Raw genomic sequence first — 56,175 nt, forward strand, 5'->3', positions numbered from 1 at the left:
GATGGATGCCGTGGCGTACACGGTCATGTTCGGGGTGAACGTGCTCGTCACCGCCGAGCTGAAGGACCGGAAGACCTGGGGCTCGGCGAGCAGCTGCAGCGTGCCGATGATCGAGAAGATCGCGGTCATCACGATCGCCGGTCGCACCAGAGGGATCTTGATCGACCACGCGATGCGCCACTGGCCGGCGCCGTCGAGGATGGCTGCCTCATAGAGCTCCTGCGGGATCGACAGCAGCGCCGAGTAGATGATCAGCATGTTGTAGCCGACGTAGACCCAGGTCACGACGTTCGCGATCGACCACAGCACGAGGTCGGCACCCAGGAAATCGATGTTCTTCGTGATGGCGGTGAACGGCGACAGGTTGGGCGAGAACAGCGAACCCCACATGATCGCGGCGATGACACCGGGCACGGCGTAGGGCACGAAGAAGGCGAGGCGGAAGAAGCGTTTGCCCCGCACCAGCGGCGAATCCAGCAGCAGAGCGAACAGCAGGGCCAGGCCCAGCATGACCGGCACCTGCACGACGCCGAACGTCAGCATCCGCCCCATCGAGGCCCAGAAAGCCTCGTTCTGGAAGACGAGCACGTACTGGCTGAAGCCGCCGAACACCTGCTCGGCCTTGCCGAACGTGCCGTCGCGCTCGACGACGAGCAGCGACTGCCAGAAGGCGTAGGCGATCGGCACGACGTAGAACAGCGCGAACAGCACGCCGAACGGGACGATGAGGAACGCGATCGCGCCCTTGTGCGGGATCCGTCGGCGGCGGCCCGGCGCCTGGGGCGCTGAAGCGACCGCCGGAGCGGTGAGCGTGGTGGTCATACATCCTCCTTGATGATGCGGACCGCCCCGGCCGGCACGGAGCCGGTTGCGGGGGCGTCGGTGACGAGGTCGTGCCCCGTGGTGGAGATCTCGACGGCGGAGTCGCCGTGGTTGATGACGAACACGAAGCTGCCGGCATCGCCCGTGCGGCGCACGATCTCGACGTCGCGATTCGCGTCGACGTGGGCTGTGACACCGGCGGTGTCGGCCAGCCGGGCGACGAGGTCACGGTAGGCGATGCGGTCGGGCTGCGTCGCGACGAACCAGGCCTCGCCGTCGCCCACCGAACGACGGGTCAGCGCGGGATAGCCGGCCGAGGGTCCGTCGGCGAACGACGCCACGACCTCGGCATCCGTCGCCTTCAGCCGCTCGGTCCACACCGACCCCGTCGTGCCGTCGGTGAGGAACACGGTCTCGTCAGGACGGAGCGGGGCGAACTCCTCGGAGCGGATGCCGAGCAGGTCGCGGAACGCGCCGGGGTAGCCGCCGGTGCGCACGCGGTCTTCCTCGTCGACGATGCCGCTGAAGAAGGTGATGAGCGCCGTCGCGCCGTTCTCGACCGCGCGCGCGATCGCCGCAGCGTCGGCATCGCTGATGAGGTGCAGCGCGGGGACGATCAGCAGGCGGTAGCCGTCGAGGTCGCCGCCCGGTCGCACGACGTCGGTGGTGACACCGGCATCCGCCAGCGCGGCGTGGGCCGCGTGCACCTGGCCGAGGTACGTGAGCGCCTCGCTGGGGCGGCCCTCGTTCTCGGCGGCCCACCAGCTCTCCCACGAGAAGAACAGGGCGGCGTCCGCGACGACGCGGGTGCCGGCGACCTCGCCCAGACGATCGAGCAGACCGCCGAGCTCGACGACCTCGCGCCACTGCTCGGAGTCCTCCCCTGCATGCGGCACAAGTGCCGTGTGGTACTTCTCGGCGCCCTGGGTCGACGCGCGCCACTGGAAGAAGCAGATGCCGTCGGCGCCGCGGGCGACGTGAGAGGCGATGTTGCGCTGCATCTCGCCCGGGGCCTTGGCGAGGTTGTAGGGCTGCCAGTTGACGGCGCCGGTCGAGGTCTCCATCAGCAGCCACGGCGCGCCCTGCGCGAGCCCGCGAGTGAGGTCGGCGGCGAACGAGAGCTCGCCGCGCGCATCGTCGAGGCGCCGGTCGAGGTAGTGGTCGTTGGCGATCAGGTCCATCTCGCCCGCCCACGTCCAGTAGTCGAGGTTGCGGATGTGCGCCGTGACCATGAAGTTGGTCGTGACGGGCACCTCGCTGCGCTCACGAAGGATCGCCGCCTCCGCGCGGTAGAGCGCGAGCTGCTCGACGGAGCTGAACCGGTGGAAGTCGAGGATCTGCCCGGGGTTGCGCAGCGAGAGCGCCTGACCCGGAACGCGCACATCGGCGAAGTCGCTGTAGCGCTGGCTCCAGAAGGTCGTGCCCCACGCGCGGTTGAGCGCGTCGATGTCGTCGTAGCGGTCGCGCAGCCAGCCGCGGAAGGCCTCGGCGCTCGTGTCGCAGTAGCAGAGCGCGTTGTGGCAGCCGAGCTCGTTCGAGACGTGCCAGAGCGACACGGCGGGGTGGTCGCCGTAGCGCTCGACGACGCGGGTGACCACCTCGGCGGCGTACGCGCGGAAGAGCGGCGAGCTCGGGCAGTAGCCCTGGCGTCCGCCCTGCTGGAAGACCGTGCCGTCTTCGCCGACGGGGAGGATCTCGGGATGCTGCGCGGTGAGCCACGGAGCCGGCGAGGCCGTGCCGGTGCCGAGGTTGATGCGGATGTCGGCGGCGTGCAGCAGCGCGACGATCTCGTCGAGCGCGCTGAAGTCCCACACTCCCCTGGCCGGGTTGATCGACGACCAGCCGAAGATGTTGATCGCCACGAGTCCGATGCCGGCCTGCTGCATGAGACGCACGTCTTCGGGCCAGACGCTGCGATCCCACTGCTCGGGGTTGTAGTCGCATCCGAAGACGAGGCCGCGCCCTGTCGAGAGGGTGGCGATGCGGTCGGACACTGCGGCGGCCATGCGAGGCGCTCCTTTGCGGATCATCTGTGCACGTGCACAGCTCGCGGCGTCGAAACAGCGATCGGGTTTTCTGTGAACGTGCACACATCGTCGCATGTCGTGACGAATCCCGTCAAGTCCTGGTCGCTAGGCTGTCGATCATGAGCACTTCCGCCCGTCGTCGCAGCACCGTGCACGATGTGGCACGCGTCGCCGGAGTCTCCCGGGGAACCGTCAGCCGCGTGATCAACGGCGGGTACGTGTCGGATGCCGCACGCACCGCGATCGAAGACGCGATCCGCGAGGTCGGGTACGTGCCGAACACCGCTGCACAGAACCTCGTGCGCCAGCGCACGCAGGCCATCGCGTTCATCGTCCACGAGCCGCACGCGCTGTTCCTCGAAGACCCCAACATCGGCGCGATCATGCTCGGCACGAACGAGACGCTCTCCGAGGCGGACTACCAGATGGTCTGCCTCGTGGTCGACTCGGTGCGCGACACCGAACGCGTCGCTCGCTACCTCAACGGCGGGTTCGTCGATGGCGCGGTGATCGTCTCGGCCCGCGCGCAGGACCCGATCACGAAGGCCGTCATGCGACTCGACCTGCCCGTCACCTACGTCGGACACCCGCCCGACGTGGATGCCGCCTGGGTCGGCGTCGACAACCGCGGCGCCGCACAGGCCGTGACCTCACGTCTGCTGGCGACGGGGCGCACGCGGGTCGGCATGATCGCCGCCGCCCTCGACCGCGACTCGGGCACCGATCGACTCGCCGGCTTCACCGACGCGCTCGGCGACGACTTCGACGCGGACCTCGTCGAAGAGGTGCCCCTGTACTCCTACGCCGACGGCGCCGCGGCGATGACGCGCCTGCTCGAGCGCGCTCCCGACATCGACGGCGTCTTCGCGGCGTCCGATGCCGTCGCCGCCGGTGCGATGTGGGCGCTCCGCGAAGCCGGACGCCGCGTACCGGATGACGTGGGCGTCGTCGGCTTCGACAACAGCACCTGGGCGACGCGCACCACGCCGCTGCTCTCGACCGTCGACCAGCCCGCACAGGGCCTCGGGGCGGCGGCGGCGGCATCCGTGCTCGCGCAGCTGCGCGACGACCAGCGTCCGCGCGAGGGCATCATGCTGCCGACGCCCGTCGTGTGGAGGGATTCGGCCTGAGCCGGGGCGCACGCCTCAGGTGCGCTCGGCGGATGCCGCCTGAGCGCCCCGCCCCCAGCGGAACGGCGAGACCGTCGGGTCGCCGGTGATCCAGAAGCGCCAGGGGAACGCCGCGGTCCCTGCCACGCCTGCGACGCCGACTCTCGGCCCGGTCGAGATCTCACGCTCCGGCGCGTCGCGCAGCCACAGCTCGGCGCGGGCGTCCTCGAACTCCTCGCCGGTGACTGCGTCGATGCCGTCGTGGATCGGATGCCGCAGCCCCACCGCCTGACCGAATCGGCCCGGCCCGCGGGCGATGTCGCGCAGCGCGGTCGCCGTCAGAGGGGGCGTCGCACGGCGTCGCACTGCGACGGCATCCGCCCCCGCCACCACCTCGCCTGCGCGCAGCAGGATTCCGCCCGCCTGGCCCTCGGGCCCCGAGACGACGTTGACGCACGAATGGATGCCGTGGCTCAGGTACACGTACAGGTGCCCCGGCTCGCCCCACATCGTCGCGTTGCGTGCCGTGCGCCCCATGCGCGCGTGCGATCCGGGATCGGCCGCCGGCCCCGTGCCCTGGCCGTGATACGCCTCGACCTCGGTGAGTCGGAGTCGCACCTCGGCGCCTGCGACCACGGTGCGCAGCTCGCCGCCGAGCAGCAACGGCGCGACCTCGACCGGCAGCCCGCTCAGTTCGGCACGGGTCGCTCGGTGCAGGGCATCCGTCGGCATGGGCTCAGAACTGGGGGGCCGTCTGGCACCACGAGGCATCGAAGCCGGTAAGCGCCACGAGCTCGTCGCCGGAGCGCAGATCGATCAGGTGCGTCTCCATGTTCTCGGGCAGCGGCAGCAGCATCTGGTCGTAGGGGTTGTCGGCGAGGTCGGGGGCGATCACGACGGCGGCATACTGGCCACTCGGCGAGGCGCACGCCTGCAGGATCGAATCGGTGGCGCCGACCTCGACCAGCGGTGTCGCCGCACCCTCGTCGTTGACCTTGACGATGGCCTGCCCGTTCGGCACACCGCTCTCATCGCGCGCGACGACGTGCCGCAGCGTGCCGCCGGGGAACGGGGTGATGGTCGTCGCCACGCCGTAGTCGGGCGATGACGCGGCGAGCGGCTGCTCCGATCCGTCGGCGAGGTTCAGCTCGACGACCGTCCCGTCGAGCCGCTCGACGATCGCGGTGTAGGTGCCGCGGCTGATGCCCTGGATGGTCGTGGCGAGACCGAGCGACTGCACCCCCGCATCCGTCGACCGGTCGACCAGCGACAGGGCTCCGTCGAAGTCGATGAAGAGCATCGCCGAGCTGTCGGGCACGAACTGCCAGACGAAGATGTTCGCCTCCTTGCCCCCGACCTCGGTCACCACCGGCTCGTCATCGCCGCTGAGCGACTGGGTGACGAGCACGCTCGCGCGGCCCTCCGTGTCGCTGAGCTCCTTGTCGGAGTAGCTGTAGCCGACGTAGCCGCCGCGCTCGGAGACCTGGATCGCTCCGACGTAGCCCTCGCCCGGCAGAGCCAGCTCGCGTTCTCCGGAGCCGTCTCGGTTCATGACGATCAGCTTCGACCCCTCGTCTTCTTCGAGCGAGACGACGAGCTGCGTCGAGGTCGCGCGGAAGTCGTTGATCCGGTCGGCGGCGAACACAGCGACCGCCTTCTCGCCCGTGAGATCGGTGCGGAAGATCTGATCCTTGCCGTCGACGTCGCGCTGCAGCAGGAAGATGTTCGACGCCGGCGTCGTGAAGCTCTGCGTCAGGGTGGCCGAGGGACCGCCGCCCGCGCCCTGCACGTCGGCGACGCGCACCGTGTACTTCGTGTCGTCGTCGAGGGGCACGGTGAAGCGGATGCCGATGCCACGGCCCGCCGCGTCGAGAGTGAACGGCACCGAGGGTTCGACCGTGACCTGCGACTCGTCGATGTCCGTGAGCGACTGATTCGCCGTCAGGATCATGCGGCTGCCCGACGCCTCGATCGCCTGCGCGGGATCGACCTGCACCTCGGTGATGCGCGGCCCCTGGGTCAGGCTGACGACGCCGAGCCCGGCACCGACCAGCACCAGGATGCCGAGCACTGCGCCGAGGGCGAGGATGAAGCGGCGGTCGCGCGGGGCGGCGGGCGTTTCGTCTCCGTCGGCTCCGCCGTCCTCGGCCCCCTCGGTCGTTTCGGTCGTTGAGCGGGAAGAGGCGAATTCCCTCTCGGTCGTTGAGCGAGCCGCAGGCGAGACGAAACGCGGTTCCGGCTCCGGAACGGCCTCTCGCGGGACGAAGCGCGTTTCGTCTCGGTCGGCTCCGCCGTCCTCGCTCAACGACCGGGGCGGAACCACTCCGCCGTCCTCGCTCAACGAGCGGGACGGGGCACCGCCGTTGTCGTCGCTCGACGACCGGGCCTCGGCCGCTGCAGCCTCGGCTTCGCGAGCGGCGCGCAGCTCGGCGCGCGTACGAGGGACGGCCGGCGTCTCGCGACGCTCGTCGTCAGTACTCATACGGGTCTCCGGGCTCATCGATCGGCGTCACGGTGGTCGGGTCGACGTGCAGTGCGCCGTCGGCATCCGCCTTGACCGTGCCCTCGATCTCGACCCACTGGCCGGTGTCGAACTCGCCCGCGTCGATCGTGACCGGCACCGTCGCCGGCTGCGCGTCGATCACACAGTGCGTGATCACCATGCGTGTGAGGTTGACGCCGTCGCCGTCGGTCGGGGTCACGAAACCGGTGAGAGTGACGGTCTTGCCGTCGTACGACGCGGTGTTCGTCGCGGTCGCGAAGACGCTCGCCCAGTCGCCCACGCCGAAGGTCGCGGTGTCGGCGACGCCGAGAGTCACGTCGTCGGCCCCCGCGAACAGCGCGGTCTGCTCGCCGACACGCGACATCGCGAGCTCCACCGACAGCGAGGCCGGCGGCAGCACGAGGGCCGCGATGACGACTCCCGAGGCGACGACTCCTCCGGTCACCGTGCCCGCGAGCGCCAGGCTGCGACGGCGGGATGCCGGAGCATCCGCATCCGCATCCGCACCGGCATCCGCACCGGCTCCGTGCCCGTGCCCGTGCCCGTGCCCGTGCCCGTGGTCGCCCTCGGAGCCGAGCGGCAGCGTGCACGACCAGATCGCACCGGCGAGCGTCACGACGGCTGCCGCGCACGCGAACCACACCGACTCGGGGCTGATGTAGAGGTTCAGACGCCCCGTGAGACCGAGGCCGAGGGTCACGACCGCGACGATCGTGGCGAGACCGATGCCCAGCCAGCGGCTGCCGAGCGCGCGGCGGCGTGCCGAACGCTCAGACGCAGAAGAGTCGGCGGAGGAGTTCTCAGAGGATTTCTCAGACAAGGACGTTCACCCCGATCCCGATCACGAAAGCGGCGAGCACGACCACGCCGACGATTCCGGCGAGCGTGCGGGTCGTGAAGGTCGTGCGCATGAGCGCGAGCATCTTGACGTCGACGAGAGGACCGACGAGCAGGAAGGCGACGAGCGCACCCGACGAGAAGGTCGAGGCGAACGACAGCGCGAAGAACGCATCGACGTTCGAGCAGATCGCGACAGTCATCGCGAGGGCCATCATCGCCACGATCGACAGCACCGGGTTCGATCCGATGGCGAGCAGCACGTCGCGCGGGATCAGCACCTGCACGGCTCCCGCGAGCGCGGAGCCGATCACGAGGGCGGGCATCACCGCGCGGAGCTCGACGAGGAACTGCGTGAGGCTGCGGCGCACCGGGGTGCCGGGCTCGTGGGTCACGCGTTCGCACGTGTCGACGAAACGCTGCGTGAGCATGGCGTCGGGCGAGGGGTGGCGGCTGTAGATCCAGCCGATCAGGTTCGCGATCAGGTAGCCGCCGACGAGACGGGCGACCAGGATGCCGTCGTCGAAGCCGAACGCGGCATGTGTGGTGAGGATCACGATCGGGTTCACGATCGGCGCCGCGATCAGGAACGTCATCGCCTCGGCGGGAGCGAGGCCCCGCATCATCAGGCCTCGGGCGAAGGGCACGTTGCCGCACTCGCACACCGGGATCAGCATCCCGAGCAGAGACAGCACCGCGCGCCGCGCCCACGCCCGCTTCGGCAGCCAGCGGTGGATCACATCGGCCGGCAGCCACACCTGCACGACGATCGACAGCAGCACGCCGAGGATGACGAACGGCAGCGCCTCGATGAGCACGCTCAGGGCCAGGGTCAGACCGTCCTGCGCTCTCGCCGGCAGGCTGGCGGTGAAGAGCGTCGGCAGGAACCGATCGATCAGGAAGAGCGCCGCGACGATCGCGGCCCCGAGGCCGACACCGATCCAGGGCGAGCGCGGGGGGCGAGCGGGCGTGCGGTGGGAACCGTGCGCGTGGCCCGGCCGCGTCGTGGCCTGGGTGGTCACGCGGTCGCTGCCTCTTCGGCGTCGCGCTTGTTGGTGCAGGGGGCGCACAGCCCGAAGATGTCGACCACGTGCGCGGCGTCGGTGAACCCGTGCAGGGCCGCGGTGCGGTGCGCCCACTGCTCGACGTCGGTGGCTTCGATCTCGACCGTGAGTCCGCAGTTGCGGCAGATCAGGTGGTGGTGGTGACCCTGGGTGGTGCAGGCGCGGTAGAGCGCCTCGCCCTCAGGGCTCTGCAGCGAGTCGGCGTCACCCGCAGAGGCGAGACCGGCGAGCGCGCGATACACCGTGGCCAGGCCGATGCCGGTGTTCTCGTCGCGGAGCGAGGCGTGCAGGCTCTGCGCGCTGACGAAGCCGCGCGCGTCGGCGAGTGCTTCGCGCACGCGTTCGCGCTGCCAGGTGTTCCGCTGAGCCATACCGTCGATTCTAAGTGCGTCGCCCTTGCCAGGCCCTGGGAACTCCTCCCCCGGCTTTCGAATCGCGCACTTGGCAGTTCTCGGGCCCTCGAATCTGCATAGTGCGCGATTCGAACTGGGGTGGGTGGGTGGGTGGGGAGGGTCAGGCCCGCACCCGCGCACGGGTGCGCTGCACGATCCAGCACACGACGTAGATCGTGAACGACAGGGTCGTGATGTACGGGCTCACCGGCAGGGTGCCGGCGAGGGCGAGCAGGATGCCGCCGACCGCCGACACGAAACCGAACAGCGCCGCGAGCAGAGGCACCGCCACCGGCCCGGCCGTCACGCGCATGGCAGCCGCGGCCGGCGTCACGAGCAGCGCCATCACGAGCAGCGCGCCGATGATGTGCACGCTCACGGCGACGATCAGCCCGAGCAGCACCATGAACAGCAGGCTCACGGCTCGCGTGGGCACTCCGCGGGCGGCCGCCGACTCGGGGTCGAGCGAGTCGAAGCGCAGCGGGTTCCACATGAGCAGCAGTCCGAGCAGCACGACGATGCTGATGCCGAGCAGCCAACCGAGGTCGGGGCTCGAGACCGAGACGATCTGCCCGGTCAGCAGACTGAAGCGGTTGGCGCTGCGTCCGTCGTAGAGCGAGAGGAACAGGATGCCGAGGCCCAGGCCGAACGGCATGAGCACGCCGACGATCGAGTTGCGGTCGCGGGCCTTCGCGCCGAGCACGCCGATCAGGATCGCGGCGATCAGGGCTCCGCCGAGCGAACCCGCGACCACGCTGCCGCCGAACAGCAGCGCCGCCGCAGCACCGGCGAAGGACAGCTCGCTCACGCCGTGCACCGCGAACGCGAGGTCGCGCTGCATCACGAAGACGCCGATGAGTCCGCCGACGATGCCGAGCACCGCGCCCGCGATGATCGAGTTCGCGAGCAGGGCGACGAGCTCGCCGTAGTCCTGGAACGAGAAGACGTCACTCCAGTCGACCGCGCCGACGATGCCGAGGACCGGGTTCATGCGGCTCCTCCGTGGTCATGGTCGTGCGCGTGCTCGTGGTGCGGCTCGGCATCCGGCACCCCGACGACGACCAGCCGATCGCCCGCGCGGAGCACGAAGACGGGGGTGTCGTACAGCTCGGTCAGCACGCGGGTCTGCAGCACCTCTTCGGGGGTGCCGAGCACGAATCGGCCACCCGCGATGTACAGGATGCGGTCGACGCGTCCCAGGATCGGGTTCACATCGTGCGTGACGAACAGCACCGCCGCGCCGCGTTCTCGCCGCTGGCGGTCGATGATGTCGGTGACCGCCACCTGGTTCGCGAGGTCGAGGTTCGACAGCGGCTCGTCGCACAGCAGGAGCGAGGGTTCGTCGGCGAGCGCCTGGCCGACGCGCAGCCGCTGCTGCTCGCCGCCCGAGAGCAGTCCGACGCGGCGGTCGGCGTAGTGCGAGGCGCCGACCGAGGCGAGAAGCCGATCGACCTTGGCGCGGTCGCCACGGTGCGGGATCGGGAACCCGAACCGGCTGCCCTGCACCCCCAGGGCGACCAGGTCACGCGCGCGCATGCTCGTGTCGGGGGCGAGCGAGCGCTGCTGTGGGATGTAGCCGATGCGACGGTTGCCCTTGCGCACGGGCTCGCCACCGACCTCGATCGTGCCGGACGACAGTGGCTGCAGGCCCAGGATGCTGCGCAGCAGCGTGGTCTTGCCCGAGCCCGAGGGACCGAGCACGGCGATGAACTCGCCCGGCTCGACCGTCAGATCAAGACCTGACCAGAGTTCACGATCGTCGCGACGGAGAGCAGCACCGCGCACCTCGAGCACCGGCCGACGGCCGTCGGTTCGCGGGCTGCCGGCTGAGGGTCCTCGAGTGGGCCGGATGGCCCGACTCACGACTGGAGGGCGTCGGCGAGGCTCTGGATCGCGTCACTCATCCACTCAGAGTACGACGAACCGTCAGGCAGGAGCTCCGTGAACGCGACGACCGGGATTCCGGCATCCTTCGCGGCATCCTCCACGCGCTGCGTCTCGGCGCCGCCGGTCTGCGCGTTGGTGAGCACCGCCGCGACCTCGCCGCCCTCGACCTCCTGCAGCGTGGCGAGCAGGGTGGCGGGCGCCACATCGGTGCCCTCCTCCACAGCCTCGGCGAAGCCCTCGGGCGTGACGTCGGTCAGCCCGGCCGCCGTGGCGATGTACCCGGGCAGCGGCTCGGTGATGATGACCTCCGCGCCGGCGGCATCCGTCTTGAGCGTCTCGAGCTCGGCTTCGAAGCCCTCGAGATCGGCGACGATCTTCTCGGCGTTCGCGGTGAACTCGGCCTCGCCGTCGGGATCGATCGCAGAGAGCTCGGCGGCGATCGCCTCGACCACGTGCACCATCGTGTGCGGGTCGAACCAGACGTGCTCGTTGAAGCCCTCGATGTGGTCGTGGCCCTCGTGACCCTCTCCGCCCTCGGCGTGCTCGTGGTCGTGCGCCTCTTCTTCGGTGCTCTCGCCTTCCGCGTCGTGGCCCTCGTTGCCCGGGAAGTCGTGTGAAGACTCGACCGCCGTCACGACGTGCACGTCATCGGCATCCTGCAGCAGCGTCTCGATGAACGCGTCGTACCCGCCGCCGTTCTCGATCACGAGATCGGCGTCCTTGACCGTCAGACGGTCACGGGCAGAGGCCTCGTACGAGTGCGGATCCTGCGATGCCGAGGTGATGATCGACTCGACGTCGACGCGGTCGCCGCCGACCTGTACGGCGAGCGAGCCGTAGACGTTGGTGCTCGCGACGACCTGGATCGTGGAGTCGTCGCCCTCTCCCGCGGCGGGGGCCGAGGAGCATCCGGCGAGCGCGAGAGCTGCGGCGGAGACGAATGCGAGGGCGAGGACGGGCTTCTTCATGCCTGCAGTCTATGAGCTAATGAGAACCATTATCAAATCGGGGCGTGCGCATCTCCATGCCCGCCTCACGGATGCAGGCCGAGAAACCCTGTTCTCGGCCTGCATCCGTGAGTCCACCATGCATGTGGTGGGGATACCGCTGTCGTCGAGCAAGGAGCGCCCTGACGGGACGAACGCGTCAGCCGGCCAGGCCCGCGGGCGCGATCCAGACCGTCGACTCCGCCGGCACGGCATCATCGACCGTCGCCCCGAGAACGACATCCGCGGCATCCGCCCCGAGGTCGAACGGCTCGGAGCCGAAGTTCGTCACGACCTGCCAGCCGTTGGGTCGCGCGAAGCGCAACACGTCGGCGCGGCCGGTCTCGATCCACTCGAGGCGCTCGCCGGTCTGCAGCACGCGCCGCAGACGCAGCGCCTCGCGGTACAGCGAGAGGGTCGACGACGGGTCGGCCTCTTCGACGTCGACCGCGTACCCGGAGAACCATTCGGGCTGCGGCAGGTGCGCCTCGCCCGCGCCGAAACCGAACGACGAGCCGGATGCCGACCACGGCAGCGGCACGCGGCATCCGTCCCGCCCGAGCCCGTCGAAGACCGCCCCGCGGAAGAACGCCGGGTCCTGACGATCCTCCGGAGCGATCTCGGCGACCTCGTGCAGACCCAGCTCTTCACCCTGGTAGAGATAGGTGCTGCCGGGCAGCCCGAGCAGCAGCAGCGTCGCGGCGTGCGCCCGACGCAGTCCTGCCTCGCGGTCGAGCTGGTCGGCGGGACCTCCCTCGGCGACCCATTCCACTCCCTGCTTCACGCCCGTGCGCCCCGCGAGCGGTGCGAGTCCGTAGCGCGTCGCGTGGCGCGTGACGTCGTGGTTCGACAGCACCCACGTCGTCGACGATCCGGTGGCATCCGACTGCGCGAGGTTGTCGGCGATGATCGTGCGGAACTGCGTCGCGTCGAAGTCGGCCACCAGCAGATCGAAGTTGAACGCCTGCCCGAGACCCTCCGCCGATGCGTACCGCGCCCGGCGCTCGGGTGTGCTGACCCACGCCTCGGCGACGGCCGTGCGGGGCGGGTCGTACTCGTTGAACACCCGACGCCACTCGGCGTAGATGTCGTGCACGTCGTCGCGGTCCTGCAGCGGGTGCGTGCCGTCATGCGGCATCCCCTCGAGCTCGGCGGCGCTGGGCAGCGGTTCGGAGAGGTCCTTGGTGAGCATGTGCGCCACGTCGATGCGGAAGCCGTCGACCCCGCGGTCCGACCAGAAGCGCAGGGTCTTCAAGAAGTCCTCGCGCACCTCGGGGTGATCCCAGTTGAAGTCGGGCTGCTCGGGCGCGAAGCTGTGCAGGTACCACTGCCCGTCTTCCACCCGCTCCCACGCCGAACCTCCGAACGCGGCGGTCCAGTCGGTCGGGGGCTCCGACCCGTCGGGTCCCGATCCCTCGCGGAAGATGTACCGTTCGCGCGCCGCCGAGCCGCGGCCCGCGGCGAGCGCCTCCTGGAACCACTCGTGCAGATCCGACGAGTGGTTCGGCACGATGTCGACGACCACCCGGACGCCGCGCTCGTGCAGCGCCGCGACCATGTCGTCGAAGTCGTCGAGTGTGCCGAGCCGCGGATCCACGTTGCGGTAGTCGGCCACGTCGTACCCGCCGTCGGCCAGGGCCGAGGGGTAGAACGGGCTGAGCCAGACCGCGTCGATGCCGAGGCGCTGCAGATAGTCGGCCCGAGACACGATGCCCGGGATGTCGCCGAGGCCGTCGCCGTTCGCGTCCGCGAAGCTGCGGGGGTAGATCTGGTACACGGCGGCCTGGCGCCACCAGGCCGCCGTCGTGTCGTCGCCGGTCTCGTCGCGGGTCTCGGTGAGAAGCGCTTCGGTCATGAGGGGTACTGCTCCTTCTGTATTGCGGTCTGGTGTGGAGGCGTTTCGTCTCGGGCGGCTCCGCCGGCCTCGCTCGACGACCGGGTTGCTGGTCGTTGAGCGAGCGAAGCGAGACGAAACGCAGGTGTCAGCCCTTGACGGCGCCCTGCGTGACGCCCTCCATGACGAAGCGCTGCGTGAACAGGTACGCCAGGATCGCGGGGGCCATCGCCATCAGGTACGAGGCGAACGACACGTTGTAGTTGTTGCTGAACTGGGTCTGGAAGAGGTTCTGTCGTACCGGCAGGGTCTGCATCGCCGGATCCGAGATGATCAGCGACGGCATCATGAAGTCGTTCCAGGCATAGAGGAACGCGAAGATGCCGACGGTCGCGCTCATCGGCGCCAGAAGCGGGAAGATCAGCTGCCAGAACGTCTGCCACGTGGATGCTCCGTCGATGCGTGCGCTCTCTTCGAGCTCGAGCGGGATCGATCGCAGGAACGCCGTGAACAGCAGCACGCTGAAGCTCAGCTGGAACATGGTGGCGAGGATGATCACGCCGAACGGGTTGTCGAGGCGCACCAGGCCCGTGAGCTGGATCTGCGGCAGAGCGACCACGGGGAACGGGATGAACATCGCCGCGAGCAGGTAGAAGAACGACCAGCGGAACAGGCGGTGGTCCCAGTTGCGCACGATCGCGTACGACGCGAAGGCGGCGAGCACGATCGTGGCGATCACCGTTCCCGCCGTCACGAGCAGCGAGATGCCGGCGCCGACCGGGAACTTCGTCAGGTTCCACGCTTCGACGAACCCGTCGATGCTGAACGGCGCCGGCAGCGAGAAGGCGTTGCCGTCGACAGCCTGAGCGGTGGTCTTGAACGCCATCGAGAGCGTCACATACAGCGGCAGCAGCACGGTCACGGCGGCCAGGATCAGGATGATCGTTCCCGACCAGTTCACGCGCTCCATGCGGATGCGCGGCTTCTTGCCCGAGGCGGGGATGGTGGTGAGTGTCTGCGTCGACATCAGAGTGAGTTCCTTCCGCGGGTCAGCGAGAGCTGCAGCAGGGAGATGAGCACGGCGACGATGAAGAAGATCGTCGCGTTGGCCATCTGATAGGCGTAGTCGCCGCCGTTGAACCCCGCGATGATCGTCATCGCGACGCTGCGGGTGGAGGTGCCGGGTCCGCCGTTGGTGAGGCCGACGATGATGTCGTAGGCGTTGAGGAAGCCCTTGAACCCGAGGATCACGTTGATCACCACGTAGCCGGCGACCAGCGGGATCGTGATCCGCGTGAGCTGCTGGGTCTTGCTCGCGCCGTCGATGCTCGCGGCCTCATACACCTCACCGGGCACCGAGAGCAGACCCGCGATGTAGATCAGCAGTGCGCCGGGCACGGCCTGCCACGCGGTGACGATGACGATCGCGACCCAGGCGAGGTCGGGATTGGCCAGAAGACTCGTCTCGAGCCACGGGATACCGGCGGCGGCGCCCGCGGCGGGGAGCGAGTTCGAGAAGAGGAAGTTGAAGACGTAGGCGATGATGATGCCCGAGATCACCATCGGGATGACGAAGATCGTGCGGAGCCCCGTCTTGAACCGGATGCGGGAGGTCAAGCCCACCGCCAGCAGGAAAGCGATCACGTTGACCACGAGCACCGTGGCGATCGAGAACCCGAACGTGAACAGGTAGCTCTGCAGGATCGCCGGATCGCTGAACATCGCGATGTAGTTGGTCAGCCCGTTGAAGCTCCACTCGCCGATGCCGATCGAGTCGGTGAAGCTGAAGAAGATGCCCATCACCGCGGGCACCGTGATGGCGAGCGTGAAGATGATGAGGGTCGGAACCAGGAAGAAGTAGTAGATCGGCTCGACGCGACCCTTGCGGCGCGGGAGCTTGCGCGCCTGCCCCGTGACGATCGACGTCGTGTCCGTCGTCGGACTGTTCGGCCTCGTGGTGTTCGAGGTGGCGGTGGTGCTCACGGTGCGGACTCCTCTGTCTCGCTCGCTGCCGCATCATCGGTCTTGGGGATGGGTGCGCGGAAGGCGATGCGAGCCCAGTCCGCGTCCATGGTGCGCAGCGTCGAGGTGGTCGAGGCGCCGAGCACCATCGCCTGCGCGTAGTTCATCACCGTGATGGTCTTGGGCACGAGCACCGAGGGGCCCTGATAGATCTGCCCGTTCTCGTAGTACTCGATCATCCCCTCGATGCGGGGGTCGTCAGGCGCCGGGGCGTCCTTCGTGGGGGTGAAGCCGAGCTGCGAGGCGTTGTACGCCTCGATGTTCTCGGGCAGATACAGGTACTCGAGGAACTCCTTGGCGGCTTCCTGATGCCTCGACCCTTCGGGGATCATCGCGCCCAGGTCCATGTTGACGCGCACGCCGAGGTCGTCGGGATCGTCGGTCATGGGCAGGGGGAAGGTGCCGAGGTCGAGGTCTGGAGCGGTCTTCGCGATCTCGCTGAAGGCCCACGGACCCTGCATGTACATCGCGGCTTCACCCTTGCTGAAGGCCAGGTTCCCGTCGCCGTATCCTCTGCTCGCCGCATCCTCGTTCGTGTAGTCGTTCGCGAGCTGCATCATCTGATCCATCGGCTCGGCGAAGTCCTTCTCGAACGAGACGGGCGAGTCGGGGCCCACGGATGCGCCCTCGTCGGCCATCTGATCGAAGAACTCGATCGTGTCGACCGATCCGCCGATCGCGTAGTCGTACCAGCCCTGGCCGACGGTCCAGTCGTCCTTGAACGTCGCGTAGAACGGGTCGATCCCCGCCTCCTTCAGCTGGTCGCACACGGCGATCAGCTCGTCCCACGTCTGCGGCACCTCGAGGCCCTGCGCGTCGAAGATCTCCTTGTTGTAGATGACCGATGCGGCCATCACGGAGTAGGGAAGAGCGCTGGTGCGCCCCTCGCACGATCCGTACTGGTCCATGAGGGGCTGCAGGTCGTCGCGCACGGATGCCGCAGCATCCGTGTCGGAGAGATCGATGAGCGTGCACCGTTGCACGAATCGCGCGATCTCGTAGTTGTAGTTGCCGAGGATGAGGTCGGGCGGGTTGCCCCGCACGAAGCTCGCCGAGATCACATCGGGGCCCGAGGTGTCGATCTCGACGCGCACGTCGCTCTGCGACGAGTTGAACTGACCGACGAGATCGGTCATGAAGCCGATCGCCTCACGCTTGTTGAACGTGAAGCGGATCGTCTCGGCACCGCCCGCCGACGAGCAGCCGGCCAGCCCGGCGCCGACCAGCACGAGCGCGGCTGCGCCTGCTACGAACCGCACCGGGGATGGAGTATTCGGAGACACCGTTGTCCTTTCGTCCTGTAGATCCGCAGACTAAATCTAGTGAGCGAATTTACTTCGATGAACGGTACTCTCTCATCTGGACATGAAGGAGGTCAAGACCCGTGACAGATGTCTCTGCAGGTCTCGGCACCGGGCGCGCGAGCGTCGGCGCTGTCCTCGACTTCGCGTGGACGGCGGGCGAGTTCACCGCGACCGAGGCGATGGCCTCGACCTCGCTGACCCGCTCCACCGCGATCGACGCGATCGACACCCTCGTCAGCGCCGAGGTGCTGCGCGAACTCCCCAATGCGAGGGCCGCCGGCAGCTACCGCGCGGGCAGGCCCGCTCGGCGCTTCATGCTGGCATCCGATCTCGGCGTGGTGATCGGCGTGGATGCCGGTGACAACCACGTCGCCGTCACGATCGCCGACCTGCTCGATCACACACTCGTGCACCACCGCACCGACATCGACTCGACCCAGTCGTCGTCGGCCCGACGCGCGACCATCCTCGAGCAGATGGAGCAGGCGCTCGCCGAGGCAGCCATCACGCGCGAGTCCATCCTCGCGATCTGCGTGGGCGTCGCGGCCCCCGTGAACCGCGCAGGCATCTCGCCCCCGCATCCCGACGGCTTCTGGGAGCGCACGAACCCGGGCCTCGCGCAGGCGCTGGCCGACTGGGCGCCCGCGGTCGAGATCAAGAACGACGCCCAGCTCGCCGCGATCGCCGAGGGCTCGGTGGGCGCGGCCGTCGGATGCCGTGACTACGTCGCCCTGCTCGCCGGCGAGCGCTTCGGAGGCGGCGTCGTCGTCGACGGCCACGTGCTGCACGGCGCGCACGGCGGGGTCGGCGAGGGCATCGTGTTCGACCACATCGTGGGCGTCGGCTCGGCCTTCGGCCTGAGCTACGCCCTGCAGGACGAGGTGCGCGCGGGGGTCGCGAGCGCCGAGATCGATGCGGGGTCGGCGATCGGTCGACTCGCGGCCGACGACCGGGTGGATCCGCGGATCGTGCTGACCGCCGCAGCCGCCGGCGACCCTGATGCGCTGCTCGCCACCTCTCGCGTGGGAGGTACGCTCGCCCGCGTGGTCGGCGTGCTCGGCAGCATGTACGACCCCACGCGGGTGATCGTGTGCGGTGCGGTCGCCGAGAGCGTCGCGCCCGTGATCACGGCAGCCCGCGAGGTCGTTCCGACCGAGCTGCACCTGCCCGCGCCCGAGATCCTCGCCTCGACGCTCGGCGCCGAGGTCGTCTCGATCGGAGCCGTCACGACCGCACGCCGCGCCGCGCGCGAGGTCGCGGTGCCGCTGCTGGCGGAGCGGCGGCTCAGCGCGGTGAGCTGACGCGTGCGGCAGACGCGTCATGGTCGCATTCTTCCGCATCGGCCCCGGCTGCGTCAGCGACATAATCGATCCGTGCGCGAACCAGAGCTCGGACCCCCTTCCGCGATCGAACTGCTCCTCGACCCGGATGCCGAGAGCGCGATCCGTGCGGAGTGGAATGCCCTCGCGGCCCGTGGACTGTCGAGCCTGGCCGGACACACCTCGACGAGCAACCGCCCGCACATCACGCTGGTCGCGCGGGTCGGCATGCCCACCCCGGCCCCGGGCGCACTCGCCGGCATCCCTTCGTTCCCCCTCACGCTCGGAGCTCCCCTGCTCTTCGGCGCCGGCGACCGCCGGGTGCTCGCTCGCAGCGTCGTTCCCAGCGCCGAGCTGCTCAGCCTCCGCGAGACGCTCCTCGGCGCGATCGCGTCCGGCGCCGATGCTCCGCACACCGCACCGGGCGAGTGGATGCCGCACGTCGCCCTCGCTCGCCGGGTGCGCGTCGTCGATCTGCCGGCGGCGCTCGAGGTCGTCGGCGGTGACATCCGCGCTCGTGCCGACACCGTGCGCCACTGGGACCCGGGCACCGCGCTGGTCACGACCCTCGCCGAGCTCCGTCAGTCGTAGCCGAGCGAGTCTCGCTGCACACGGGCCGCGACGACCTGCAGCGCACGCAGAACACTCCGCACCGAGGTGTAGGCGAGCGCATCGGGCCTTGCGAGCACGTCGACGTGACGCACGAGCTCGATGTCTGCCAGCCCACGCAGCACGAGCCCGTCGACGGCCAGCGACGACGCGGTGGTGCGCGGCATGATGGCGATCGCCGCCCCGGCGCGCACGACCTCGGCCGTCACCGAGAACTCGTTGATGCGGTGCGCGATGCGAAAGGGTTGCCCTGCTCGCGCCGCCAGATGATCGAGCACTCCGGCGAGCGGGAATCCTTCGTGCACCGACACCCACTCCTGGTCGGTCAGATCGTCGAGGTCGAGCTGCGCACGGGCGGCGAGGGGATGCTCGGCGTGCAACGCGATAGCGAGCGGCTCGTCGATCAGTGGGCTCGCGACGACACGGTCGACCGGCCAGGGGGCATCGTGAGCGAGCCTGTGCGCGATCACGAGGTCGTAGTCGGCCGTGAGTCCGGCGAAGTCCCGGTGGGCGACGTCCTCATCGGCGAGGTGCACAGCAGGGGTGCCGTCGAGCTCTCGCAACAGGGGCCCGAACAGCGCCAGACCCGCGCTGTGGAAAGACGAGATCCGCACCGGCCGATCCCCCGCGTCGAGCAGCGCGCCCACGGCGTCGCGGGCGGCAGTGAGCGCCTCGTCGACGCGGGTGCTCGCCGAGGCCAGCGCCTCGCCCGCTGCGGTCAGCGTCAGCACGCGGCCCCGTCGTGCGGTGAGTGGCACCGCCACGCTCGACTGCAGCGTCGAGAGCTGCTGCGACACCGCCGAGGCCGAGATGCCGAGAGCGGCGGCCACGGCCGTGACGCTGCCCCGGTCGCGCAGCTCGCGCAGCAGGCGCAGGTGCGAGGGATCCATAAGCGACACCTTAAAGGATTCGTAAGTGATTGGACCTTGGTCTTCATCGGCGAAGCGACCACTGTGGAAGCATGCACCTCCGTCATCCGCTCGATCTGCTCGTCGACGTTCTGCTGATCGCCGTCGCGGCAGTCTGGGGAGCGAGCTTCGTCGCGGCGAAGAGCCTCGCGCTCGACGTCGGCGTGGCCCCGGCGGTCGCGCTCCGGTTCCTGGTCGCCGCCGCCGCACTCGCCGTGATCTGCGCGGTGCGTCGCGAGCGGATGCCCCGTGGCCGCGGACTCGCCGTCGCGGTCGTGCTCGGTTTCTCTCAAGCCGCCGCCATCGGGCTCGAGACCTGGGGCGTGCACCTGACCTCGGCGACCAACGCCGGCCTGCTCATCAGTCTCGCGCTGATCCTGACCCCCGTGCTCGAGAGCCTCGCCGCACGGTCATGGCTGCCGCGCTCGTACTTCGTGGCGGCGGTCGCGGCCGTGGTGGGAGTCGCCCTCCTGGTGTCGGAGGGCGGGTTGCGGATGCCGACCGCGGGCGACGCCCTGGTGATCGCGGCGGCGGTCGTGCGAGCGCTGCATGTGACCGCGAGCGCCCGGCTGACCCGCGGGCGCACGGACAGCACGCTCGCCGTCGTGCTGGTGCAGCTCATCGTCTGTGCGGCGACGGCGTCGCTGTTCGCCGGGGCGGAGTTGCCCGCGGCGGTCGCCCGTCTCGACGCATCGGGGTGGGCGAACGTCGTGTTCCTCGGCCTGATGTGCTCGGTGTTCGCGTTCGTCGTGCAGCTCTGGGCGGTGCGGCGCACCTCGGCCACGCGCGCCAGCATCCTCATGGGCACCGAGCCCGTCTGGGCGCTGATCGTCGGCGTCGTGCTCGCCGGCGAGAGCGTCGGGGCAGTCGGTCTCGTGGGTGCCGCGCTCATCGTCGCCGCGTCGTACGCCGGGCAGGCGATCGAGCGCCGCCACCGGCAGCGCAGGCTCGAGATCACGCCGACACCGACGACGGATGCCGCCGAGCTGCGCGCCGTCACATGAATCCGCGGGCCCTCGGCAGGGCACGGCACCTCAAGGTCGCGAGTGGACGAGTGCGCCCGGCTTCTCGGGCCGCCGTCAGCCCTCGATCGCGTCGCGCATGTCCTGCCACACGGCGGTCAGGACGTCTTCGAGCAGAATCTCGGCCGGTGCCTCCAGCCATCGGTCCATCGCGAGATCGAAGCACGTCACGGCGAGAGTTGCGAGCGTGCGCGACTGCCGGGGCTCGATGCCGCGATGATGCAGCGACTCTTCGATGGCGTGACCGAGATGGTGATGCTGCAGAAGCTCGCGCTCATGCAACGCCGGCTCGCTGCGGACTATCGCCCGCCGACGCGTGATCGTCGGCCGCCAGCCCTGGAGCTCGCGGCACGCGGCCGAGAGGCCCGCCCGCACCGTCGCCGACCCGTCGCTCTCGGGCGGGACGGACCCGATGAAATCCCGCACCGCCTGAGGGAACTCGCGGTCTCTGAGGAACAGGACGTCGCGCTTGTCGGTGAAGTGACGGAAGAACGTCCGCGTCGTCAGCCCTGCCTCGGCGGCGATCTGCGGAACCGTGGTTCCCGCGTATCCCTGCTGTTCGAACAGGAGCATCGCTGCAGCTTCAAGCCGCAACGCGGCATCCGGGGACCATCGGGGCATGCATCCATGATGACACGACGTGTCGTAAGGTGGTCTGTAACGACACGAGATGTCATCAGATGCGAGGAACGGATCAGCATGCGAGACAACACGGCGGCGTGGATCGACGCGCCCTATGCCGACCTGACCGTGCGGGACGCGCCGATGCCGACGCCCGGGCCGGCCCAGCTGCTGGTCGAGACGCGCGCGGTGGCCGTGAACCCCCTGGACGCGATCATCCAGTCGAACGGCACCGTCATGTACGGGTGGCTGCGGTATCCCGTGATCCTCGGGGAGGACGTCGCGGGCATCGTCGTCGAGATCGGCGCAGACGTGACCGACTTCGCAGTGGGCGATCGCATCGTGGCGTACGCGATGGGGTTGGAGAAGGGCAGGGATGCCGCATCCGAGAGCGGCTTCCAGAACTACGTGGCCGTCGACGCGAGCCTCGCCGCCGTTCTACCCGAGACGATGACATTCGAAGACGCAGCGGTACTCCCCCTGGCCGTCTCCACCGCGGCAGCCGGCCTGTTCGAGACCGATCAGCTCGGGCTGGACTTCTCCGCCCTCGGGGCTTCGAAACCCCGTGACGAGGTCGTCGTGGTGTGGGGCGGCGCGACCGCCGTCGGAGGCAACGCCATCCAGCTCGCCCGCGCGGCGGGGTACCGCGTGATCACGACGGCATCAGCCGGCAATCACGAGCGGATGCTGCATCTGGGGGCCGAGGCGGCATTCGACTACCGCGACCCGGCGGCCGTCGACCGGATCATCGAGGCCGCGAAGGGCTCGGTCGTGGCGGGAATCCTGGCGGTCGCGGTGGGGTCGGCGGAGCCGTGCCTGAGGATCGCGCGCGGGACGGGTGCCGCGAGAATCGCGATGGCGAGTCCAGCGGTGTCGTTCTACGATCAGCCCCGCGGGCGCGGCCTCTCGCTGACTCGCATCCGGTTGTTCCTGCGCCTCGGAACGCGAACGGCCCTCCTGCAGCTGCGAAGCCGCACCCGCGGCATCCGGGCCTCGTTCATCTGGGGAAGCGCCATCGCGACCTCGCCCGTCGGACCGGCGGTCTGGCAGCAGTACCTCCCCGATGCTCTCGCCTCGGGGACGCATCGCCCCTACCCGCACGCGCGGATCGCGGGGAACGGCCTTCCCGCGGTGCAAGGTGCGATCGACACACTGCGCGGCGGCGTCTCCGCTCAGAAGCTCGTCATCACCCTCGACCCGACACCGGCGGAGGAGTGACGGCACCGCTGAGCGCTCCCCGCGACGACAGCGACAGCGACAGCGACAGCGTTCAGGCGTAGTCGCTGTCGTCCACCGGGGAAGGCGCCGGGCCCAGGTTCTCGACCGCGTCCCACAGCTCCTCCGGGACCTCTGACTGCTGCAGCTCGTCGAGCTGCTCGCGACGATGCGGACCCGACACCCCGACGACGGTGGAGTCGACCAGCGGGGACCGCAGCGAATAGTGCAGCGCTGCGGCGGCCATCGACGTCCCATGCTCCGCGCAGACGCGCAGCAACCGCTCGGTCCACTCCAGCAGCTCTTCACCCGCGGGCCGATAGGCGTACTGCGCACCGGAATGCGGCCCCTTGACGAGCAGCCCCGAACCGAACGGCGCTGCGTTGAACACCGTCATGCCGCGTGCCTTGGCGTCGGCGAACACGGCCTGGGCCGAGTGATCCACGAGCGTGAACCGGTTGTGGATCAGCACGGCGTCGAACACACCCGTCTCGACGTACTTCGCCATCAGCGGCACCGGAGCGGCCGCCACACCGATCGCGTCGACCACGCCCGCGTTCCGCAGCTCGATGAGCCCTTGCACCGCGCCGCCGATCGAGATCGCCTCTTCGAAAGACACCGAGTACGGGTCGTGCAGGTGCAGCAGCGGAAGCCGGTCGACTCCGAGCCGGGCGGTCGTCTCGTCGAACGAGCGGAGCACACGGTCGCGGTCGAACGCACCGGTCTCCGGGTCCTGATCCACCTTCGAGATGACCCGCGAACCGTCGGTCCCCAGTTCGCGCAGCGCGATCCCGAGCACGGCCTCGGAGCGGCCCGCGGAATAGTTGTTCGAGGTGTCGACGAACCCGTGCCGGCTCGTGAGCAGGTCGATGGCGACCTCGACGGCGGCTCTCTCCTCAGCGGACCCCGGCTCCGAATGCCGACCGAGGCCGGAGGTTCCGAGGGTGATGGCAGTCGGTTCGATCTTCATCCGCTGGAGTCCGTTCTCGTGGGGGTCGGTCGTCGCGGTTCTGCTGCCACTGTATCGCCGGTCGATCCGCCCGGTTCACGACTCGTCGACGGTCACCGCATTGCCCCACACCCAGCGGGGCCCTGTGACAACGGTAGCAAGATTCGAAGCTTTGTTCTATTCTGGAATCATGCGACCGGCTACTGCTCATCTCCCTGCGACTCTATGGATGGTCGACGACATCCCCTCGCGAATGGTCTTCGCCGGTCGTCGGTGGAAGGTCACTGACACCCCCACGCGCCTCATCGACTCGAGCTCGCCACCGGCGGCACAGCGAGACCGCGAGGCGTACGGATGGCGGTTCCAGGGCACGGATGACGAGGGCCACTCGCTCGTGTTCGACGTCTTCCAAGGTCACGACGGCTGGCACGTGCACCGGAGTTACGAGTAGCGGGCACGGCCGGCGTCAAACACATCGACGTGGCCACGCTGCTCGGGGCTGTCACTCCACGAGCAGCGCGGGCTCCTCGAGAACAGACGCCACATCGGCGATGAACCGGCTCATGCCGTCTCCGTCGATCACGCGGTGGTCGAAAGACCCTGCGACCGTGGTGACCCAGCGCGGGCGCACCTCGCCGTCGACGACCCACGGCTTCTGACTGATCGTTCCCATGGCCACGATGCCGGCCTCGCCGGGGTTGATGATCGGCGTGCCGGCATCCATCCCGAAGACTCCGATGTTGGTGATCGTGATCGTGCCGCCCTGCTGATCGGCAGGACTCGTCTTGCCCTCGCGAGCGGTGAGCGTGAGGCGGTTCAGGGCGCGAGCGAGGTCTTTCATGCTCAGGTCCTGCGCGTCCTTGATGTTCGGCACGAGCAGACCGCGAGGGGTCGCCGCGGCGATGCCGAGGTTGACGTAGTGGCGCACGGCGATCTCGGCGCCGCCCTCGGTCTCGATCCAAGCGGCGTTGACCATCGGCGTGCGGCGCGCAGCCCAGATGACGGCGCGAGCCATGATCAGCAGCGGCGAGACGCGGATGTCGGCGTAATCGGGCGAGGACTTGAGACGCTTGACGAGCTCCATCGTGCGGCTCGCGTCGATCTCCTTCCACACCGTGACGTGCGGGGCGGAGTATGCGCTCTGGACCATCGCCGACGACGTGGCCTTGCGCACACCCTTGACCGGGATCGACTCGGTGCGATCGTCGCTCTGACCGGAGACGGATGCCGGGGCCGGCGACAGTCCGCGGGCGAGGCCGGCCGGGGCGCTCTGCGGAGCGGGCACGGTCTCTTCGCGCACCGCGCCCCACTCGGGCGTCTCGATGTTGCGGAACACGCTCGCCTGCGACGCATGGGTCATCACGTCGTCGCGGGTGACCTCTCCGTCAGCCCCCGTGGGAGCGACCGCGGTGAGATCGACGCCCAGGTCCTTGGCCAGCTTGCGGATCGGCGGCTTCGCGATCACCCCGACCGACGAGCGCACGGGGCGCTCTGCCGGGCGCTTGCGACGCGAGGTGGCGCCGCCGCCCGAGCCGTAGCCGACCAGCACCGAACCGCCGCCCTCTTCGGGTGCGGGAGCCTCGGCGGTCGCGATCACGCCGGGTCCGGCATCGTCGCGCGCATCCGTCACGAACGTGATGATGGGCGAGCCGACCTCGACCGTCGTGCCTTCGGCAGCCAGCAGCTCGCCGACGACGCCGGCGTGCGGCGAGGGCAGCTCGACGAGCGACTTGGCCGTCTCGATCTCGCAGATGACGTCGTTGATCGCGACCGTGTCACCGGGCGCGACCTTCCACGTCACGATCTCGGCTTCGGTCAGGCCCTCGCCCACGTCGGGGAGGTTGAAGTTCTGCGTGCTCATGAGCGGTCCTTTGGGAACGGTGAGATCAGGGTGAGATCAGTAGGCGAGCGAGCGGTCGACGGCCTCGAGGATGCGGTCGGCATCGGGGAGATAAGCGCCCTCGAGCTTGGCGGGCGGGAACGGGGTGTCGTAGCCCGAGACGCGCAGCACCGGGGCCTCGAGTGCGTAGAACGCCCGCTCCATGACGGTCGCGGCGACCTCGCTGCCGATGCTCGTGAAGCCCTGAGCTTCTTGCGCGTAGACCATGCGTCCGGTCTTGCGCACCGAGTTCAGGATGGGCGCGTAGTCGATGGGCGACAGCGAGCGCACATCGACGACCTCGCAGCTCGTGCCCTCGGCTTCGGCGAGCGCCGCAGCCTGCAGCAGCGTCGTGACCATGGCGCCGTGTCCGACGAGCGTGACGTCGGACCCGGTGCGGACGACGCGCGACGAGTGCAGCGGCGCGGCGGAGGCATCGAGCTCGACCTCGCCCTTCGTCCAGTACCTGCTCTTCGGCTCCATGAAGATCACCGGATCGTTCGACGCGATGGCCTCCTGGATCATCCAGTACGCGTCGTTCGGCGTCGACGGCGAGACCACACGCAGGCCCGGGGTGTGCGCGAAGTACGCCTCGGGGCTCTCCTGGTGATGCTCGACCGCGCCGATGTGCCCGCCGTAGGGGATGCGGATGACGACCGGCAGGCTCAGCGCGCCCTCGTGGCGGTTGGTGAGCTTGGCGAGCTGGGTCGTGATCTGGTCGAACGCGGGGAACACGAAGCCGTCGAACTGGATCTCGATGACGGGACGGAATCCGGTCATCGCCAGTCCGATCGCCGTGCCCACGATGCCCGACTCCGCGAGCGGGGTGTCGAGCACCCGGCGGTCACCGAAGTCGCGCTGCAGGTGCTCGGTCACGCGGAAGACACCGCCGAGCTTGCCGATGTCCTCGCCCATGAGCAGGACTTTGGAGTTCTCCTCCATCGCCCTGCGCAAACCCGCATTGAGTGCCTTGCTGAACGGCATCGTCTCGAGGGTCACTGGGCGTCTCCTTCGAACGAAGCCTCGTAACGAGCGTGCCAGGCCTTCTGCTCCGCGACCAGCGGATGCGGCTCGCTGTAGACGTGGTCGAACATCTTGTCGACTGTCGGCGGTCCGAGCTCGACCGAGCGCGAGCGCAGGTCTTCGGCGGCGTCGGCGGCTTCGGCATCCACGTCGGCGAAGAACTGCTCCGACGCTCCCCTGTTCTGGAGGAACGCCCGCATGCGGTCGATCGGGTCGCGCTCCGCCCACGACTGCTCCTCGTCGGAGCCGCGGTACTTGGTGGGGTCGTCACTGGTGGTGTGCGCGCCGAGACGGTACGTCACGGCTTCGATCGCCCTCGGACCCTGGCCGCTGCGCGCCTCGTCGAGCGCCACTCGCGAGACGGCGTAGCTGGCGAGCACGTCGTTGCCGTCGACGCGGACGCTCGGGATGCCGTAGCCGGCGCTGCGCTCGACCAGCGGCACACGCGACTGCGTCGACACGGGCACCGAGATCGCCCAGTGGTTGTTCTGCAGGAAGAAGACGGTCGGCGCCTGGTAGCTCGCGGCGAACACCATCGCCTCATGCACGTCACCCTGGCTCGATGCGCCGTCGCCGTAGTAGACGATGACGGCTTCGTCCTTGTCGACGTCGCCGGTGCCGCTGCGTGCGTCGAAGTTCAGTCCCATCGCGTAACCGGTCGCGTGCAGAACCTGCGAACCGAGCACGAGGGTGTACAGCCGCGTGTTGCCGTTCTTCGGGTCGGTGGGATCCCACCCGCCGTGCGAGACGCCGCGCATGAGCTTGATGATGTCGAGCGGGTCGACGCCGCGGATGCGGGTGACGGCGTGCTCGCGATACGACGGGAAGATCGTGTCCTGCGTGCGCGCGGCGCGGCCCGAGCCGACCTGAGCGGCCTCCTGGCCACGGCTCGGCGGCCACAGCGCGAGCTGCCCCTGACGCTGCAGGTTGGTGGCCTGCGTGTCGATCGCGCGGATCGTCACCATGTCGCGGAAGAACTGCTCGAGCTCCGCATCGCTGATCGCCTCGATCAGGGGCAGATATCTCTCGGCAGCCGGGCTGGGGGCGAATCGGCCGTCCTTCTGCAGGACGCGGACGAGTTCGTTTTCGGACGATGTCACAGCCTTACGCTACCCGCGCCCGCATGCCAGGTCACGCATACCTAGGAGGCCCTTGTATCTCTCCGGAACCCGGAAAATCGGCCGCCCGGGGACCGTCAGATCAGCGCCGCAGCGACCTCGATGACTCGCGCGACGGACTCTTCCTCTCCCACCGAGATGCGGATGCCGTCGCCCGGGAAGGGCCGCACGATCAGATCGCTCGCGACGAATGCCGCAGCGACCTCGTCGGTGCGCGCGCCCGTGGGCAGCCAGATGAAGTTGCCCTGGGCGTCGGGCACATCCCAGCCCTGCGCACGCAGACCTTCGACCAGCCGGGTACGCCGCTCGACGATCACTGCGACGCGATCGAGCAGCTCGCTCTCGGCGTCGAGACTCGCGATCGCGGCGTTCTCGGCGGCCGAGGTGACCGAGAGCGGGATGCCGGTGGTGCGTGCCGCATCGAGAACCTTCTCGTTGCCGATCGCGTAGCCGACGCGCAGGCCCGCCAGACCATAGGCCTTCGAGAACGTGCGCAGCACGACGACATTCGGATGCCTCTCGAAGACCCGCTCCGCGAGACCGTCGACCGCGCCGGGGGCGGTGACGAACTCGGCGTAGGCCTCGTCGAGGACGATCAGGACGTCGGCGGGGACCCGCTCGACGAACGTGGCGAACTCGTCGCTCGTGATGATCGGGCCGGTCGGGTTGTTCGGCGTGCAGAGGATGATCGCGCGCGTGCGGTCGGTGACAGCCTCGGCCATCGCGTCGAGGTCGTGGCGGGAGTCGGCGGTGAGCGGCACCTGCACCCCGGTCGCCCCTGCCACGAGCGGCAGGCTCGGGTAGGCCTCGAACGAGCGCCACGCGTAGACGACCTCGTCGCCGACGGATGCAGTGGCGAGGATCAGCTGATGCAGAATCGACACGCTTCCCGCGGCGACATGCACCTGGTCGGGCTCGACGGCGAAGCGGGCACCGAGCCGCGCACGCAGGCGACCGGCCGTCGCGTCGGGGTACCGGTTGATCGGCGTCGTGTGCTGCAGCGCTGCGGCGACCGACGGCAGCGGCTCGAACGGGTTCTCGTTGCTCGACAGCTTGAACGCGTCGGGTCCTGCCTGCTTGCCCTGGCGGTAGGGCGCCAGAGCGGCGATGGCGGGACGGATGCGCGGCAGGATCGGGTCGGTCACAACGACGAGTCTAGGGATTCTGCGATCGCCCTCGAGCCCAACTGTCGCAAACTTCGCGACAGTGGGAATGTCCGCAAGCTCCTCGTTCATGGTTCGCTGGGGTCGCACTATTGCACCCTCGTGGGAGACTGGTCTGACCATGCGCTTCATCATCCGAGTCGTCGTCAATGCGTTCGCCCTGTGGGTCGTGACGCTGATCCCCGCCCTGCAGGTGCAGATCCGAGCGTTCGCGCCGGGCGAGACTCTGCAGCTCGTGCTCACGCTCCTCGCGGTCGCCGCGATCTTCGCTCTCGTGAACACGATCATCGGCACGGTCGTGAAGATCGTCGCCTTCCCGCTGTACATCCTCACACTCGGCCTGATCGGGTTCGTGATCAACGGCTTCCTGCTGTGGCTCACCGCCTGGATCACGAGCGGATTCGGCTGGGGACTCACTGTCGGCAGCTTCTGGTGGGGAGTGCTCGCAGCCCTCATCATCTCGCTGATCAACGGCGTCTTCGGGTTCATCCTGCGACCGCAGAGCAAGCGCGCCCGCCGCGACTGACCTCTGGCCGTTCGGGCCCGCTCGCCGCGGCAGCCCGGGCGCCTCACGGTTCGTCCTGCACGCGCTCGGCGTGATACTCGGTGCGCTCGATCGTCTCTGCGTGGGCGAGCTCCGCAAAGTAGTCGTCGAGCTCATCGACCCGCGGATCCCCTGACGCGTCGGCCATCGCGGCCGTCTCGGCATACGACTCGAGCGAGTGCTGATCGATCCGGAAGTCGCCGGGAGAGACCCCGGGATCAGCCGCTCGCGACACCGTGAAGCTGTCGTCCGACCCCGCGCCCTCCGCTGAACCGTCGGAGAGCTCCGACACGGGATCGTCGGTGTGACGGATCTGCACGAGGGTCTGATCGTCGTCGAGCGTCGGCTCGACGGGGCTGCCCGCCGTGATCTGCATCTGCACGTCGAACTCGCTCTCCATCGAGAGATGCGCCGCCACCATCGCGGCCTGCGAGTGCGCGACGATGTCGACCACATCGCCGGGCCCGGCACCCGCCGCCTCGAGCGCGTCGATCGTCGCCTGATACGAGGCTGACCGCTGCCCCTCGTAGAGCTCGATGTTCGACTTCATGTCCCACGGCTCGGCTCCGCCGAACCCCACGGACTGGGTGCCCTCGACGTAGGCGACGAACCTCGTGCTGCCGTCGGGGAACGTGTACTTCTCGACCGCGGCCTGCGCTCCTGTGGCCGTCGGCATGCGCTTCAGGGCCGCAGCGAGACTCCCCGGGGCCGCGGACGGGGTCGACGTCGCGACAGGCGTCACCGTCACAGGGTCGGCACTGCCCTTCAGGGTCTCGCCCGGAGTCACCTTGCCGAGACCTGAGCGCACGCCCGCGGCCAGCGCGGCAGCGAAGAAGGGACCGACAGCCAGGGGCACGAGGGGGAACGGGAAGAGACTCGTGAACCTCTCGAGCTGCCACTGCACCTCGAGCTTCGCAGCCATGCCGGGGATGCGCTCATCGCTCTGGGCCAGGCGGTCGGCCTGGCCCACCAGTCGCCGCGCAGTGGAGGGATCCGTCTGCGCGAGCATCGCGGCCTCCGCCTTCAGCTCGACGTATTCGTAGACGTCGGCCATCAGCAGGGTGCTCGAAGTGGTCTCGCGGCACTCCGAGTGCAGGCGAGCCAGCCGCTCCCCTGATGCCCACAGCTCCACGGTGTCGACCTGGGCGCTGAATCCCGGCGTGTCGACGATGACCCGGTACGCCCGCCCGATCGCATCCCGTGCATGATCGAAGCGCGTGGTCACGACGTCGGTGCGACGTGCGATCTCGCGCAGTACATCGGGATCGACCGAGATCACACCTCCGTGAGCGATGTCGATGCCGCTCACGACAGGTCGATCCCCGCCACCTCCGACACGCGACCCCGCGTGTCGGAGGCCTCTGCCTGCGCACGCCGCCCGTAGTCGCCCAGGGCGTCGTGCATCGCGCGGACCCCCTCGGACCGCCATGCGGTGTCGTCGGCCAGCGCTCTGAGCGATGCTCGCGCGTCGTCGAGCGCCTCGACCGCCGCCCGAAGCTCGCGAGCGGCCTGCGATTTCGCCCATTCGGCCTCTGCCGCGGACATCTGCATCAGTGCGATGGAGTTCATGCGCCCAGCATCCGGGATCCGCGTCGTCGCGGATCCCGGATCCGCCCTGCGATTCCAGGGCACGTGAGTGCGTCGCGGGCGGGTGCGCATGTGCAGAACGGGTGCGCCGCCGGCCTGCCGAGCAATTCCGCGTCGCGCGATCGGCCGCCGACCGGCACAATGGAACAGTGCCATCCCCGGATCCCTTTCGCGTGATCTTCGTCTGCACGGGGAACATCTGCCGCTCCCCCATGGCGGAGGTCGTCTTCCGCGATCTCGCGGAACGCCAGGGGCTCGGCTCGCGCATCGTCTCGCGCAGCGCGGGAACCGGCGACTGGCACCTCGGCGAACAGGCCGACCACCGTACTCTCGACTCGCTCGCTCGACGCGGCTACGACGGCTCTCTGCACCGCGCCAAGCAGTTCACCTTCGCCTCGTTCGCCGACAACGATCTCGTGGTCGCACTCGACCGCACTCACGAGCGGAACCTGCGCGAGTGGGCCCGCGACGAAGACGAAGAGGGCAAGGTCACGCTGCTGCTCGCGTTCGACCCCGCCGCCTCGACGCAGGACGTGCCCGACCCGTACTACGCGGGCCCTGAGATGTTCGATTCGGTGCTCGGTATGATTGAGGCGGCGACCCGCGGGTTGTTCCGTCAGCTCGAACCGGCCCTTCGCCAGCCCCGCACGCCCCGTGTTCTCGGGGCCTGATCAGGAGGACTCCCCTGACTTTCCAGCCCTCGCTCCCGCCGCAGCCCCTGAGCCCCCTCGACGGCCGCTACCGCGGCGCCGTCACCGGACTCGCCGACTTCCTCTCGGAGGCGGGCCTCAACCGGGCCCGCGTCGAGGTCGAGGTCGAGTGGCTGATCGCCCTCACCGACCGGTCCCTCTTCGAGACCACCCCGCTCTCGGACGCCGACAAAGAGCGTCTGCGCGCCCTCTACCGCGACTTCGGTCAGGACGAGATCGACTGGCTCGCCGAGAAGGAAGCGGTCACGCAGCACGACGTCAAGGCCATCGAGTACCTCGTGCGCGACCGCCTGTCGACGCTGGGTCTCGACTCGATCGCCGAGCTCACGCACTTCGCCTGCACGAGTGAGGACATCAACTCGGCGTCCTACGCGCTCACCGTCAAGCGCGCGGTCGAGGAGGTCTGGCTGCCTGCTCTCGACACCGTGATCGCCAAGCTCCGCGAGCTGGCTGCCGAGCACGCCGACGCCGCGATGCTCTCGCGCACCCACGGACAGCCCGCGACCCCGTCGACCATGGGCAAGGAGCTCGCGGTCTTCGCCTGGCGCCTCGAGCGCGTGCGCGCCCAGATCGCGGCATCCGACTACCTCGCCAAGTTCTCGGGCGCGACCGGCACCTGGTCGGCGCACCTCTCGGCCGATCCCGACGCCGACTGGCCGACGATCTCTCGCGAGTACATCGAGGGCCTGGGCCTCGGCTTCAACCTGCTGACGACACAGATCGAGTCGCACGACTGGCAGGTCGAGCTGTACGACCGCGTGCGTCACGCCGGCGGCATCCTGCACAACCTGGCGACCGACATCTGGACGTACATCTCGCTCGGCTACTTCGCGCAGATCCCCGTCGCCGGTGCGACCGGATCGTCGACCATGCCGCACAAGATCAACCCGATCCGGTTCGAGAACGCCGAGGCCAATCTCGAGATCTCCGGCGCCCTGCTCGCGTCTCTCGGTCAGACCCTCGTCACCAGCCGCCTGCAGCGCGACCTCACCGACTCGACGACCCAGCGCAACATCGGCGTCGCCTTCGGCCACTCGCTGCTCGCGATCGACAACCTGCGCCGTGGCCTGAACGCGATCTCGCTGTCGCGCGACGTGCTGCTCGCCGACCTCGACGTGAACTGGGAGGTGCTCGCCGAGGCGATCCAGACCGTCATCCGCGCCGAGGTCGTCGCCGGCCGTTCGTCGATCACGGATCCCTATGCGCTGCTCAAAGAGCTGACGCGCGGACACCGTGTGGGCGCCGCCGACCTCGCCGCCTTCGTCGAGGGGCTCGAGATCGGGGATGCCGCGAAGCAGCGTCTGCTGGCGCTGACCCCCGCGACCTACACGGGCATCGCCGAGCAGCTCGCGAAGTAACGACCACCGACACGAATCGACCCCGCACCGGATGCCGGTGCGGGGTCGATTCGTCTGCGGGGACGCCTGCGTGCGTCAGGAAGAGGCGGTGCGGCCGGTCGCGCCGGAGTCGGGCTCGTCGGGCGTCTCGGGGTCGTACAGCACGGGGCGATCGACCGTCTTGGTGACGTCGGCCGGGTCGACGACCAGCATGAGCATCGCGAGGAGCAGCAGCGTCACGATGAACGCCCCGCCGCCCACGACGAGGCCGAGGGCGATCGGCGTCAGACCTTCGTAGGTGCCGTTCGCGATCGCGTCGTTCACGCGTGCCGTGAAGGCACCGGTCGACACGAAGGTGACGATCGCGGCGAAGATGCCGCAGGCCAGCGCGATTCCGAGCAGGTGAAGGGGGCGCAGGATGTCGCTGCGGGTGGGCTTCTTCTCGTCGCTCATCGGTCTCCTCCGTGGTCGACGGACGCGGGACTCACGCCGTCGGCGGCGGCGGCGTCATCGACGGCGCGCGCGTTCGTCGGGGTCAGACCGGCGATGCCGAGGAACACGGCGATGATCGCCGCGTATCCGCCGAGCATGCCGACCCCGAGGATGATGCCGGTGAGCACGAAGTCCCCCGCGCCGTCGATGGCGTAGGGCTGCACGAATCCGGCGGGTATGGCGATGAGCACCACAGCGAGCAGCAGCCCGAGAGCGCCGACCGTGATGGAGTCGCGGGCGGTGTCGTCACCCGCGCGGCGTGCGCGCAGGCCCACGATCAGCTCGACGAGTCCGGTCGATGCGGCCCAGGCGATCACGACGATGAAGAACATGTCGTCCGTGCGCCACATCGGCACGCCCGCGGTCATTCCTGCGGCGAAGCCGAGCAGCGCCGCGACGATCGACGGCCACCGCTGCCCTGCGGGGAACACGAGCCATGCGGCGAGGATCTGCACGAGAGCGCTCGTCAACACGAAGCCGCTGAAGACCGAGAGGCCCACGGCGGCGGAGTGGTCGGGCGAGAAGGTGATCATCACGGCGGCGGCGGCGGCGAAGAGCGCGCGCAGCAACTGGACGTGACGCGCGGTGAACGCGCGGGCAGGGGCAGACATGACGATCCAGAGTCCTCCGGGGTGTTACCCCCAGTCTACGCGGGGGTGCGGGGTGGATGCCGCCCAGGAAGGTGTTCGCGGGGCCTGACCGATCTCCCCAGATCGATCGTCAGGCCCCGCGACAGAACGCAGCGACGGGGGCGACACTGCGTGCGGGTCGCGACCGCTCACAAGGTCGGGCACCCTGCTTGCGGCGGTACAACCCTTGGACCCCAGAAAAAGCATCACGTCCCCTGACGCGATGCCGGTGTGGTCGTAAGCTCACTCTAGAGCGCGATTCTTCACATACCGGAGGGGTTCTGTGATGAGTATGGAAACTGGGGTCCGGCGAGCGGCGGATGCGTTCGCGAGCTCGTTCCGCGACGCCATCAACGCGCGCGGACTCACCCTGGCACGGCTCCACGAGCTGCTGCGGAGCCGGGGCAACAGCGTCTCGATGGCCACTCTCAGCTACTGGCGGTCGGGCGCGCGGCGCCCCGAGAGCGTGCAGTCGATGGCTGCCCTCAGCGACATCGAGGAGCTGCTGGGCCTGGAACGCGGAGCGCTGACCGCTCTGCTCGGCGCGACCAACCGCACCGGTCCGCTGGGACCGAACCAGTTCCCGCTCGACGAGGAGGAACTGGAGCAGGCCGTGAAAGAGGTGTACGCAGCCCTCGGGGTCGAGTACCCCGACTCGTCCCGCGAGCTGACGACGCATTCGGTGACCGATGTCGACGAGGCCGGCAACGTCTGCCGGTCGCTGACGCGCAGCATCCTGCAGTCCACCGTCGGCACGGTCCAGGCGATCCCCTTCCTCGAGCTGACCCCCGGCGAGAGCACCCCGGCGCCGATGATCGAAGCCGTGTCGGGCGGACGCATCGCGGCCCGCCACTCGCACCCGAAGGGCGAGGTCCACGGCGTGCTGTTCGAGCTGGAGGCGCCTCTCACCGCGCCGGAGACGGCCATGGTCGAGTGGTCGGTCGAGTATCCGCCCGGCTATCCCCCGCAGCGCGAGACGGGGCACGCGCTCGCGCGACAGAGCCGTGAGCTTCTGGTGTGGACGCGATTCCACCCCGATGCGCTGCCCGACCGCATCGAAGAGCGCGTCGAGACGCCCAAGGGCGTGAACACCACCGTGCTCGACCTCGGCGGTCGCACATCGGTCCATCAGGTGCGCAGAGCATTCGGGCCGGGCGCGCTCGGCATCAGCTGGAGCTATGCCGACGGACGCTGAGCGCGCCGTCTGACGCTCAGCCGGGCCGGTGCCCGACCGCCGCGGGGCGACCCGGGGTGTTCGACCACTGGCTCCACGATCCCGGGAAGACCTTGGCGGGGATCCCGATCTCGTCGAGCACCAGAGCCGTGTGGGCCGCGGTCACACCGGAACCGCAGTACGCGGCCACCGGGGTGCCGTCGGTCACGCCGACGTCCGCGAAGTTCTGCTGCAGGGTATGCATGTCGAGGATCTTGCCCTCGGCATCCAGATGCGCAGCCATCGGCAGGTTCACGGCGCCCGGGATGTGCCCGGCGATCGGGTCGTAGGGCTCCGACTCGCCGCGATAGCGGTCGGCGGCGCGCACATCGAGCAGAACGCCGGATGCCGGGAACGCGGCCGCCTCGTCGATGGAGATCGCGTCGGCGCCGATCGCGTCGAGCACCACGTCGCCGGGCTCGGGCCGCACGTCGTCGGTCTCGACCGGCAGTCCCGCCGCGCGCCACGCGCTGAGGCCGCCGTCGAGCACGCGCACGTCGACGCCGCCCTGTCGCAGCAGCCACCAGGCCCGCGAGGCGCTGAGCCCCTTGCTGTCGTCGTACGCCACGACGAGGTCGCCCTGACCGACGCCCCAGCGCCGAGCGGCATCCTGCAGAGTCTGCGTGGAGGGAAGCGGATGCCGCCCCTCCGACGGCTCGCCGTGCGTCGACAGCTCGGTGTCGAGCGGCACGTAGACCGCGCCCGGGATGTGTCCCGCAAGATAGTCATCGTGGCCGTCGGGTCGGTCCAGACGCCAGCGCACGTCGATCACCCGCACGGCGTCGCCCGCCTCAAGGAGCCGGTTCAGTGCATCGGCGCTCACGAAGTTGCTCATGCTGCGAGGGTACCGAGTACTAGGCTCGTTCCCGGCTTCGTCGAGAAAGGGACCGCACGTGCCCACTCGATTCCGCTGGATGCGCCTCCGCCCGCAAGAGGTCGCGCTCCTCGCCATAACAGCTGTCTGGGGCAGCACCTTCCTGCTCGTGCACTGGGCGATGCAGCACTCCGGACCGTGGTTCTTCGTGGGCATCCGGTTCCTCGTGGCGGGGCTCATCAGCGTCGCGATCTTCCACCGGGCGCTGCGCGGCATCCGGTGGCGCGACATCGGCGCGGGGGTCGCGATCGGCGTCATGATCTACCTCGGCTACGGTCTGCAGACGGTGGGACTGCAGACGATCGACTCGAGCACGTCGGCGTTCATCACGGCCATGTACGTGCCCCTCGTACCGCTCGCCCAGTGGGCGGTGTTCCGCAAGCGGCCGCCGGCGATGGCGTTCGTGGGCGCGGGTCTCGCGTTCATCGGCCTGATGCTGATCGCCGGCCCTGTCGCCTTCACCCTCTCGCTCGGGGTCGGCGAGATCGCGACCCTGATCAGCACACTGCCGATCGCCGCCGAGATCATCCTCATCAGCGTGTTCGCCGGCAGGATCGACCTCGGCCGGATCACGATCATCCAGCTGCTCACCGCCGGTGCGCTCGGCCTGCTCACGATGCCCGTCGCGGGCGAGGCGGTGCCGGAGTTCTCGTGGATCTGGGTCGGCTGCGCGGTCGGCCTCGGCGCCGCGAGCTGCCTGATCCAGCTCACGATGAACTGGGCGCAGAAGTCGGTGTCACCCACTCGCGCGACGATCATCTATGCCGGAGAGCCGGTCTGGGCCGGCGTCGTCGGTCGCATCGCGGGTGAACGCCTGCCGCTGCTGGCACTGATCGGCGGCGGGCTCGTCGTGCTCGGCATCCTGGCCAGCGAGCTCAAGCTCGTCCGTCGCCGCCCGCCCGAGAAACAGCCGACCGGGAATATCGGTGACGACGTCGCGTTTCACTCGACATGATTGAAACTTCAACCGTCGTTCCTGTCGCGACGGAGCGGACTCGGGTTCGCGTTCCCCTGCGCTTCGCCGACGGGTTCTCGACCACGGCCGACGTGGTGACCTTCGACGGTCTGGTCGACGCACGCGAGCACCTGCTGCTCGGTCTCGGCGACTGGAAGGGCGCGCTCGAGCGTGCGGCCGAGGGCGGCGAGGCTCCGCTGGTGCGCCCGCACAGCGAATGCCTCACGGGCGACGTGTTCGGCTCCGAGCGCTGCGACTGCGGTCCGCAGCTGCGCGAAGCCGTCGAGCGCATCGCCGAGCAGGGCGGGTTCCTGCTCTATCTGCGCCAGGAGGGCCGCGGCATCGGCCTGTACGCCAAGCTCGACGCCTACGCGCTGCAGGATGCGGGCCTCGACACGTACGAGGCGAACGTGGCGCTGGGCCGCGGCGAAGACGAACGCGACTACACGGTGGCGGCGCAGATGCTGCGGGCCGTGGGCGTCGACAGCATCCGCCTGCTGAGCAACAACCCCGACAAGGCCGCTCAGCTCGACGCCCTCGGCATCCGCGTCGCCGAGCACGTGCGCACCGGAGTGCACCTCTCCGACGCGAACCACCGCTACCTCGAGGCCAAGCGCGACCACACTTCGCACACTCTCGACCTCTCTGCGCCCGACCTCTCGGCCGCGTGATGAGCACTCCCGTGATCAGCGAGCGGCGCCTCGACGACGCGGAGATGTCGACGTGGCTGCCGACGATCCGCTTCGTGCAGCTGCTGCCCCAGGTGCTCGATCGCACCCTCAAGGCTCAGACCGGCCTCAAGCACGCGCACTATGCGATCCTCGTGACCCTCGCGGGGCAGGGCGATCGGGCGATCCCGATGACCGAACTCGCCCAGATCGCGGGACTCAGCCGCTCACGCCTCAGCCACGCGATCGACTCGCTCGAGCAGCGAGGGTGGGTCACGCGCACGTCGTGCAGCAGCGACAAGCGCACGCTGACCGCGGCGCTCACGGATGCCGGTCGCGAACTGCTGCGAGAAGCAGCCCCCGTGCATGTGGCGCAGATCCGCGAGCTGATCCTCGATGCGCTCACCGACGACGAACGGGTGCAGCTCGGCGCGATCCTGACCAAACTGAACCCCGGGATCGCCGCCGCGCTCTAGCCCGGGGTCGCCCCGGGGCCTCAGCGCGCGCCGACCCCCGGCCGCACGGTCAGACTCTGCACCGAGGTGCCGAAGGGACCCGAGGCGTCGTTCAGCACGGAATGCGTCACACCCACTCCGTGCGCGCCGAAGGTCACGGTGGTGTCGAGACCGATCCACCCCTCATCGGGTTCGCGGAACAGGTGCGCCGTGAGGTCGACGTTGGGGAAGAAGGCGTCTCCGACGGGCACCCGGGGACTCATGCCGTTCGCGAGGTCGACGACGCCCAGTGCCCGCGCCGTCGAGCTGACCCGCTCAGCGGCGAGCAGCGGGTGGTGCGGCCGCACCCAGGCGGACGCCCGGCCGGGCTCGTCCTGACGATGACGGAAGTCGCCCGAGCGCACGAAGGCGCCCGGCCACACGTCCCCCGCGTGCCATTCGGCGTGCGAGTCCAGCGGAGGCATGACCGACAGCGCCCCGCCGGCGATGGATGACGTGTCGGCCGTCTTCATCAGCCAGGCCCGCAGGATCACGGCCGGACGCTCCGCATGGCTCAGAGTCGCCTCGACGAGCTCGATCGTCCGCCCCGGACGGATCACGCGGATGTCGACCTCGACCACGTCGATCGGCAGCACGCCGAGGATGTCGTACGAGACCCGAGCCAGGGTCAGCGCATCGTCGCGCCGCGCATCGCGGTGCGTCTCGACGAGATGCGCCAGCAGCCCGATGGTCGGTGCGATGTGCTGCTCCGAGGTGTTCCAGGCTCCCTGCACCGCATCCGTCGCGCGAAAGGCTCTGTCAGAGAGGCGTTCGAAGTAGGCGGTCACCCTGGGATCGTACGACGTCGCCTCCCGCTGCCGCCGGGTCGAGGTGCGTTCTGCTCTGAGCAGAAGGGCTCGAACACCCGCGTGAGCGCGGATTATCGTGAGGCATGGCCGACCTCGTCCCGTTTCCCCGCACCCCTCGCCCCGCCCGCCCTCGCCCCAGCGACCCCGAGCCGCTGTGGCGTCATCTGCTGGGCGACCAGCTGCGCCGCCGCCGGCACGACCGCGACGAGACGCTCACCGACACGGCGGCCCACGCGGGCGTCTCGCCCCAGTACCTCTCCGAGGTGGAGCGCGGACTCAAAGAGCCCTCGAGCGAGATGATCGCAGCCATCGCGGGGGCGCTCGACACCTCGCTGATCGAGCTGACGAGCGCGGTGGCCGACGAGCTGCGTCAGACGACGGCGGCTCCGGCATCCGCTGCGGTGTCGGTCACGCGCGGGGCCTTCGCTCTCGCCGCCTGAGCGGCTCAGGCGGCCCGCTCCCCCAGCACGGTGTCGATCAGTCCGTAGTCGAGCGCGCCGGATGCCGTGAAGACGCGGTCCCTGTCGGTGTCGGCGCGCAGCTCACTCAGCGAACGGCCACTGTGGCGGGCGAGGATCGCCTCCATGTCGGCACGGACGCGCACGACCTCGTCGGCCGCGAGGATGAGATCGGGGATCGCCCCCCGTGACTGTCCGACCGGCTGATGCAGCACGATTCGCGCGTGCGCGAGGGCCGCTCTCTGTCCCGTCGCCCCCGCCGCGACCAGCAGCGCCGCAGGACCGATCGCCTGTCCGACGCAGGTCGTCGCGACGGCCGGGCGGATGTGCTGCATCGTGTCGTAGATCGCGAGCGCCGCACCGGGATCGCCGCCCTCGCTGTTGATGTAGAACTGCACGCCCGCATCCTGGCTGTCGGCATCCAGATGCAGCAGCTGGGCGATGAGCGCGTTGGCAACCCCCGCATCGATCGCCGTGCCGAGATAGATCACCCTCTCGGCGAGCAGATGCGAGTAGACGTCCATCACGCGGTCGCCGCGCGGATGCTGCGCGATCACGTTCGGGATCGTGTAGCCGCTCATGCGCTCGCCCCCAGCCCGACCCGGGCGCGACGCCGGGGCATCAGACCTGCGAGGGAGTCGACGATCTCGTCGATGAACCCGAACTCCTTCGCCTGGGCCGCGGTGTACCAGCGGTCGTGCAGCGAATCCTCGAAGATCCGCGTGATGGGCTGCCCGGTGTCGGCGGCGATGATCCCCAGCACGGTGTCGCGCATGTGCCGCAGATCATCGGCCTGGGTCTCGATCTCGACCGCCGAGCCGCCGATCCCGGCCGAGCCCTGGTGCATGAGGATGCGCGCGTGCGGCAGTGCGCGCCGCTTGCCGCGGGCTCCCGCCGAGAGCAGGAATTGTCCGGCGCTGCAGGCGAGGCCGAGCGCGAGGGTCGACACGTCGTTGGGCACGAGGGTCATGAGGTCGCGGATCGCGAGCATCGACGGAACCGAACCGCCTGGCGAGTGGATCCACAGGGCGATGTCGGCCGTGGGGTCCTCCGCCGACAGGGTGAGCAGCTGCGTCATGAGCAGCGTGCCGTTGTCATCGTCGAGGGCGCCGTCGAGCACGAGCACGCGCTCGTGGAACAGGGCTCTTCTGGCCTCGGGACCGAACTGCGGGATGGGGTTGTCTTCGCTCATGGCCCCAGCATCCGCCGCCCGCCGGCCCCGCGGGAGCGGATCCGCCCAGGGCGGATCAGCCCACGGCAGATGACAGGTCGCCTGCACGGATGTGCATCCGTAACACCGTCGACTCACGACGCTCCTACCCTCGAAGCATGGCGAAGCAGAAGACACCCGAATCGCAGTGGTCCGAAGACAGCATCAACTTCCGCACCCGCAAGTGGGTGCGCCCCGAAGACCTGAACGCGAACGGGTCGCTGTTCGGCGGCAGCCTGCTCAAGTGGATCGACGAGGAGGCCGCGATCTACGCGATCGTGCAGCTGGGCAACTACCGCGCGGTGACGAAGCACATCTCGGAGATCAACTTCGAGGCCTCGGCCGTGCAGGGCGACCTGATCGAGATCGGCCTGCAGGCCACCCATTTCGGGCGCACGTCGCTCACGATGCGGGCGGTCGCGCGCAACATGATCACCCGCAAGAGCATCCTCACGATCGAGAAGATCGTGTTCGTGAGCCTCGACGAAGACGGCGTCCCCACCCCGCACGGCTACAGCGAGATCACCTACAACCGCGACCGGATGCCGACCGAGAGCATCGCGACGGGCACGATCCGCCTGCCGTAGGGCCTGCCGCGGGCGGCCGGTGCGAGGATGGATCACGTCCGTCGAGCAAGGGAGCCCCGAATGAGCCGCAGCGCCACCGCAGCCACCACCGCGATCCGCGAGATGCGCGACTTCCTGTTCGCGAACGCCACCGACTACGACGCCGCCCGTGCGGGCTTCTCGTGGCCCACGCCTGACGCGTTCAACTTCGCGCTCGAGTGGTTCGACGTGATCGCCGCCGAGAACCCCGAGCGCCCGGCGGTGCAGATCGTCGCCTCCGACCTGAGCCTGCGCACCTGGAGCTACGGCGAGCTCTCGTCGAGGTCGGATCAGGTCGCCGCATGGCTCACCTCGATCGGCATCCGCCGCGGCGATCACGTGATCGTGATGCTGGGCAACACGATCGAGCTGTGGGAGGTGATGCTGGCGATCACCAAGATCGGCGCGGTGTCGATCCCCACCTCGACGCTGCTCTCGGCATCCGACCTCGCCTACCGCGTCGAGTACGGCAGGGCCAGGGCCATCGTGACGACCGGCTCTCTCGCCGAGCGCGTGGCCGACATCGACGCCGAGGTGCTGCGGATCGGCGTCGGCGAGGGCATCCCGTCGGAGTGGGCTCGTCTCGCCGATTCGTCGAGCGCTCCGGCCGTCTTCGAGCCGGATGCCCCGACTCCCGCCGGCGACACGGCGCTGCTGTACTTCACGAGCGGCACGACGAGCCGGCCCAAGCTCGTGCAGCACACGCACGTCTCGTACCCGATCGGGCACCTGTCGACCATGTGGTGGCTGGGCGTTCGTCCCGACGACGTGCACCTCAACATCTCGTCTCCCGGGTGGGCGAAGCACGCCTGGTCGAGCTTCTACTCGCCGTTCCTCGCTGAGGCGACGGTGTTCGTGTACGACTACGAGCGCTTCGATCCGAACACCCTCATGCAGGTCATGGACGCGCATCAGGTCTCGAGCTTCTGCGCGCCCCCGACCGTGTGGCGGATGCTGATCCAGGCCGATCTCGCCCGCCTCACGCACCCGCCGCGCGAGCTCGTGGGTGCGGGCGAGCCGCTGAACCCCGAGGTCATCGATCGTGTGCGCGACGCCTGGGGCGGCACGATCCGCGACGGCTTCGGGCAGACCGAGATGACGGCCTGCATCGGCAATTCGCCGGGGCAGCCGGTGAAGGTCGGTTCGATGGGTCGCCCGCTGCCCGGGTATCCGGTGGTGCTGCTCGACCCCGCGACGGGCGCCGTCACGGACGCCGAGGGCGAGATCGCGCTCGACCTGTCGCAGGCGCCGGCGGGACTGATGGCCGGCTATTTCGGCGACCCCGACAAGACCGCGGAGTCACGCGAGGGCGGCTACCACCACACCGGAGACATCGCGGTGCGCGACCACGAGGGCTACCTGACCTACATCGGCCGGGCGGACGACGTGTTCAAGGCCTCGGACTACAAGATCTCGCCGTTCGAGCTCGAATCCGTGCTGCTCGAGCATGACCTCGTGATCGAGGCGGCGGTGATCCCGAGCCCCGATCCGACACGTCTGGCCGTGCCCAAGGCGTATGTGTGCCTGCGCGCGGATGCGACGGATGCCGAGGCCGATGCTGCCCGGTCGATCTTCGCGTACGCCCACGACCGGCTGTCGTCGCATCTGTGGGTGCGGATCATCGAGTTCGTGCCCGAGCTGCCCAAGACCATCTCGGGCAAGATCCGCCGCGTGGAACTGCGGGCGCGGGAGGTCGAGCGCGTGGCTGCGGGAGACGACGCCCGCCAGCATCGCGACCGCGACTACCGCTGACCCGGCGTCAGCTCGCGAGCGCGGGCAGGCTGCCCGTGCTGGTCGACGTCACGGCCCGCGGGGTGACGGTCGCCACCGGTGCCGACGACGGCGCGGACGCCGGTGCCGAGACGGCCGGGGCCTCGATCGGCGCGGCGACGGAACGCGCCGATGCCCGCGATTCGGCCGAGCCGGTGATTCCGCGCAGCACCCCGCCGATCACGAGCATGCCGACGAGGGCGGCTCCCGCCACGATGAGCGGAGTCCACTGCTGAGCGAACGATGCCGTGAGACTCAGCAGCGCCGCGGCGATCCACAGACCCACCGCTCCGCCTGCGAGACCACCGGCTCCGCGAGCGATCGCGATGCCGGCGACGATCGCGCACAGCACGGCCACCGCTGCTCCGAAGAATCCCAGCGGAACCAGGAACGCTGCCAACTCGTGTGCCATCCTCGATGACGTCATGACGACCCCCCGTCAGCGGTATCTCCGCACTACCAAGATTACGAAGTATCGGGTGACCCGGCATCCATCTGCAGGATGATGTTCTCCAACCGTGACGCGTCGTTCAGCGGCGCTTCAACCACGCGAACCGCGAGCCGCGGACCACGGGCACCGACTGCGTGATCACGGCGTCGACGACCATGGATCCGTCCGTCGGTCCGACGATCGCGATGGCCGAGGTCTCGGTCGTCTGCAGGGGCTCGACAGGCATGGTCGCGAGGGCGCGGTGCGCGCGGATGTACGCCGGCACCAGCAACACGATCGCGCCCACCCAGGCGAGCGGGTTGCTGAGGGCGACGCCCGCGAAGCCGATAAGACCGCCGAGCACGACGGCCGCGCCGACGCGCATCACGAGCTCGATCACACCCGTCACAGTCGGCACCAGCGTGTGGCCCAGCCCCTGCAGCGCGCCGCGCAGCACGAAGAGGATGCCGAGAACCCAGTAGCCGCAGCCGTTGATGATGAGCATGAGGTGCGCGAGTTCGACCACCTCGTCCGACCCCTCGCCGATGAACAGGCGCACCATGGGCGCGCCGAACGCGATGATGATGACGCCGAGCAGAGCACCGGTGATCACCGCCATCCAGGTGCCCTCGATCACACCGCGACGGATGCGGTCGGGGCGGCGTCCGCCGAGGTTCTGGGCCGCGTACATCGAGGATGCGAGGCCGAGCGACGAGAGGAAGGCCACGGCGAGTCCGTCGACACGAGACGCGGTCGTGTAGGCGGCGACGGCATCTGAGCCGAGCGTGTTGAGCGCCACCTGCACCGCGAGCGTTCCGATCGCGATGATCGAGGCCTGGAAACCCATCGGCAGGCCGAGGCGCAGGTGCTCACGGAAGTCGTCGCGCGTGACCTGCCAGTCGACGCGGCGCAGATGCAGGATCGGCAGTCGACGACGCACGAACTCGAGGCACAGGATGACGGACACCGCCTGGGCCACGATCGTCGCGAGCGCGGCTCCGCCGACGCCCCAGGCGAGCGGGCCGACCATCAGGATCACGAGGCCGACGTTCAGCACGCACGACACCGTGAGGAAGATCAGCGGGGTGCGCGAGTCGCCGATCGCGCGGATGATCGCCGAGAGGTAGTTGAAGAACATCGTCGCGCTCGCGCCGATGAAGCTGATCTGCGTGAAGACCGTCGCCTCGGGCATGAGCTCGGCGGGCGTCTGGAGCAGTTCGAGCATGGGACGCGCGATGAGCGGCGCGACGATCGTCAGCACGACGCTCGTGACGCCCGTCAGGATCACGCCCGTCGCGACCGAGCGGCGCACTCCCGCGGCATCGCCGGCTCCGAACGCCTGCGCGATCGGGATCGCGAAGCCGCTCGTGAGGCCCCACGCGAAGCCGATCAGGAGGAAGAGCAGGCTGCCGGTCGCGCCGACCGCGGCGAGCGACTGCACGCCGAGATGGCGACCGACGACGACGGCGTCGGCGAAGTGGTACATCTGCTGCACGACGTTGCCGAGCAGCAGGGGGATGGAGAACGACAGGATGACACGCCACGGGCGGCCCGTGGTGAGTGGGGTGGCCATGGGGAAGCGACTCGCAAAAGCTGGAGGATCGGGGAGGGTTCCAGGATATCGAATCGATTCGGTTCCTCGATAGGCCCCGGTGACAAGTACGGTCGGAAGGATGCCGCAGCGGGTCGCGGCACGGAACACCGGAGGTTCGATCGATGACGTCACAGAACACGAAGGGGGCCGTCGGCGCTGACGGCACCGCGGCCGGAGATGAGCAGCACCTCAAGCGGGCGCTGAGCAACCGCCACATCCAGCTGCTCGCGATCGGCGGGGCCATCGGCACCGGCCTGTTCATGGGCAGCGGCAAGACGATCTCCGTCGCCGGGCCCTCGGTGATCTTCGTGTACATGATCATCGGTTTCATGCTGTTCTTCGTCATGCGGGCGATGGGCGAGCTGCTGCTGTCGAACCTCAAGTACAAGTCGTTCAGCGACTTCGCGAGCGATCTGCTCGGTCCCTGGGCCGGGTTCTTCACCGGCTGGACGTACTGGTTCTGCTGGGTCGTCACCGGGGTCGCCGATGTGATCGCGATCGCCGGATACACGGACACGCTCTTCCCCGGCATCCCGTTGTGGATCCCCGGCGTGCTCGTCATCGTCATCCTGCTCGCGCTGAACCTGCCGACCGTCGCGGCCTTCGGCGAGATGGAGTTCTGGTTCGCGCTCATCAAGATCATCGCGATCGTGGCGCTCATCGTCACGGGACTCGTGATGATCTTCACGGGCTTCCAGCACGATGCGGGCACCGCCAGCTTCAGCAACCTCTGGGATCACGGCGGGATGTTCCCGCACGGGTTCATGGGCTTCGTCGCCGGATTCCAGATCGCCGTGTTCGCCTTCGTCGGCGTCGAGCTCGTCGGCACCGCCGCAGCCGAGACAAAGGACCCCGAGAAGAACCTGCCGAAGGCGATCAACGCGATCCCGATCCGCATCCTGCTTTTCTATGTGGGCGCGCTGGTGATCCTCATGGCGGTCACGCCGTGGACCGAGTACGTCGCGGGCGAGAGCCCGTTCATCGCGATGTTCGCCCTCGCGGGCCTGGGCATCGCGGCCACGGTCGTCAACCTCGTGGTGCTGACCTCGGCCATGTCGAGCGCCAACTCGGGCATCTACTCGACCTCGCGCATGGTGTTCGGTCTCGCGCAGGACGGCGATGCGCCCCGACTGTTCGGCCGCCTGTCGAAGCGGCGCGTGCCGCAGAACGCCCTGTTCCTCTCGTGCATCCTGCTGCTGTCCGGCGTCGTGCTGCTCTATGCCGGCAAAGACATCGGCACCGCCTTCGACATGGTCACCACCGTCTCGGCCGTGTGCTTCATGTTCGTGTGGACGATCTTCCTGTGCAGCTACCTCGTCTACCGGCGCCGCCGGCCCGAGAAGGTCGCGGCGTCGAGGTTCCGCATGCCCGGCGGCATCGTCATGGTCTACGTCGTGCTCGCGTTCTTCGTGTTCATCCTCTGGGCGCTGACGACGCAGCCCGACACCCTGACGGCGCTGCTGGTGACCCCGATCTGGTTCGTGCTGCTGCTCGTGGCCTGGCTGTTCGTGCGCAGGTCGCAGAACCACCTGACGCGTCACGCCGCGCACATCGCCTATCTGCGTGACGACTCGGCAGAGTGAGCGGGTGAGTGGTCCAGGGAGGCTCTGACAGGCCCTCCCACGGAGCCTGCGACCGGCGTAGCGTCGGGCGCAACGAAAGGACACGACATGCACACTCGCACACTCGGCCAGGGCCTCGAGGTCTCGGCGATCGGTCTCGGATGCATGGGGATGTCGCAGAGCTACGGCCCGAACCCCGGCACCCGCGACGAGATGATCGCCGTGCTGCGCTCGGCACTCGATCTCGGCGTGACGTTCTTCGACACCGCCGAGGTCTACGGCCCCTACGTCAATGAAGAGCTCGTCGGCGAGGCGCTCGAGCCCATCCGCGACCAGGTCGTGATCGCCACCAAGTTCGGCTGGCGCATCGAAGACGGCAAGAGCGTCGGCCTCGACAGTCGTCCCGAGCAGATCCGCCGTGTCGCGGAGGAGTCGCTGCGGCGGCTGCGGACCGACGTGATCGACCTGTTCTACCAGCATCGCGTCGACCCCGAGGTGCCGATCGAAGACGTCGCCGGCACGGTCGCCGAGCTGATCGCCGAGGGCAAGGTGCGGCATCTCGGCCTCTCCGAGGCATCCGCCGCCACGATCCGCCGGGCTCACGCCGTGCACCCGGTCACCGCCCTGCAGAGCGAGTACTCGCTGTGGACACGCGACCCCGAGACCGAGGTGCTGCCGGTGCTCGCCGAGCTCGGCATCGGCTTCGTGCCGTTCAGCCCCCTCGGCAAGGGATTCCTCACCGGAACGGTCGATCAGAAGACCGCGTTCGCCGACGGAGACATCCGCGGCACGATCCCCCGCTTCAGCGAGGAGAACCGAGCCGCGAATCAGGCTCTGGTCGAGCATGTCGCAGCTCTCGCGGCAGCGAAGGACGCATCACCGGGACAGATCGCGCTCGCCTGGCTGCTCGCCCGGGAGCCGTGGATCGTGCCCATCCCGGGCACGCGACGCACCGCGCGGATCGCAGAGAACGCCGGGTCCACGGCAGTGCCGTTGTCGGCCGACGAGGTCTCCGATCTCGACCAGCTCGCCGCCCGTGTCGGTGTGCAGGGCGACAGGTACAACGCGCAGCAGATGTCGTTCGTCGACCGTTGAGTGCGCATCGTGGCTGGGTAGTCTGAGGCGGATGACCTCCGCCCGCAGCTACCCGGCCACGATCGCCGCCCCGGTGCAGCACGAGATCGTCATCAAGAAGTCTCGGTTCATCGCGACGGTCGAGCCGGTCGCCTCGGTCGACGACGCGGATGCCGCGATCTCGCGCATCCGCAAGCAGTGGTGGGATGCCAGGCACAACTGCACCGCGATGGTCACCGGGTTGCTCGGCGACCAGGCACGGTCGTCCGACGACGGCGAGCCCTCGGGCACGGCCGGTGTGCCGATGCTCGAGGTGTTTCGGCGGCGTGAGCTGACAGATCTCGTGGCGGTCGTGACCCGCTATTTCGGCGGGGTGAAGCTCGGTGCCGGCGGATTGGTGCGTGCGTACTCCACCGCGGTCTCGGAGGCGCTCGATCTGGCGACGCTCGTGCGTCGACGGTCGCTCACGCAGGTCACGATCGACGTCGCCCACGCGGATGCGGGTCGCTTCGACAACCTGCTGCGCGACTGGGTGCTGCATCACGGCGCGACACTCGGCGAACCTCGATACGGAGCGCTGGCGACGCTCGAGGCATGGGTTCCGGCCGAGCAGCTCGACCGCCTCGCGGATGACATCGCGGCGGCATCCGCCGGAGCCGTCGTGCCGGTGATCGGCGGCGAGCGCATCGTCGACGTGCCTGCCTGATCCCGACCGCCACGGCTGATCCACAACAGCATCCGGATATTCTGGATGCCGCGATCTCGGAAGGAGAGCGATGTTCGACAGCCCGCTCTCGGCTTCCGCTTACGAGATCCTCGGCGTGGACCCGTCGGTCGACGACGCCGAGCTGCGCCGCGCCTACCGGCTCCGGCTGCGCGAGACCCACCCCGACACGGGGGGCGACGCCGCGGTCTTCATCCAGGTGCAGCGTGCGTGGGAGCTCGTCGGCACTGCAGACGACCGAGCCGCCTACGATCGACGCAGCGGTGTGGACTTCGGCATCCAGACCGATTCGGAATCGAGCGGATGGCGCCCGCAGACCGCGAAGAAGACCGACACCCGCCCGCGGGCGCGCTCGTACGGGCACCCCGGCGGCTGGCGGCGGGAGCGCTACCTGGTGCTGATCCGCGAATGGGCCGGCCGGGGTGTCGAGGTGCCGGATCCATACGACCCCGCACTGGTGCGCTCGGCACCGCGCGACCTCCGGCGCCTGCTCGCCGACGCCCTCGCCGAGGAGGCGACGGCACGCACGGTCAGCGCGCTGGGCATGGGCTTCACGGTGTGGCACGACGTGGCCACCGGCTCGGATGCCGACGACAAGCTCGACCATGTGGTGCTGAGCCCATCGGGTCTGTATGCCGTGATGTCGGAGGACTTCGGCGGCGTCGTCGGATTCCGCCGCGGCGAGATCACCGGTCCCAGCCTCGGCACGAGAGCGCCCGTCACGGCGGCGCTCTCTCGCATGCGGTCGATCGCCAAGGCCGCGCGCGTGAAGTTCGGCGGCGTCATCATGGTGCTGCCCGACGACGACCTGTCGCAGGCGGTGACCCCGCTCGGCAGCAGCCGCGGCGTGCCGGTGGTCGTGGTGCGCCGCAGCGCTCTCGCGATGGTGCTGCGCCAGGGCGTGCCCGGTGCTCGCGCGATCGGCGGCAATGAGCTGTTCGACGTGCGCACCCGACTGCAGCAGACCGTCACCTTCGTCTGAACACCCGCTTCATCGAGTCACCCCTGGCCGCGACCGCCTGGGCGGAGTAGCGTGCCGGGCATGACTCTGTCGACGCAGACGCGGGACTGGTTGCTCGATGCGGATCCGGCCGTGCGCTGGCAGGTCGAACGCGACCTGCTCGGCGCCCCGGACGACGTGTGGCGGTCGACGCGCGCCCGGGTCGCGACGGAGGGGTTCGGGGCCGCACTCCTCGCCGCACAGGATGCGGATGGCCGCTGGGCGGGAGGCGCGCACTTTCCCCGTGACTTCTTCGGCTCTGCAGAGACCGAGCAGCCGGGGCAGCCGTGGACGGCGACGAGTTGGTCGCTGAATCAGCTGCGGGAGTGGGGCGTCGACGCCGCCGCGCTCGGCGACACTGCCGAGCGTCTGGCCCGCAACTGCCGGTGGGAGTACGACGACATGCCCTTCTGGGGCGGCGAGGTCGACGTGTGCATCAACGCCTTCACCCTCGCGAACGGCGTGTGGCTCGGTGCCGACGTCTCGAGGCTCGTGGGCTGGTTCCCCGAACACCGGCTCGATGACGGCGGGTGGAACTGCGAGGCCGAGGAGGGCGACTCGGTGCGGTCGTCGTTCCACTCGACGCTCAATGCCCTGCGCGGGATGCTGTCGTACGAGCAGGCGACCGGCGACACCTCGCTGCGGCCGACGCGGCTCGCGGGCGAGGAGTATCTGCTGCGGCGGCAGCTGATGTTCCGCGAGTCGACGGGCGAGATCGTGGGCGATTTCGTGACGCACTTCGTCTACCCCAGCCGCTATCGGTACAGCGCCCTGACCGCGCTGGACTACTTCCGCGATGCGTCTCTGACCGACGGCACCCCGCCGGACCCGCGGATCGGCGCAGCGCTCGATGTGGTGCGCCGTGCTCGACACGACGACGGGACCTGGCTGCAGGGCGCGCCGCTCCTCGGACGGACGTGGTTCGCCGTCGATGTCCCCGAGGGCGAACCGTCTCGGTGGCTCACGCTGATCGGCACGCGCGTGCTCGACTGGGCCGAGGGGTAGGCGGGCACCCCCCCACCCCCCGTTTCGAATCGCGCACTTGGCAACCGGCGGGGCCTGTTTTCTGCACAGTGCGCGATTCGAAAGCCCAGGGGGGCCGTTGACGGATGCCGTCAAACCGGTTTACACTCGCCACACCCGCATTCGTCAAACCGGTTAAATCCCGCGCGTGGATGCCGGGACTCGACCGACATTCCACGAGGAGGTGGCATGAGCCGCACGACGATCGCCGACGTCGCCCGCGAGGCCGGCGTCACCAAGGCCACGGTCTCGCACGCGATGAGCGGCAAGCGCCCCATCTCCGACGACACGAGGAGCAAGGTCCTGGCCGCGGCGGAGAAGCTGCATTGGGTGCCGAGCCAGAGCGCCAGGGCGCTGGCCACGCAGAAGGCCAACGCCGTCGCCGTCGTGCTCGCCCGCGACCCCGAGGTCATCGCGAACGACTCGTTCTTCCCCGCCTTCATCGCCGGCGTCGAGTCGGTGCTCGCCGAGACCGAGACCGGGCTCATCCTGCACGTCGTGCCCGACCGCGCCGCCGAGGAGCGGGCATACCGCGCCCTCAGCCACGGCCGCGCCGACGGAGCTCTGCTGCTCGACCTGCGCACCGACGACTGGCGCGTGCCCCTGCTCGAGGAGCTCGAACTCCCCGCGGTGCTCGTCGGCGCCTACGAGCAGCCCACCAGGTTCTCGTGCGTGCGCACCGACGACGCCGCACCCGTGCGCGAGATCATCGCCCACCTGCGCGCCGACGGACATGAGCGCATCGCGCACGTCTCGGGTCCGCTCGACTACGTGCACTCGCGCGTGCGGGCGGATGCCTACACCGACGCCGTGGGCGGCGATGCGCTGCTGCGGGAGGGCGACTTCACCGCGTCGAGCGGTCGCGAGCGCACCGCCGAACTGCTCGCCCTGCCCGAGCGCCCCACCGCGATCCTCTACTCCAACGACACGATGGCGATCGCGGGCCTGTCGTATTCACGCTCGAGCGGCCTCCGCATCCCGCGAGATCTCGCGATCGCCGGCTTCGACGACGACCACCTCTCCGCCCACCTCTCCCCTGCGCTCACGAGCGTCTCGTCGGGACCTGCCGCGCGTGGACGCGCGGCAGCCCGCCTGCTGCAGGCCGACATCCTCGGCGGCGAGCCGCGCACCGAGGTCGTGGACTGCAACGTCGTGCACTTCCGGGAGAGCACGGAATCCACGGAGAGCACCACCCGCTAGACGATCACCCGAACCATCGCGTCAAGGAGGACAACATGAAGAAGCAGATCCGCGCAGCAGCGCTCTTGGGAGCCGTCGCGCTCGTCGCCACCGGATGCTCGTCAGGAGGCGGGGGCGGCGACGCCTCGGCTGACGGCACCGGGCCCATCGACATCTGGCTGTCGAACAACGAGCAGGAGGTCGCCTGGGGCACCGCCGTCGTCGACGCCTGGAACGCCGAGCACCCCGATGAGAAGGTCAACGCCCAGGAGATCCCCGCGGGCTCGTCATCGGAGGAGGCCATCACCGCCGCGATCACCGCCGGCACCGCGCCCTGCCTCGTCTACAACGTGGCCCCGGCCGCGGTCTCGGGCTGGGTCAAGCAGGGCGGCCTCGTCGACCTCAGCACCATGGAGGGCGGCAGCGACTACATCACCGAGCGCGGCGGCGACGTCGACTCGTACGCGACCGACGGCAGCTTCTACCAGCTGCCGTGGAAGTCGAACCCGGTCATGGTCATGTACAACAAGGCGCTGTTCCAGGCCGCGGGCATCGATCCCGAAGACCCGCAGATGAACACGTACGACGCGTTCCTCGACGGTTCGCGGGCGATCGTCGCCTCGGGCGTGCAGAGCGCCATCTGGCCGGCGCCGACCAGCGAGTTCTACCAGCCGTGGTTCGACTTCTACCCCCTCTACCTCGCCGAGACCGACGGCACCATGCTCGTCGAAGACGGCAAGGCGACGGTCGACTCGGATGCCGGACGCGAGGTCGCCGAGTTCTGGAAGACCTTCTACGACGAGAAGCTCTCGCCGAACGAGGCATCGACCGACGACGCGATGTCGGCCGGCACGACCGCCATGCAGCTCGCGGGCCCGTGGGCGATCCCCTCGTACGCCGAGACCGTCGACGTCGGCTTCATGCCGGTGCCGACCAGCGATGGCCGCGAGAACCCGACGACCTTCGCCGACTCGAAGAGCGTCTCGATGTTCACCGCGTGCGAGAACCAGGGCACCGCGTGGGAGTTCCTGAAGTTCTCGACGAGCGTCGACAGCGACGGGCAGCTGCTCGAGGCCACCGGCCAGATGCCGATGCGCACCGACCTCACAGGCACCTACGCCGACTACTTCGACGCGAACCCGAACTACGTCGCGTTCGCCGAGCAGGCCGAGGCGACGGCTGACGTGCCCAGCATCCCGAACTCCGTCGAGGCCTGGCAGGCCTTCCGCGACGAGTACTCGGCCTCGGTGATCTTCGGCAAGGAGTCGATCGACGACTTCCTGAAGACCGCCAGCACGAAGATCGACGACCTCGTCGCCGAGTGACGCCGTGACGCTCCGAGACGACGCGGTCGCGGACGTGGCCGGGGGCACTGCAGCCCCGGCCACCCCGCCCCCGCGGCCACAGAGGGGCCGGCTGCGCACACGCCTGCTGGGTGCGCAGCCGATCGGCGGCCTGTTCGCGCTGCCCTACCTCGTGTTCGTGCTGGCGATCTTCGCGTTCCCGCTGGGGTTCGCGGTCTACATCGCCTTCCACGACTACTTCTTCACCGCCCCGAACGTCGAGGTCGACCGTCCGTTCGTCGGCTTCGACAACTTCGTCACGGTGCTCACCGATCCGCGTGTTCTCGGGTCGTTCCGCAACACGCTGATCTTCCTGGTCATCAACGTGCCGCTCACCGCCGTGCTCTCGCTCGTGCTGGCCGCGGCGCTCAACACCGGCATCCGCTGGGTCGCCGCCTACCGCGTGGCGTTCTATGTGCCGTACCTCACCGCGAGCGTCTCGCTCGTCGGCGTGTGGATGCTGCTGTTCTCGGGCAATGGACTGATCAACACCATCCTCGGACCTCTCGCACCCGATCCGTCGTGGCTCGTGAACAGCGGGCTGGCGATGCCGATGATCGCCCTGTACGTCACGTGGAAGCAGCTGGGCTTCTACATCCTGCTGTATCTCGCGGCGCTGCAGAACGTGCCGAAAGAGCTCTACGAGTCGGCCGAGACCGACGGCGCCGGGGCCTTCTCACGGTTCTGGAACGTCACGGTGCCCGGCGTGCGCAGTGCCACCACGCTCGTGCTGATCCTGTCGATCATCACCGGCGCCAACCTCTTCACCGAGCCCTACCTGCTGACGAACGGCGGCGGCCCCGACGGCGCCTCCTCGACACCCGTGCTGCTGATCTATCAGCTCGGCATCCAGCAGCAGAACCCCGACACCGCGGCCGCGATCGGCATGATCCTCGTGATCCTGGTCGGGATGCTGTCGCTCGCCGCCAACCGCGCCACCAGGGAGCGATGACCATGAGACGCACGCGTTCACTGCCCCGCATCCTGAGCGTCATCCTGCTCACGATCGCGGCCATCGGCTTCGCCTTCCCGTTCTACTTCATGCTCGTCGGGGCGTTCCAGGAGAACCCGACGAACTCGCCGAACGAGCTCTTCCCGACGAGCGGGTGGACGGTCGACAACTTCGTCGCGATCGACTCCCGCATCGATCTCGTCGGTTCGCTGCTCAACTCCCTGATCTTCACCGCGGGAGTGCTGCTGGGCACCGTGGTGTTCGGCCTGGTCGCCGGCTATGCGATCGCGCGACTCGACTTCCGTGGTCGCGGAGTGATCTGGGTGCTCATGCTTCTCGTGCAGATGGTGCCGTTCCAGCTGCTGATGATCCCGCTCTACGTGCAGATCACCCGCAACTATGGGCTCGGCGACTCCTACATGGGCATGATCCTGCCGTTCCTCATCAACACGACCGCGGTGTTCATCTTCGTGCAGTTCTTCAAGGCGCTGCCGGTCGAGATCTTCGAGGCCGCGCGCATCGACGGCGCCGGCGAGATCCGCCTGCTCACCTCGGTCGCGATCCCGCTCATCAAGCCCGTGCTGGTGACCGTCGTGCTCGTCACGTTCATCGGCCCGTGGAATGAATTCCTCTGGCCGTTCCTCATCACGAAGGACGCGTCGCTGCAGCCGCTCGCCGTGTCTCTCGCGAACTACATCTCCAACGTCGCGCAGTCGACGGCGAACCCGAACGGTGCGATCCTCGCCGGTGCCACCGCGCTCGCGTTCCCCGTCGTGATCCTGTTCATCGTCTTCCAGCGCTTCTTCCGGGCCACCGACCTCGGTGCGGCCGTCAAGGGCTGACGCCCCCTCAGACCACTCGAAAGGACCCCCATGTTCACCGGAGCATCCTTCCCCCTCGGCCCGTTCACCCCCTATGAGGGCAACCCGATCCTGCGCCCGAAGGGCGACAGCTGGGAATCCGCGAATCTCTACAACCCGGCAGCTCTCGTCGACGGCGACGAGGTCGTGCTGCTGTACCGCGCGCACGCCGACGACATCGTGTCGCACATCGGCATCGCCAGGTCTCGCGACGGCGTGAACTTCGAACGCGAGGATGCGCCGATCCTCTCGCCGTCCGAGGACTACGAGACCTACGGATGCGAGGATCCGCGCATCGCGCTCATCGACGGCACCTACTACCTGACCTACACGGGGTGGGATCGACGGAGTGCGCAGCTGTGCCTCGCGACCTCGACCGACCTGCGCACCTGGACCAAGCACGGCCCGCTGTTCGACGACTTCGACACGTTCAAGACCATGGACCCGCGCGGGTTCAACTGGTCGAAGGCCGGGGTCATCGTGCCTGTGATGATGCACGGCAAGTGGTGGATGTATTTCGGCGAGGGCGGCATCTATTGGGCGACCAGCGACGACCTCATCCACTGGACGCCGGGCACGCCCGACACCGACCCCATGTACTCACCGACCCCCGGCACCTGGGACGAAGCGCTCGTCGAGATCGGCACGTCTCCGGTCGTCACGGACAACGGACTGCTCGTGATGCTCACGAACGGCGCCACGCGCACGGTGAACGACGACGGCTCGGTCGACGTCGACTACCGGTGCGGACAGATCGCGATCGACCCCGACGAGCCCACGAAGGTGCTTGCTCGGTTGCAGGAGCCGTGGCTGCGGCCGCAGACGTTCGAGGACATGCACGGCCTGGTGTCGAATGTCACCTTCGTCGAGGGACTCGTGAAGTTCCACGGCAAGTGGTTCGCCTACTACGGGCAGTCCGACACGACGTTGGCCGTCGCCATCCATGATCCGGCGCAGCCATGGGGTCGGGCACTGCGAGACGCCGGCGACTCGGGCACTGTCGACTCGGGCACCGGCGAGGAGTGATGACATGGGCATCTCGCGCCGCACGTTCCTGACGGCCGCCGCTGCGACCTCCGCTCTCGCTCTGGTTCCTCTCGATCCGGCGGGAGCGCAGGCCTCGGCATCCGCTGTCGGGGTGCCCCTCGGGTCTCGGGGGGCCGGAGCGGGCGGGGGTGCGCGGCTCACGAATCTCGCGCATCTGCGCTTCCTCCTCGCAGAGGTGCCCGTGGTCGCCTCGGCCACGCACACGACGTTCGCGATCGAGACCTCGCCGACCGTGCGCGCGCCGTGGACCTATGCCGACACCGACGGCGCCGGCGGCTATCGACCGGTGGGCGGAGGCACCCGCGACGCCGCGACCGGCTACTGGACGCAGGGTGCCTACAACGCCGACGACATCGCCCGCGCGGCCGTCGTCTTCCTCCGAGAATGGACGGCGACCGGTGACGCCCAGGCCCGCGACG

The 56,175-nt window shown here is 69.0% G+C and carries 58 protein-coding genes (2 of these 58 only partly in view); 27 read left to right on the plus strand and 31 right to left on the minus strand.

Annotation, left to right across the window (positions count from 1 at the left end; translation table 11 throughout):
- Positions 1–822 carry the 5' portion of a carbohydrate ABC transporter permease gene (locus tag AC3WS6_RS01450; RefSeq protein WP_492499305.1) on the minus strand. The gene continues 108 nt to the left of window position 1, outside the view, so 822 of the gene's 930 nt are visible here — the first part of the coding sequence; its start codon is at positions 820–822; its stop codon lies beyond the left edge, outside the window.
- The gene (locus tag AC3WS6_RS01455) at positions 819–2,828 is read right to left on the minus strand and encodes a beta-galactosidase (protein WP_492499306.1); all 2,010 of its coding nucleotides are present in this window, start codon (positions 2,826–2,828) and stop codon (positions 819–821) included. The genes AC3WS6_RS01450 and AC3WS6_RS01455 overlap by 4 nt, the downstream gene beginning before the upstream one ends.
- A gap of 140 nt (positions 2,829–2,968) precedes the next feature.
- Between AC3WS6_RS01455 and AC3WS6_RS01460 the strand changes: the two genes are divergently transcribed.
- Positions 2,969–3,979 carry a LacI family DNA-binding transcriptional regulator gene (locus AC3WS6_RS01460; protein WP_492499307.1) on the plus strand — a complete coding sequence of 337 codons (1,011 nt, stop codon included), beginning with the start codon at positions 2,969–2,971 and terminating at the stop codon, positions 3,977–3,979.
- 15 nt (positions 3,980–3,994) lie between these two features.
- On the opposite strand, the gene AC3WS6_RS01465 is transcribed toward AC3WS6_RS01460, so the two are convergent.
- From AC3WS6_RS01465 to AC3WS6_RS01520, 12 genes are all read right to left on the minus strand, one after another.
- Positions 3,995–4,690, minus strand: coding sequence for a DNA-3-methyladenine glycosylase (locus AC3WS6_RS01465; protein ID WP_492499308.1), 696 nt, complete (start codon positions 4,688–4,690; stop codon positions 3,995–3,997).
- Positions 4,691–4,694: 4 nt separating this feature from the next.
- The gene (locus AC3WS6_RS01470) at positions 4,695–6,440 is read right to left on the minus strand and encodes an Ig-like domain-containing domain (RefSeq protein ID WP_492499309.1); all 1,746 of its coding nucleotides are present in this window, start codon (positions 6,438–6,440) and stop codon (positions 4,695–4,697) included.
- Positions 6,430–7,281 carry a TIGR03943 family putative permease subunit gene (locus tag AC3WS6_RS01475; protein WP_492499310.1) on the minus strand — a complete coding sequence of 284 codons (852 nt, stop codon included), beginning with the start codon at positions 7,279–7,281 and terminating at the stop codon, positions 6,430–6,432. The genes AC3WS6_RS01470 and AC3WS6_RS01475 overlap by 11 nt, the downstream gene beginning before the upstream one ends.
- Entirely contained in the window at positions 7,274–8,320 is a 1,047-nt protein-coding gene (locus AC3WS6_RS01480) for a permease (RefSeq protein WP_492499311.1), read from the minus strand. The genes AC3WS6_RS01475 and AC3WS6_RS01480 overlap by 8 nt, the downstream gene beginning before the upstream one ends.
- On the minus strand, positions 8,317–8,733 hold the full coding sequence (locus tag AC3WS6_RS01485) for a Fur family transcriptional regulator (protein WP_492499312.1): 417 nt from the start codon (positions 8,731–8,733) through the stop codon (positions 8,317–8,319). Before AC3WS6_RS01485 ends, AC3WS6_RS01480 begins: the two co-directional genes overlap by 4 nt.
- Before the next feature lie 142 nt (positions 8,734–8,875).
- Positions 8,876–9,745: a metal ABC transporter permease gene (locus AC3WS6_RS01490; protein ID WP_492499313.1), complete on the minus strand. Its 870-nt coding sequence runs from the start codon at positions 9,743–9,745 to the stop codon at positions 8,876–8,878.
- A complete protein-coding gene (locus AC3WS6_RS01495) occupies positions 9,742–10,548 on the minus strand; it encodes a metal ABC transporter ATP-binding protein (protein ID WP_492499314.1) in 807 nt (268 codons plus the stop codon). Before AC3WS6_RS01495 ends, AC3WS6_RS01490 begins: the two co-directional genes overlap by 4 nt.
- Before the next feature lie 65 nt (positions 10,549–10,613).
- Complete coding sequence (locus AC3WS6_RS01500) at positions 10,614–11,609, minus strand: metal ABC transporter solute-binding protein, Zn/Mn family (protein ID WP_492499315.1); 996 nt, start codon at positions 11,607–11,609, stop codon at positions 10,614–10,616.
- A 178-nt stretch (positions 11,610–11,787) separates the two neighbouring features.
- Complete coding sequence (locus tag AC3WS6_RS01505) at positions 11,788–13,482, minus strand: glycoside hydrolase family 13 protein (protein ID WP_492499316.1); 1,695 nt, start codon at positions 13,480–13,482, stop codon at positions 11,788–11,790.
- A 127-nt stretch (positions 13,483–13,609) separates the two neighbouring features.
- Positions 13,610–14,488 carry a carbohydrate ABC transporter permease gene (locus AC3WS6_RS01510; RefSeq protein ID WP_492499317.1) on the minus strand — a complete coding sequence of 293 codons (879 nt, stop codon included), beginning with the start codon at positions 14,486–14,488 and terminating at the stop codon, positions 13,610–13,612.
- Positions 14,488–15,381 (minus strand): carbohydrate ABC transporter permease, encoded by an 894-nt coding sequence (locus AC3WS6_RS01515; RefSeq protein ID WP_492501431.1) that lies wholly within the window; start codon positions 15,379–15,381, stop codon positions 14,488–14,490. Before AC3WS6_RS01515 ends, AC3WS6_RS01510 begins: the two co-directional genes overlap by 1 nt.
- A 59-nt stretch (positions 15,382–15,440) precedes the next feature.
- Positions 15,441–16,742 carry an ABC transporter substrate-binding protein gene (locus tag AC3WS6_RS01520; RefSeq protein ID WP_492499318.1) on the minus strand — a complete coding sequence of 434 codons (1,302 nt, stop codon included), beginning with the start codon at positions 16,740–16,742 and terminating at the stop codon, positions 15,441–15,443.
- A 125-nt stretch (positions 16,743–16,867) separates the two neighbouring features.
- Here AC3WS6_RS01520 and AC3WS6_RS01525 point away from each other — a divergent pair, with 125 nt between their 5' ends.
- Positions 16,868–18,088 carry an ROK family protein gene (locus tag AC3WS6_RS01525; RefSeq protein WP_492499319.1) on the plus strand — a complete coding sequence of 407 codons (1,221 nt, stop codon included), beginning with the start codon at positions 16,868–16,870 and terminating at the stop codon, positions 18,086–18,088.
- 72 nt (positions 18,089–18,160) lie between these two features.
- A complete protein-coding gene (locus AC3WS6_RS01530) occupies positions 18,161–18,697 on the plus strand; it encodes a 2'-5' RNA ligase family protein (RefSeq protein WP_492499320.1) in 537 nt (178 codons plus the stop codon).
- Here the strand turns inward: AC3WS6_RS01530 and AC3WS6_RS01535 are convergent.
- Positions 18,688–19,605, minus strand: a complete 918-nt coding sequence (locus AC3WS6_RS01535) for a LysR family transcriptional regulator (protein ID WP_492499321.1) — start codon at positions 19,603–19,605, stop codon at positions 18,688–18,690. The genes AC3WS6_RS01530 and AC3WS6_RS01535 overlap by 10 nt on opposite strands.
- Before the next feature lie 71 nt (positions 19,606–19,676).
- Here AC3WS6_RS01535 and AC3WS6_RS01540 point away from each other — a divergent pair, with 71 nt between their 5' ends.
- The gene (locus AC3WS6_RS01540) at positions 19,677–20,627 is read left to right on the plus strand and encodes a DMT family transporter (protein WP_492499322.1); all 951 of its coding nucleotides are present in this window, start codon (positions 19,677–19,679) and stop codon (positions 20,625–20,627) included.
- A gap of 75 nt (positions 20,628–20,702) precedes the next feature.
- Here AC3WS6_RS01540 and AC3WS6_RS01545 read toward each other — a convergent pair whose 3' ends face one another.
- A complete protein-coding gene (locus tag AC3WS6_RS01545) occupies positions 20,703–21,266 on the minus strand; it encodes a TetR/AcrR family transcriptional regulator (protein WP_492499323.1) in 564 nt (187 codons plus the stop codon).
- Positions 21,267–21,344: 78 nt separating this feature from the next.
- Between AC3WS6_RS01545 and AC3WS6_RS01550 the strand changes: the two genes are divergently transcribed.
- Positions 21,345–22,484 carry a zinc-binding alcohol dehydrogenase family protein gene (locus tag AC3WS6_RS01550; protein ID WP_492499324.1) on the plus strand — a complete coding sequence of 380 codons (1,140 nt, stop codon included), beginning with the start codon at positions 21,345–21,347 and terminating at the stop codon, positions 22,482–22,484.
- A gap of 52 nt (positions 22,485–22,536) precedes the next feature.
- Here AC3WS6_RS01550 and AC3WS6_RS01555 read toward each other — a convergent pair whose 3' ends face one another.
- A complete protein-coding gene (locus tag AC3WS6_RS01555; RefSeq protein ID WP_492499325.1) occupies positions 22,537–23,451 on the minus strand; it encodes an aldo/keto reductase in 915 nt (304 codons plus the stop codon).
- 208 nt (positions 23,452–23,659) lie between these two features.
- Between AC3WS6_RS01555 and AC3WS6_RS01560 the strand changes: the two genes are divergently transcribed.
- On the plus strand, positions 23,660–23,881 hold the full coding sequence (locus tag AC3WS6_RS01560; protein ID WP_492499326.1) for a hypothetical protein: 222 nt from the start codon (positions 23,660–23,662) through the stop codon (positions 23,879–23,881).
- Positions 23,882–23,932: 51 nt separating this feature from the next.
- Here the strand turns inward: AC3WS6_RS01560 and AC3WS6_RS01565 are convergent, their stop codons facing one another.
- The 4 genes from AC3WS6_RS01565 to AC3WS6_RS01580 form a co-directional block, all read right to left on the minus strand.
- Entirely contained in the window at positions 23,933–25,291 is a 1,359-nt protein-coding gene (locus AC3WS6_RS01565) for a dihydrolipoamide acetyltransferase family protein (RefSeq protein ID WP_492499327.1), read from the minus strand.
- Positions 25,292–25,327: 36 nt separating this feature from the next.
- A complete protein-coding gene (locus AC3WS6_RS01570) occupies positions 25,328–26,293 on the minus strand; it encodes an alpha-ketoacid dehydrogenase subunit beta (RefSeq protein ID WP_492501432.1) in 966 nt (321 codons plus the stop codon).
- Positions 26,294–26,304: 11 nt separating this feature from the next.
- Positions 26,305–27,432, minus strand: coding sequence for a pyruvate dehydrogenase (acetyl-transferring) E1 component subunit alpha (pdhA, locus tag AC3WS6_RS01575; RefSeq protein ID WP_492499328.1), 1,128 nt, complete (start codon positions 27,430–27,432; stop codon positions 26,305–26,307).
- Between the two features lie 95 nt (positions 27,433–27,527).
- Complete coding sequence (locus AC3WS6_RS01580) at positions 27,528–28,595, minus strand: histidinol-phosphate transaminase (protein ID WP_492499329.1); 1,068 nt, start codon at positions 28,593–28,595, stop codon at positions 27,528–27,530.
- A 139-nt stretch (positions 28,596–28,734) separates the two neighbouring features.
- Between AC3WS6_RS01580 and AC3WS6_RS01585 the strand changes: the two genes are divergently transcribed.
- Positions 28,735–29,139 (plus strand): phage holin family protein, encoded by a 405-nt coding sequence (locus tag AC3WS6_RS01585; protein WP_492499330.1) that lies wholly within the window; start codon positions 28,735–28,737, stop codon positions 29,137–29,139.
- Between the two features lie 43 nt (positions 29,140–29,182).
- Here AC3WS6_RS01585 and AC3WS6_RS01590 read toward each other — a convergent pair whose 3' ends face one another.
- Positions 29,183–30,466 (minus strand): hypothetical protein, encoded by a 1,284-nt coding sequence (locus tag AC3WS6_RS01590; RefSeq protein WP_492499331.1) that lies wholly within the window; start codon positions 30,464–30,466, stop codon positions 29,183–29,185.
- Positions 30,463–30,726 (minus strand): hypothetical protein, encoded by a 264-nt coding sequence (locus AC3WS6_RS01595; RefSeq protein WP_492499332.1) that lies wholly within the window; start codon positions 30,724–30,726, stop codon positions 30,463–30,465. Before AC3WS6_RS01595 ends, AC3WS6_RS01590 begins: the two co-directional genes overlap by 4 nt.
- Before the next feature lie 230 nt (positions 30,727–30,956).
- Between AC3WS6_RS01595 and AC3WS6_RS01600 the strand changes: the two genes are divergently transcribed.
- On the plus strand, positions 30,957–31,415 hold the full coding sequence (locus AC3WS6_RS01600; protein WP_492501433.1) for a low molecular weight protein-tyrosine-phosphatase: 459 nt from the start codon (positions 30,957–30,959) through the stop codon (positions 31,413–31,415).
- Between the two features lie 14 nt (positions 31,416–31,429).
- Positions 31,430–32,812, plus strand: a complete 1,383-nt coding sequence (gene purB / locus AC3WS6_RS01605) for an adenylosuccinate lyase (protein WP_492501434.1) — start codon at positions 31,430–31,432, stop codon at positions 32,810–32,812.
- 75 nt (positions 32,813–32,887) lie between these two features.
- Here the strand turns inward: purB and AC3WS6_RS01610 are convergent, their stop codons facing one another.
- Positions 32,888–33,244, minus strand: coding sequence for a hypothetical protein (locus tag AC3WS6_RS01610; protein ID WP_492499333.1), 357 nt, complete (start codon positions 33,242–33,244; stop codon positions 32,888–32,890).
- Positions 33,241–33,894 carry an acyl-CoA synthetase gene (locus AC3WS6_RS01615; protein WP_492499334.1) on the minus strand — a complete coding sequence of 218 codons (654 nt, stop codon included), beginning with the start codon at positions 33,892–33,894 and terminating at the stop codon, positions 33,241–33,243. Before AC3WS6_RS01615 ends, AC3WS6_RS01610 begins: the two co-directional genes overlap by 4 nt.
- A gap of 304 nt (positions 33,895–34,198) precedes the next feature.
- Between AC3WS6_RS01615 and AC3WS6_RS01620 the strand changes: the two genes are divergently transcribed.
- Positions 34,199–35,107 carry a hypothetical protein gene (locus AC3WS6_RS01620; RefSeq protein WP_492499335.1) on the plus strand — a complete coding sequence of 303 codons (909 nt, stop codon included), beginning with the start codon at positions 34,199–34,201 and terminating at the stop codon, positions 35,105–35,107.
- Between the two features lie 16 nt (positions 35,108–35,123).
- Here AC3WS6_RS01620 and AC3WS6_RS01625 read toward each other — a convergent pair whose 3' ends face one another.
- The gene (locus AC3WS6_RS01625) at positions 35,124–35,960 is read right to left on the minus strand and encodes a sulfurtransferase (RefSeq protein ID WP_492499336.1); all 837 of its coding nucleotides are present in this window, start codon (positions 35,958–35,960) and stop codon (positions 35,124–35,126) included.
- Positions 35,961–36,018: 58 nt separating this feature from the next.
- Between AC3WS6_RS01625 and AC3WS6_RS01630 the strand changes: the two genes are divergently transcribed.
- From AC3WS6_RS01630 to AC3WS6_RS01640, 3 genes are read left to right on the plus strand one after another with little or no spacing between them, the layout of a single operon-like run.
- Entirely contained in the window at positions 36,019–36,954 is a 936-nt protein-coding gene (locus AC3WS6_RS01630; protein ID WP_492499337.1) for a DMT family transporter, read from the plus strand.
- Entirely contained in the window at positions 36,951–37,625 is a 675-nt protein-coding gene (locus AC3WS6_RS01635) for a GTP cyclohydrolase II (protein ID WP_492499338.1), read from the plus strand. Before AC3WS6_RS01630 ends, AC3WS6_RS01635 begins: the two co-directional genes overlap by 4 nt.
- Positions 37,625–38,098 carry a MarR family winged helix-turn-helix transcriptional regulator gene (locus AC3WS6_RS01640; RefSeq protein ID WP_492499339.1) on the plus strand — a complete coding sequence of 158 codons (474 nt, stop codon included), beginning with the start codon at positions 37,625–37,627 and terminating at the stop codon, positions 38,096–38,098. Before AC3WS6_RS01635 ends, AC3WS6_RS01640 begins: the two co-directional genes overlap by 1 nt.
- Positions 38,099–38,118: 20 nt before the next feature.
- On the opposite strand, the gene AC3WS6_RS01645 is transcribed toward AC3WS6_RS01640, so the two are convergent.
- Positions 38,119–38,904, minus strand: coding sequence for a thioesterase family protein (locus tag AC3WS6_RS01645; protein WP_492499340.1), 786 nt, complete (start codon positions 38,902–38,904; stop codon positions 38,119–38,121).
- A 104-nt stretch (positions 38,905–39,008) separates the two neighbouring features.
- Here AC3WS6_RS01645 and AC3WS6_RS01650 point away from each other — a divergent pair, with 104 nt between their 5' ends.
- Entirely contained in the window at positions 39,009–39,365 is a 357-nt protein-coding gene (locus tag AC3WS6_RS01650) for a helix-turn-helix domain-containing protein (protein ID WP_492499341.1), read from the plus strand.
- A gap of 5 nt (positions 39,366–39,370) precedes the next feature.
- Here AC3WS6_RS01650 and AC3WS6_RS01655 read toward each other — a convergent pair whose 3' ends face one another.
- Together AC3WS6_RS01655 and AC3WS6_RS01660 are read right to left on the minus strand one after the other, a co-directional pair.
- Positions 39,371–39,964: a ClpP family protease gene (locus tag AC3WS6_RS01655; protein ID WP_492499342.1), complete on the minus strand. Its 594-nt coding sequence runs from the start codon at positions 39,962–39,964 to the stop codon at positions 39,371–39,373.
- Complete coding sequence (locus AC3WS6_RS01660) at positions 39,961–40,575, minus strand: ClpP family protease (RefSeq protein WP_492499343.1); 615 nt, start codon at positions 40,573–40,575, stop codon at positions 39,961–39,963. Before AC3WS6_RS01660 ends, AC3WS6_RS01655 begins: the two co-directional genes overlap by 4 nt.
- Positions 40,576–40,712: 137 nt before the next feature.
- On the opposite strand from AC3WS6_RS01660, the gene AC3WS6_RS01665 reads away from it, so the two are divergent.
- Together AC3WS6_RS01665 and AC3WS6_RS01670 are read left to right on the plus strand one after the other, a co-directional pair.
- Positions 40,713–41,180 (plus strand): acyl-CoA thioesterase, encoded by a 468-nt coding sequence (locus tag AC3WS6_RS01665; RefSeq protein WP_492499344.1) that lies wholly within the window; start codon positions 40,713–40,715, stop codon positions 41,178–41,180.
- Positions 41,181–41,240: 60 nt separating this feature from the next.
- Entirely contained in the window at positions 41,241–42,950 is a 1,710-nt protein-coding gene (locus tag AC3WS6_RS01670) for an AMP-binding protein (protein ID WP_492499345.1), read from the plus strand.
- 7 nt (positions 42,951–42,957) lie between these two features.
- On the opposite strand, the gene AC3WS6_RS01675 is transcribed toward AC3WS6_RS01670, so the two are convergent.
- Entirely contained in the window at positions 42,958–43,395 is a 438-nt protein-coding gene (locus tag AC3WS6_RS01675) for a hypothetical protein (RefSeq protein WP_492499346.1), read from the minus strand.
- A 103-nt stretch (positions 43,396–43,498) separates the two neighbouring features.
- Entirely contained in the window at positions 43,499–44,971 is a 1,473-nt protein-coding gene (locus AC3WS6_RS01680) for an MATE family efflux transporter (protein WP_492499347.1), read from the minus strand.
- Between the two features lie 143 nt (positions 44,972–45,114).
- On the opposite strand from AC3WS6_RS01680, the gene cycA reads away from it, so the two are divergent.
- The 11 genes from cycA to AC3WS6_RS01735 form a co-directional block, all read left to right on the plus strand.
- Positions 45,115–46,575, plus strand: a complete 1,461-nt coding sequence (cycA, locus tag AC3WS6_RS01685) for a D-serine/D-alanine/glycine transporter (protein WP_492499348.1) — start codon at positions 45,115–45,117, stop codon at positions 46,573–46,575.
- A gap of 87 nt (positions 46,576–46,662) precedes the next feature.
- The gene (locus AC3WS6_RS01690) at positions 46,663–47,649 is read left to right on the plus strand and encodes an aldo/keto reductase (protein WP_492499349.1); all 987 of its coding nucleotides are present in this window, start codon (positions 46,663–46,665) and stop codon (positions 47,647–47,649) included.
- Positions 47,650–47,680: 31 nt separating this feature from the next.
- Positions 47,681–48,334: an IMPACT family protein gene (locus tag AC3WS6_RS01695; RefSeq protein WP_492499350.1), complete on the plus strand. Its 654-nt coding sequence runs from the start codon at positions 47,681–47,683 to the stop codon at positions 48,332–48,334.
- Positions 48,335–48,404: 70 nt separating this feature from the next.
- On the plus strand, positions 48,405–49,334 hold the full coding sequence (locus AC3WS6_RS01700) for a J domain-containing protein (RefSeq protein ID WP_492499351.1): 930 nt from the start codon (positions 48,405–48,407) through the stop codon (positions 49,332–49,334).
- A gap of 60 nt (positions 49,335–49,394) precedes the next feature.
- A complete protein-coding gene (locus AC3WS6_RS01705) occupies positions 49,395–50,357 on the plus strand; it encodes a squalene cyclase (protein ID WP_492499352.1) in 963 nt (320 codons plus the stop codon).
- A 207-nt stretch (positions 50,358–50,564) separates the two neighbouring features.
- Entirely contained in the window at positions 50,565–51,575 is a 1,011-nt protein-coding gene (locus tag AC3WS6_RS01710; RefSeq protein WP_492499353.1) for a LacI family DNA-binding transcriptional regulator, read from the plus strand.
- 35 nt (positions 51,576–51,610) lie between these two features.
- Positions 51,611–52,879, plus strand: coding sequence for an extracellular solute-binding protein (locus AC3WS6_RS01715; RefSeq protein ID WP_492499354.1), 1,269 nt, complete (start codon positions 51,611–51,613; stop codon positions 52,877–52,879).
- A gap of 34 nt (positions 52,880–52,913) precedes the next feature.
- Positions 52,914–53,849, plus strand: a complete 936-nt coding sequence (locus AC3WS6_RS01720) for a carbohydrate ABC transporter permease (protein ID WP_492501435.1) — start codon at positions 52,914–52,916, stop codon at positions 53,847–53,849.
- 2 nt (positions 53,850–53,851) lie between these two features.
- Entirely contained in the window at positions 53,852–54,691 is an 840-nt protein-coding gene (locus AC3WS6_RS01725; RefSeq protein WP_492499355.1) for a carbohydrate ABC transporter permease, read from the plus strand.
- Between the two features lie 30 nt (positions 54,692–54,721).
- Positions 54,722–55,735, plus strand: a complete 1,014-nt coding sequence (locus AC3WS6_RS01730) for a glycoside hydrolase family 130 protein (protein ID WP_492499356.1) — start codon at positions 54,722–54,724, stop codon at positions 55,733–55,735.
- A 4-nt stretch (positions 55,736–55,739) separates the two neighbouring features.
- On the plus strand, positions 55,740–56,175 hold the 5' portion of the coding sequence (locus AC3WS6_RS01735; RefSeq protein WP_492499357.1) for a hypothetical protein. 1,610 nt of this gene lie beyond the right edge of the window; 436 of the gene's 2,046 nt are visible here — the first part of the coding sequence; its start codon is at positions 55,740–55,742; its stop codon lies off the right edge, out of view.

Source organism: Microbacterium sp. EB106-03-03-XG65 (genome assembly GCF_058791955.1).

Coding starts and splice junctions, on each gene's coding strand:
- AC3WS6_RS01455 (WP_492499306.1), bottom strand. CDS start 2,828: ATGGCCGCCGCAGTGTCCGACCGCATCGCCACCCTCTCGACAGGGCGC.
- AC3WS6_RS01460 (WP_492499307.1), top strand. CDS start 2,969: ATGAGCACTTCCGCCCGTCGTCGCAGCACCGTGCACGATGTGGCACGC.
- AC3WS6_RS01465 (WP_492499308.1), bottom strand. CDS start 4,690: ATGCCGACGGATGCCCTGCACCGAGCGACCCGTGCCGAACTGAGCGGG.
- AC3WS6_RS01470 (WP_492499309.1), bottom strand. CDS start 6,440: ATGAGTACTGACGACGAGCGTCGCGAGACGCCGGCCGTCCCTCGTACG.
- AC3WS6_RS01485 (WP_492499312.1), bottom strand. CDS start 8,733: ATGGCTCAGCGGAACACCTGGCAGCGCGAACGCGTGCGCGAAGCACTC.
- AC3WS6_RS01490 (WP_492499313.1), bottom strand. CDS start 9,745: ATGAACCCGGTCCTCGGCATCGTCGGCGCGGTCGACTGGAGTGACGTC.
- AC3WS6_RS01500 (WP_492499315.1), bottom strand. CDS start 11,609: ATGAAGAAGCCCGTCCTCGCCCTCGCATTCGTCTCCGCCGCAGCTCTC.
- AC3WS6_RS01505 (WP_492499316.1), bottom strand. CDS start 13,482: ATGACCGAAGCGCTTCTCACCGAGACCCGCGACGAGACCGGCGACGAC.
- AC3WS6_RS01510 (WP_492499317.1), bottom strand. CDS start 14,488: ATGTCGACGCAGACACTCACCACCATCCCCGCCTCGGGCAAGAAGCCG.
- AC3WS6_RS01535 (WP_492499321.1), bottom strand. CDS start 19,605: ATGGATCCCTCGCACCTGCGCCTGCTGCGCGAGCTGCGCGACCGGGGC.
- AC3WS6_RS01540 (WP_492499322.1), top strand. CDS start 19,677: ATGCACCTCCGTCATCCGCTCGATCTGCTCGTCGACGTTCTGCTGATC.
- AC3WS6_RS01545 (WP_492499323.1), bottom strand. CDS start 21,266: ATGCCCCGATGGTCCCCGGATGCCGCGTTGCGGCTTGAAGCTGCAGCG.
- AC3WS6_RS01550 (WP_492499324.1), top strand. CDS start 21,345: ATGCGAGACAACACGGCGGCGTGGATCGACGCGCCCTATGCCGACCTG.
- AC3WS6_RS01555 (WP_492499325.1), bottom strand. CDS start 23,451: ATGAAGATCGAACCGACTGCCATCACCCTCGGAACCTCCGGCCTCGGT.
- AC3WS6_RS01560 (WP_492499326.1), top strand. CDS start 23,660: ATGGTCGACGACATCCCCTCGCGAATGGTCTTCGCCGGTCGTCGGTGG.
- AC3WS6_RS01565 (WP_492499327.1), bottom strand. CDS start 25,291: ATGAGCACGCAGAACTTCAACCTCCCCGACGTGGGCGAGGGCCTGACC.
- AC3WS6_RS01570 (WP_492501432.1), bottom strand. CDS start 26,293: ATGCCGTTCAGCAAGGCACTCAATGCGGGTTTGCGCAGGGCGATGGAG.
- AC3WS6_RS01585 (WP_492499330.1), top strand. CDS start 28,735: ATGCGCTTCATCATCCGAGTCGTCGTCAATGCGTTCGCCCTGTGGGTC.
- AC3WS6_RS01595 (WP_492499332.1), bottom strand. CDS start 30,726: ATGAACTCCATCGCACTGATGCAGATGTCCGCGGCAGAGGCCGAATGG.
- AC3WS6_RS01600 (WP_492501433.1), top strand. CDS start 30,957: ATGGCGGAGGTCGTCTTCCGCGATCTCGCGGAACGCCAGGGGCTCGGC.
- AC3WS6_RS01610 (WP_492499333.1), bottom strand. CDS start 33,244: ATGAGCGACGAGAAGAAGCCCACCCGCAGCGACATCCTGCGCCCCCTT.
- AC3WS6_RS01615 (WP_492499334.1), bottom strand. CDS start 33,894: ATGTCTGCCCCTGCCCGCGCGTTCACCGCGCGTCACGTCCAGTTGCTG.
- AC3WS6_RS01620 (WP_492499335.1), top strand. CDS start 34,199: ATGAGTATGGAAACTGGGGTCCGGCGAGCGGCGGATGCGTTCGCGAGC.
- AC3WS6_RS01625 (WP_492499336.1), bottom strand. CDS start 35,960: ATGAGCAACTTCGTGAGCGCCGATGCACTGAACCGGCTCCTTGAGGCG.
- AC3WS6_RS01635 (WP_492499338.1), top strand. CDS start 36,951: ATGATTGAAACTTCAACCGTCGTTCCTGTCGCGACGGAGCGGACTCGG.
- AC3WS6_RS01640 (WP_492499339.1), top strand. CDS start 37,625: ATGAGCACTCCCGTGATCAGCGAGCGGCGCCTCGACGACGCGGAGATG.
- AC3WS6_RS01650 (WP_492499341.1), top strand. CDS start 39,009: ATGGCCGACCTCGTCCCGTTTCCCCGCACCCCTCGCCCCGCCCGCCCT.
- AC3WS6_RS01655 (WP_492499342.1), bottom strand. CDS start 39,964: ATGAGCGGCTACACGATCCCGAACGTGATCGCGCAGCATCCGCGCGGC.
- AC3WS6_RS01660 (WP_492499343.1), bottom strand. CDS start 40,575: ATGAGCGAAGACAACCCCATCCCGCAGTTCGGTCCCGAGGCCAGAAGA.
- AC3WS6_RS01665 (WP_492499344.1), top strand. CDS start 40,713: ATGGCGAAGCAGAAGACACCCGAATCGCAGTGGTCCGAAGACAGCATC.
- AC3WS6_RS01670 (WP_492499345.1), top strand. CDS start 41,241: ATGAGCCGCAGCGCCACCGCAGCCACCACCGCGATCCGCGAGATGCGC.
- AC3WS6_RS01675 (WP_492499346.1), bottom strand. CDS start 43,395: ATGACGTCATCGAGGATGGCACACGAGTTGGCAGCGTTCCTGGTTCCG.
- AC3WS6_RS01680 (WP_492499347.1), bottom strand. CDS start 44,971: ATGGCCACCCCACTCACCACGGGCCGCCCGTGGCGTGTCATCCTGTCG.
- cycA (WP_492499348.1), top strand. CDS start 45,115: ATGACGTCACAGAACACGAAGGGGGCCGTCGGCGCTGACGGCACCGCG.
- AC3WS6_RS01690 (WP_492499349.1), top strand. CDS start 46,663: ATGCACACTCGCACACTCGGCCAGGGCCTCGAGGTCTCGGCGATCGGT.
- AC3WS6_RS01695 (WP_492499350.1), top strand. CDS start 47,681: ATGACCTCCGCCCGCAGCTACCCGGCCACGATCGCCGCCCCGGTGCAG.
- AC3WS6_RS01700 (WP_492499351.1), top strand. CDS start 48,405: ATGTTCGACAGCCCGCTCTCGGCTTCCGCTTACGAGATCCTCGGCGTG.
- AC3WS6_RS01705 (WP_492499352.1), top strand. CDS start 49,395: ATGACTCTGTCGACGCAGACGCGGGACTGGTTGCTCGATGCGGATCCG.
- AC3WS6_RS01710 (WP_492499353.1), top strand. CDS start 50,565: ATGAGCCGCACGACGATCGCCGACGTCGCCCGCGAGGCCGGCGTCACC.
- AC3WS6_RS01715 (WP_492499354.1), top strand. CDS start 51,611: ATGAAGAAGCAGATCCGCGCAGCAGCGCTCTTGGGAGCCGTCGCGCTC.
- AC3WS6_RS01725 (WP_492499355.1), top strand. CDS start 53,852: ATGAGACGCACGCGTTCACTGCCCCGCATCCTGAGCGTCATCCTGCTC.
- AC3WS6_RS01730 (WP_492499356.1), top strand. CDS start 54,722: ATGTTCACCGGAGCATCCTTCCCCCTCGGCCCGTTCACCCCCTATGAG.